The sequence below is a fragment of the Lewinella cohaerens DSM 23179 genome (genome assembly GCF_000379805.1).
Classification (GTDB): Bacteria; Bacteroidota; Bacteroidia; order Chitinophagales; family Saprospiraceae; genus Lewinella; species Lewinella cohaerens.
Genome location: NZ_KB903609.1, coordinates 115,344 through 173,014, shown reverse-complemented (window position 1 = coordinate 173,014; position 57,671 = coordinate 115,344). Strand labels below are relative to the sequence as shown.

The 57,671-nt window shown below is 42.7% G+C and carries 45 protein-coding genes and 1 pseudogene (1 of these 46 only partly in view); 22 read left to right on the top strand and 24 right to left on the bottom strand.

The window, feature by feature from the left end; genetic code table 11:
• Nucleotides 1–343: 343 nt before the first annotated feature.
• The 3 genes from A3EU_RS33390 (at nucleotide 344) to A3EU_RS0127575 (ending at nucleotide 3,143) form a co-directional block, all read left to right on the top strand.
• Nucleotides 344–1,198: an OmpA family protein gene (locus A3EU_RS33390; protein ID WP_083937607.1), complete on the top strand. Its 855-nt coding sequence runs from the start codon at nucleotides 344–346 to the stop codon at nucleotides 1,196–1,198.
• Between the two features lie 27 nt (nucleotides 1,199–1,225).
• Nucleotides 1,226–2,230 carry a helix-hairpin-helix domain-containing protein gene (locus A3EU_RS35160; protein ID WP_020539418.1) on the top strand — a complete coding sequence of 335 codons (1,005 nt, stop codon included), beginning with the start codon at nucleotides 1,226–1,228 and terminating at the stop codon, nucleotides 2,228–2,230.
• Between the two features lie 148 nt (nucleotides 2,231–2,378).
• Complete coding sequence (locus A3EU_RS0127575; protein ID WP_020539417.1) at nucleotides 2,379–3,143, top strand: hypothetical protein; 765 nt, start codon at nucleotides 2,379–2,381, stop codon at nucleotides 3,141–3,143.
• 64 nt (nucleotides 3,144–3,207) lie between these two features.
• Here the strand turns inward: A3EU_RS0127575 and A3EU_RS32135 are convergent, their stop codons facing one another.
• Together A3EU_RS32135 and A3EU_RS0127565 are read right to left on the bottom strand one after the other, a co-directional pair.
• A complete protein-coding gene (locus A3EU_RS32135; RefSeq protein WP_020539416.1) occupies nucleotides 3,208–5,706 on the bottom strand; it encodes a YfhO family protein in 2,499 nt (832 codons plus the stop codon).
• 57 nt (nucleotides 5,707–5,763) lie between these two features.
• Nucleotides 5,764–6,978 carry an NAD(P)H-dependent glycerol-3-phosphate dehydrogenase gene (locus A3EU_RS0127565; RefSeq protein ID WP_020539415.1) on the bottom strand — a complete coding sequence of 405 codons (1,215 nt, stop codon included), beginning with the start codon at nucleotides 6,976–6,978 and terminating at the stop codon, nucleotides 5,764–5,766.
• An 86-nt stretch (nucleotides 6,979–7,064) separates the two neighbouring features.
• Between A3EU_RS0127565 and A3EU_RS0127560 the strand changes: the two genes are divergently transcribed.
• Nucleotides 7,065–7,958 (top strand): hypothetical protein, encoded by an 894-nt coding sequence (locus tag A3EU_RS0127560; protein ID WP_020539414.1) that lies wholly within the window; start codon nucleotides 7,065–7,067, stop codon nucleotides 7,956–7,958.
• Nucleotides 7,959–7,971: 13 nt separating this feature from the next.
• On the opposite strand, the gene A3EU_RS0127555 is transcribed toward A3EU_RS0127560, so the two are convergent.
• Nucleotides 7,972–8,652, bottom strand: coding sequence for a uridine kinase family protein (locus A3EU_RS0127555; protein WP_020539413.1), 681 nt, complete (start codon nucleotides 8,650–8,652; stop codon nucleotides 7,972–7,974).
• Between the two features lie 127 nt (nucleotides 8,653–8,779).
• On the opposite strand from A3EU_RS0127555, the gene A3EU_RS0127550 reads away from it, so the two are divergent.
• From A3EU_RS0127550 to A3EU_RS33380, 3 genes are all read left to right on the top strand, one after another.
• Nucleotides 8,780–10,117: a NupC/NupG family nucleoside CNT transporter gene (locus A3EU_RS0127550; RefSeq protein ID WP_020539412.1), complete on the top strand. Its 1,338-nt coding sequence runs from the start codon at nucleotides 8,780–8,782 to the stop codon at nucleotides 10,115–10,117.
• A 593-nt stretch (nucleotides 10,118–10,710) separates the two neighbouring features.
• Entirely contained in the window at nucleotides 10,711–11,442 is a 732-nt protein-coding gene (locus tag A3EU_RS0127545; protein WP_020539411.1) for a GNAT family N-acyltransferase, read from the top strand.
• A gap of 68 nt (nucleotides 11,443–11,510) precedes the next feature.
• A complete protein-coding gene (locus tag A3EU_RS33380) occupies nucleotides 11,511–12,152 on the top strand; it encodes a methyltransferase family protein (protein ID WP_020539410.1) in 642 nt (213 codons plus the stop codon).
• A 16-nt stretch (nucleotides 12,153–12,168) separates the two neighbouring features.
• On the opposite strand, the gene A3EU_RS0127535 is transcribed toward A3EU_RS33380, so the two are convergent.
• Nucleotides 12,169–12,834 carry an IMPACT family protein gene (locus A3EU_RS0127535; RefSeq protein ID WP_020539409.1) on the bottom strand — a complete coding sequence of 222 codons (666 nt, stop codon included), beginning with the start codon at nucleotides 12,832–12,834 and terminating at the stop codon, nucleotides 12,169–12,171.
• Nucleotides 12,835–12,932: 98 nt separating this feature from the next.
• On the opposite strand from A3EU_RS0127535, the gene A3EU_RS0127530 reads away from it, so the two are divergent.
• From A3EU_RS0127530 to nusB, 3 genes are all read left to right on the top strand, one after another.
• A complete protein-coding gene (locus tag A3EU_RS0127530; protein ID WP_020539408.1) occupies nucleotides 12,933–13,487 on the top strand; it encodes a DUF1599 domain-containing protein in 555 nt (184 codons plus the stop codon).
• Nucleotides 13,488–13,498: 11 nt separating this feature from the next.
• Nucleotides 13,499–15,109, top strand: a complete 1,611-nt coding sequence (locus A3EU_RS0127525; protein ID WP_020539407.1) for a DoxX family protein — start codon at nucleotides 13,499–13,501, stop codon at nucleotides 15,107–15,109.
• A gap of 88 nt (nucleotides 15,110–15,197) precedes the next feature.
• Nucleotides 15,198–16,142 (top strand): transcription antitermination factor NusB, encoded by a 945-nt coding sequence (gene nusB, locus A3EU_RS32125; RefSeq protein WP_083937605.1) that lies wholly within the window; start codon nucleotides 15,198–15,200, stop codon nucleotides 16,140–16,142.
• Between the two features lie 178 nt (nucleotides 16,143–16,320).
• Here nusB and A3EU_RS0127515 read toward each other — a convergent pair whose 3' ends face one another.
• Together A3EU_RS0127515 and A3EU_RS32120 are read right to left on the bottom strand one after the other, a co-directional pair.
• Nucleotides 16,321–16,575: a hypothetical protein gene (locus tag A3EU_RS0127515; protein WP_020539405.1), complete on the bottom strand. Its 255-nt coding sequence runs from the start codon at nucleotides 16,573–16,575 to the stop codon at nucleotides 16,321–16,323.
• A 125-nt stretch (nucleotides 16,576–16,700) separates the two neighbouring features.
• The gene (locus A3EU_RS32120) at nucleotides 16,701–18,104 is read right to left on the bottom strand and encodes an alpha/beta hydrolase-fold protein (protein WP_020539404.1); all 1,404 of its coding nucleotides are present in this window, start codon (nucleotides 18,102–18,104) and stop codon (nucleotides 16,701–16,703) included.
• 203 nt (nucleotides 18,105–18,307) lie between these two features.
• Between A3EU_RS32120 and A3EU_RS0127505 the strand changes: the two genes are divergently transcribed.
• The 4 genes from A3EU_RS0127505 (at nucleotide 18,308) to A3EU_RS0127490 (ending at nucleotide 22,480) form a co-directional block, all read left to right on the top strand.
• Entirely contained in the window at nucleotides 18,308–19,360 is a 1,053-nt protein-coding gene (locus A3EU_RS0127505; protein WP_020539403.1) for a hypothetical protein, read from the top strand.
• A 6-nt stretch (nucleotides 19,361–19,366) separates the two neighbouring features.
• Nucleotides 19,367–19,933, top strand: a complete 567-nt coding sequence (locus tag A3EU_RS0127500; RefSeq protein ID WP_020539402.1) for an RNA polymerase sigma factor — start codon at nucleotides 19,367–19,369, stop codon at nucleotides 19,931–19,933.
• Nucleotides 19,914–21,284: a hypothetical protein gene (locus tag A3EU_RS0127495; protein ID WP_020539401.1), complete on the top strand. Its 1,371-nt coding sequence runs from the start codon at nucleotides 19,914–19,916 to the stop codon at nucleotides 21,282–21,284. Before A3EU_RS0127500 ends, A3EU_RS0127495 begins: the two co-directional genes overlap by 20 nt.
• A 110-nt stretch (nucleotides 21,285–21,394) precedes the next feature.
• Nucleotides 21,395–22,480 carry an aminotransferase class V-fold PLP-dependent enzyme gene (locus A3EU_RS0127490; RefSeq protein WP_020539400.1) on the top strand — a complete coding sequence of 362 codons (1,086 nt, stop codon included), beginning with the start codon at nucleotides 21,395–21,397 and terminating at the stop codon, nucleotides 22,478–22,480.
• Between the two features lie 346 nt (nucleotides 22,481–22,826).
• Here A3EU_RS0127490 and A3EU_RS0127480 read toward each other — a convergent pair whose 3' ends face one another.
• Nucleotides 22,827–23,174: a 4Fe-4S binding protein gene (locus A3EU_RS0127480; RefSeq protein WP_020539398.1), complete on the bottom strand. Its 348-nt coding sequence runs from the start codon at nucleotides 23,172–23,174 to the stop codon at nucleotides 22,827–22,829.
• A gap of 140 nt (nucleotides 23,175–23,314) precedes the next feature.
• On the opposite strand from A3EU_RS0127480, the gene A3EU_RS0127475 reads away from it, so the two are divergent.
• Nucleotides 23,315–24,490 (top strand): hypothetical protein, encoded by a 1,176-nt coding sequence (locus tag A3EU_RS0127475; protein ID WP_020539397.1) that lies wholly within the window; start codon nucleotides 23,315–23,317, stop codon nucleotides 24,488–24,490.
• Nucleotides 24,491–24,661: 171 nt separating this feature from the next.
• On the top strand, nucleotides 24,662–24,880 hold the full coding sequence (locus tag A3EU_RS0127470; protein ID WP_020539396.1) for a hypothetical protein: 219 nt from the start codon (nucleotides 24,662–24,664) through the stop codon (nucleotides 24,878–24,880).
• A 120-nt stretch (nucleotides 24,881–25,000) separates the two neighbouring features.
• Here A3EU_RS0127470 and moeB read toward each other — a convergent pair whose 3' ends face one another.
• On the bottom strand, nucleotides 25,001–26,098 hold the full coding sequence (moeB, locus tag A3EU_RS0127465) for a molybdopterin-synthase adenylyltransferase MoeB (protein ID WP_020539395.1): 1,098 nt from the start codon (nucleotides 26,096–26,098) through the stop codon (nucleotides 25,001–25,003).
• Nucleotides 26,099–26,715: 617 nt separating this feature from the next.
• The gene (locus tag A3EU_RS0127460) at nucleotides 26,716–27,789 is read right to left on the bottom strand and encodes a hypothetical protein (RefSeq protein ID WP_020539394.1); all 1,074 of its coding nucleotides are present in this window, start codon (nucleotides 27,787–27,789) and stop codon (nucleotides 26,716–26,718) included.
• 77 nt (nucleotides 27,790–27,866) lie between these two features.
• Here A3EU_RS0127460 and A3EU_RS0127455 point away from each other — a divergent pair, with 77 nt between their 5' ends.
• Entirely contained in the window at nucleotides 27,867–28,658 is a 792-nt protein-coding gene (locus A3EU_RS0127455; RefSeq protein WP_020539393.1) for a class I SAM-dependent methyltransferase, read from the top strand.
• 7 nt (nucleotides 28,659–28,665) lie between these two features.
• Here the strand turns inward: A3EU_RS0127455 and A3EU_RS0127450 are convergent, their stop codons facing one another.
• The gene (locus A3EU_RS0127450; protein ID WP_020539392.1) at nucleotides 28,666–29,130 is read right to left on the bottom strand and encodes a hypothetical protein; all 465 of its coding nucleotides are present in this window, start codon (nucleotides 29,128–29,130) and stop codon (nucleotides 28,666–28,668) included.
• A gap of 202 nt (nucleotides 29,131–29,332) precedes the next feature.
• On the opposite strand from A3EU_RS0127450, the pseudogene A3EU_RS35630 reads away from it, so the two are divergent.
• The 3 genes and pseudogenes from A3EU_RS35630 to A3EU_RS0127440 all read left to right on the top strand — a co-directional run.
• Nucleotides 29,333–29,503, top strand: a pseudogene (locus tag A3EU_RS35630) (transposase); the annotation flags it as partial.
• Nucleotides 29,504–29,578: 75 nt separating this feature from the next.
• Nucleotides 29,579–29,878: a transposase gene (locus A3EU_RS35625; protein WP_020539391.1), complete on the top strand. Its 300-nt coding sequence runs from the start codon at nucleotides 29,579–29,581 to the stop codon at nucleotides 29,876–29,878.
• Between the two features lie 357 nt (nucleotides 29,879–30,235).
• Entirely contained in the window at nucleotides 30,236–37,357 is a 7,122-nt protein-coding gene (locus tag A3EU_RS0127440; protein WP_020539390.1) for a LamG domain-containing protein, read from the top strand.
• Between the two features lie 274 nt (nucleotides 37,358–37,631).
• Here the strand turns inward: A3EU_RS0127440 and A3EU_RS0127435 are convergent, their stop codons facing one another.
• The 14 genes from A3EU_RS0127435 to A3EU_RS0127360 all read right to left on the bottom strand — a co-directional run bounded on the left by A3EU_RS0127435 (nucleotide 37,632) and on the right by A3EU_RS0127360 (nucleotide 53,788).
• Nucleotides 37,632–38,828, bottom strand: a complete 1,197-nt coding sequence (locus tag A3EU_RS0127435) for an IS256 family transposase (RefSeq protein ID WP_020539389.1) — start codon at nucleotides 38,826–38,828, stop codon at nucleotides 37,632–37,634.
• Nucleotides 38,829–39,692: 864 nt separating this feature from the next.
• Nucleotides 39,693–40,346 carry a hypothetical protein gene (locus tag A3EU_RS33375; protein WP_020539387.1) on the bottom strand — a complete coding sequence of 218 codons (654 nt, stop codon included), beginning with the start codon at nucleotides 40,344–40,346 and terminating at the stop codon, nucleotides 39,693–39,695.
• A gap of 190 nt (nucleotides 40,347–40,536) precedes the next feature.
• The gene (acs, locus tag A3EU_RS0127420) at nucleotides 40,537–42,432 is read right to left on the bottom strand and encodes an acetate--CoA ligase (protein ID WP_020539386.1); all 1,896 of its coding nucleotides are present in this window, start codon (nucleotides 42,430–42,432) and stop codon (nucleotides 40,537–40,539) included.
• A gap of 66 nt (nucleotides 42,433–42,498) precedes the next feature.
• Nucleotides 42,499–42,876, bottom strand: a complete 378-nt coding sequence (locus A3EU_RS0127415; protein ID WP_020539385.1) for a response regulator transcription factor — start codon at nucleotides 42,874–42,876, stop codon at nucleotides 42,499–42,501.
• Between the two features lie 125 nt (nucleotides 42,877–43,001).
• Nucleotides 43,002–45,725: a sensor histidine kinase gene (locus A3EU_RS32110; RefSeq protein ID WP_020539384.1), complete on the bottom strand. Its 2,724-nt coding sequence runs from the start codon at nucleotides 45,723–45,725 to the stop codon at nucleotides 43,002–43,004.
• Nucleotides 45,726–45,734: 9 nt separating this feature from the next.
• Nucleotides 45,735–45,926, bottom strand: coding sequence for a hypothetical protein (locus A3EU_RS34440; RefSeq protein WP_156825926.1), 192 nt, complete (start codon nucleotides 45,924–45,926; stop codon nucleotides 45,735–45,737).
• Between the two features lie 111 nt (nucleotides 45,927–46,037).
• Nucleotides 46,038–46,265, bottom strand: coding sequence for a hypothetical protein (locus A3EU_RS0127395; protein WP_020539381.1), 228 nt, complete (start codon nucleotides 46,263–46,265; stop codon nucleotides 46,038–46,040).
• Between the two features lie 99 nt (nucleotides 46,266–46,364).
• Nucleotides 46,365–48,077 (bottom strand): sodium:solute symporter family protein, encoded by a 1,713-nt coding sequence (locus A3EU_RS0127390; RefSeq protein WP_020539380.1) that lies wholly within the window; start codon nucleotides 48,075–48,077, stop codon nucleotides 46,365–46,367.
• 58 nt (nucleotides 48,078–48,135) lie between these two features.
• Nucleotides 48,136–48,393, bottom strand: coding sequence for a DUF4212 domain-containing protein (locus A3EU_RS0127385; protein WP_020539379.1), 258 nt, complete (start codon nucleotides 48,391–48,393; stop codon nucleotides 48,136–48,138).
• 54 nt (nucleotides 48,394–48,447) lie between these two features.
• The gene (locus A3EU_RS0127380) at nucleotides 48,448–49,716 is read right to left on the bottom strand and encodes a hypothetical protein (protein ID WP_026211612.1); all 1,269 of its coding nucleotides are present in this window, start codon (nucleotides 49,714–49,716) and stop codon (nucleotides 48,448–48,450) included.
• 418 nt (nucleotides 49,717–50,134) lie between these two features.
• Complete coding sequence (locus A3EU_RS0127375; protein WP_020539377.1) at nucleotides 50,135–50,425, bottom strand: ArsR/SmtB family transcription factor; 291 nt, start codon at nucleotides 50,423–50,425, stop codon at nucleotides 50,135–50,137.
• A 258-nt stretch (nucleotides 50,426–50,683) separates the two neighbouring features.
• On the bottom strand, nucleotides 50,684–51,115 hold the full coding sequence (locus A3EU_RS0127370; RefSeq protein ID WP_020539376.1) for a YqaE/Pmp3 family membrane protein: 432 nt from the start codon (nucleotides 51,113–51,115) through the stop codon (nucleotides 50,684–50,686).
• A gap of 44 nt (nucleotides 51,116–51,159) precedes the next feature.
• On the bottom strand, nucleotides 51,160–51,858 hold the full coding sequence (locus A3EU_RS32105) for a 3'-5' exonuclease (protein WP_020539375.1): 699 nt from the start codon (nucleotides 51,856–51,858) through the stop codon (nucleotides 51,160–51,162).
• Nucleotides 51,859–51,871: 13 nt separating this feature from the next.
• Nucleotides 51,872–53,788, bottom strand: a complete 1,917-nt coding sequence (locus A3EU_RS0127360) for a DUF294 nucleotidyltransferase-like domain-containing protein (protein ID WP_020539374.1) — start codon at nucleotides 53,786–53,788, stop codon at nucleotides 51,872–51,874.
• Between the two features lie 128 nt (nucleotides 53,789–53,916).
• Here A3EU_RS0127360 and A3EU_RS0127355 point away from each other — a divergent pair, with 128 nt between their 5' ends.
• Both A3EU_RS0127355 and A3EU_RS0127350 read left to right on the top strand, forming a co-directional pair.
• The gene (locus A3EU_RS0127355; RefSeq protein ID WP_020539373.1) at nucleotides 53,917–56,532 is read left to right on the top strand and encodes a PQQ-dependent sugar dehydrogenase; all 2,616 of its coding nucleotides are present in this window, start codon (nucleotides 53,917–53,919) and stop codon (nucleotides 56,530–56,532) included.
• A gap of 192 nt (nucleotides 56,533–56,724) precedes the next feature.
• On the top strand, nucleotides 56,725–57,671 hold the start of the coding sequence (locus A3EU_RS0127350; RefSeq protein ID WP_020539372.1) for a propionyl-CoA synthetase. Its footprint extends 952 nt past the window's final position; only the first 947 of its 1,899 coding nucleotides appear in the window; its start codon is at nucleotides 56,725–56,727; its stop codon lies off the right edge, out of view.

Genomic DNA, 57,671 nt, shown 5'->3' with positions numbered 1-57,671 from the left:
AGTGGTAAATCTTGGTTTTTTTAAGAAAATCAAGATAATAAGCTTGATTTGTGTCAAAAAAAAGACAAATATTTCGTTTTTGTTGATTTCTCCGATTAAATTTACCTGTGCAAGCAACAGCTTGGTATTATCCCATCGAATATTGAAAAACACTGGAATCCCTCGCCAAGAGTTCCAGCTTACTTTTTGCTTGGCCGTGACTTTTTCCCGACTTATAGTCCCAAGATTGAACAAAACGAATGATCAACTGACCTCGCACGAGAACAAGATAAAGTTCCCTTTATTTTCTTCTGGCTGTTGGTTAGTTGGAATTATACTTTTTTAATTATTAACTACCACACTTATGTCGTCCACACTCATGAAGTGGATTGGGATGTTACTGGCTTGGTTATTATTTGCACTTGCAACCTTCAATTTCTGCGTAAGAGATAATTGTTGTACAGCATGCGATGTAGCGGAAGAAGTAGCCCCACCACCACCAGCAGAAACCTCCATAACGAGGTACCCTGTAGATTCTAAACTTGGTTATGCAGCAGTTGAAACCACCGACCAATTTACGGCCTGGAAGGATGCTATCCTGGCTGGAATGGAAGATGGAAAAATGCTAGAAGTAGAAGGCATTTACTACGCTTCTGAAACAGCTCCTGATGGCTACGAAAACATGGGACTTGCCCGTGCTGCTAAAACCATTGAGCTATTGTCAGAATATATTCCAAAGGACCGTATGCGGCCCGTGGCTCGACTTATTGAAGATGATTCTTCTGTAGGAGATGGCGGCTACTTTTTAGCTGCAAACACTCGTTGGCAAGCTGACGGTAATGTAGAAGAGGAAGAGGTGATCAGTATTTCTGAAGATGAAAAAATCATCTTATTCCCTAATGCTTCGGCAAAGCCAATAGAGGATGCTGCTGTACTTAAGTACTTGGATGATTTAGCAGCCCACCTCAATGCTCATCCTGACGATAAAGTGATGATCACAGGACATGCTTCCAGAACAGGACTTCCTGGCCCCAATATGGGCTTCAGCCGTGATCGTGCTGAGCGTGTGCGTAATATGCTTGTAGATCGTGGTGTCAATGCTTCACAGCTAAGCATCTCCTTTAAAGGTGATACCCAATTACGTGACAGCGGGACTACAGAAGCTGCTCATCGCAATAACCGGAGAGCGGAAATTAAACTTACCCGTTCAGGTAACTAATTCTTACTACTAAAAAAAGAAATAATCATGTCTAATATATTATTACTTGAGGCAACCGGATGCTGTGGTTGTACATTATGCTTATGGTGGGCTATTTGGACGCTCGGTGCGTTTTTACTTGGAGCCCTTTTACATCATCTATGGTTCTGCAAAGGCAAGCAAAATGAAATTGATCGCCTTTCCATTGAGCGCGATGGCCTTCATGCTCAGTTGACCAATGCAGAGAAGGATATGGCCAGCCTGAAATACCAGTTGGATGAGGCTAATAAGCACAACACTCACCTACGTGGCCAACTTACCAAGTGCGAATCTGATAAAGCTGCAATGGCTGCTCAAGCTGCCGTACACGGTGATGGCGATGCTGATGGTACAGCATTAGGCATTGCGGGAGGCATCGCGGCTAGCCGCGATGTAGATGGCGATGGCATTAATTATGCTGGTATCCTTGGTGCTGATAACCTCCAAATTATCGAAGGCGTTGGTCCGAAGATCGAAGGCTTGATGAAAGACGGCGGTATTGCTGATTGGGGCGTTTTGGCAGGCACTTCAGTTGAGCGTTTGCAAGAGATTCTTACTGCTGCTGGTTCACGTTACCGTTTGGCTAATCCTAAGACTTGGCCACAACAAGGTAAATTAGCTCACGAAGGAAAGTGGGAAGAACTAATTGAATACCAGAAGTTTCTGGATGCAGGTGTAGAAAACAAAGGCGACTTTGCTTCACCATCTAAGGTAGAGAAACTGATCGTTAAGAAATTGGGTTATTCTACCAATCCGGAGGATTTGAAGATCGTTGAAGGCATAGGCCCTAAGATTGAAGGTCTGCTAAAGGAGGCAGGTATCAAAAACTGGTCTGATATGGCTGCCGCAAGTGTTGAAACGCTTCAAGGTGTCCTCGATGCTGCCGGTGACCGCTATCGCCTGGCTGCCCCATCTACCTGGGCCAAGCAAGCAAACCTTGCTGCTGCTGGTAAATGGGATGAACTTAAAACTTATCAGGATTTCCTTTCCGGAGGAAAGAATCCTACTAAGTAAGTTTCTTTCGGAGCGTATTTAGCGCTAAATCATTCCCCTGGTGCTCTTTTATGGAGGACCAGGGGATTTTTATTTGAAACAAAGCTATACAAAAGCTGTTGGAGAGGTTGTGACCTCGGGATAATTCATGTTCACATCAATCACGACTATGAAAACTTTTTTGACAACTATTACGGTCTTCTTTTGTCTACTCACTTTTTCTTTTGCGCAATCAGATAACCCGCCAGCAGAAGGCTTTAATAATGCTGCTTCTGACCAGCAAGCTATTGAGTTGGCTGATGAAGTTATGGAAAGTATGGGCGGGCGGCTTGCTTGGGATAATACCCGCTTTATTCGATGGACTTTTTTTGGACGCCGTACCCTGCTTTGGGATAAATGGACGGGAAATGTACGTATCGACTTTACTGACACAGATGAGGTTTACCTGGTTGACATAAATACCGGCGAGGGGAAGATATGGCAGAACGGAGCTTACTTGACAGAAGCGGATAGTATTACTAAATATACGGCCAGAGCTAAAAGCATCTGGATCAATGACTCTTATTGGTTAGTAATGCCTTACAAGCTAAAAGATTCGGGTGTGACCCTGAAGTACCTGGGGGAGGAAACCCGTGGTGATACGATTGAGCATACCTTACAGCTTACGTTTGATGGGGTAGGGGATACTCCAGAGAATAAATATTGGGTCAAAATAGACAATGACAACAAATTGATAATAGAATGGTTGTTTTATACCCAATTTAATGACAATGAGCCGCGTTTTGTCACTCCTTGGGCAGATTACAATACCTACGGAAAGATTCTCCTTTCCGGCAATCGTGGTCGCGGGCAATTAACGGATATTGGCGTATTTGAGCATGTGCCGGATCAGGTATTCGAGTCCGCAAAGAAGTACGAAATAGGGGAGTGGTAAGCCCAAAACATAAACTGGACTTTAGCCAAATGGCTAAAGTCCAGTTCATCTGGTTCAAAATTTGCTACTTTTTCTTTGACTTGGGTTTGGTTGCAGGCTTGGTTGCTGGTTCAGTAGCCAAAGCTGGTGCTTGGTTTTTAATTGTCCAGACGATGAACGCGATTAAGGCCAAAATCAAAGCAAGAGAAGAAATCGTTGAGATCGTTTTACCCAGGAAGTATTTTCGAGGAGCAAATTCGAAGACGATCTCGTGAACACCTTCAGGGATTTTTAGACCACGTAAAGCATAATCAACTCTGATGTGCTCTACAGGCTCTCCATCAATGTAAGCTTGCCAGCCTTTATCGGGGCCGTACCAGATTTCTGAAAAGACGGCCAGTTCTTCTTGAGCCGCATTGCTTTCGTAAGTAAGTCGATCAGGGCGGTATTCTGTCAAGCGTACAGCACCTTGCCCTGTGGGCTTGAGTGTGTTTACATAGCTATCGAATTCTTGATGTACGACAGCTGCCCGCTCTAGCGGAAGGTACTCCAAGCCATCTATTTCTACGTTAGCATTAGGGACAACAACAATAGAATCTACGAGCCAGGCATTTCCTAACGCACCAGGGTTTTGCTGAACAGTAGGTTGTCCTTCGGGGCCAGGAATGATGAAGTATTTCGTATTTAATATATCGAGTACCCCTTGGTTTCCTCGTGTGATATGACGATCAATCAAATCCTGGAAACGCTGGAGCTTAGCAGCATGGTAGCCACCTATCATCTTGTGGTGGTAAGATGATTGGGCCGAGTTGAAGGTGTTAACCGTAGCATCAAAAACCCGATAATGAGGATCCTTATCTTGTAGTATTTGCTGGTCTACTGCCCGTGGCGCAAAATACTGACTAATAGAAGTAGGTCTTTTGAAATCATCCTGATTAAGGTAGCGCATTCCTACACCGAAGAGATCAAAAATAGTCAACACCCCCAAACCAATGAGTACAGGTGTTAATTTTAGTTTATCCTGAATATAGAAGTAAACCAAACCCGCAGCCAATGCTACAAGGATTAGACTTCGGAGCGAGTCCGACCGCATCAGATCGGCTCTCGTATCTGCGAGGCCTGTCATAAGTGTTTGAATCACCTGAGGGTCTGCTTGTCCAAATTGTTGGGCATCACGAGGATTAACAAAGTCAAACATGCCAGGACCAACGATTGCAAAAAATAGTGCAATTGCAGCACTAATACCACCGCCAATCGCCAGGGCTCGAATAGCTTTGGCTTTGTCGGCTTTGCCGCTAAATATTTCGTTCAGGCCAAGTATCGCTAAAATTGGAATCAGGAGTGAGGTTACACTAAGGACCGAATTTGGTGTTCGAAATTTATTGTAAAGAGGGAAGGTGTCAAAAATGAAATGGTTAAATCCTTCCAGGTTATTTCCTAGAGAAAGCAAAATTGTAAATAGCGTACCCAGCGCTAGCCACCATTTTACAGGGCCCTCTACCAGAAATAATCCTACCAAGAAGAACAATACCATGATAGCTCCAAAGTAAATAGGCCCACTAGTAAAGGGTAAGCCGCCCCAATATAGCGGAGCATCAAAAGTCTTTCCTTGTCCAGCACCTAGCCGCCGAAGTGCTTGTCCGTAAGGAGAATCACTAGTTGTAGGCTGTGCTGATCCACCACCAACGACACCAGGAATAAATCCAGAGAAAACATCTAAGGTATTGTTGCTCCATTGCATTGCATAATCCCAGTCGAGGCCATTAACTTCACTACTGGAAGCAGGGGCAGCACTGGCTTCTTGCTCCAAGATGGGCTCACCCCGCATAGTATCTTCCGCATATTCATAGGTAACCCAAAGGTTAGACGCTGCTGAGCCAAGGGCAAGTAGTCCGCCAACAATCAGTACCGCTGCCGCTTTGCCAAAATGAGGAAGGGTTTTGTTTTTAATATTGCTGATCAATTCTGCTACTCCCCAGATTAATACTGTGAGAAAGAAATAGTAGGTCATTTGGACGTGGTTAGCGGCCAAATCCATACCTAAGCCAATGCCAAATAAGATGCCACCGAGGAGGTATCGTTTGCGAAAAGCCAACAACATACCACTGGCAACCAATGGCAAGTAAGAGATGGTACGTAGCTTCGTTTCGTGCCCTGCTTCGAAAAGCACTAGGTTATTGGTTGCAAAACCAAAGGCAATGGCCCCGATAATACTCAACCAAGAGTTTACACCAAGTAAAACCATTAATACATAAAAACAAACCATCGCTGCGATAAACTGACCAGCAGGAGGCTTGATAAACATACGTACTACTCGTTCTAGTTTTTTTACGTAATTACCACTGCTAACCGTATTGATTTGATAAGCAGGCATTCCACCAAACATAGAGTTGGTCCAGAGGGCTTCTTCGCCGGTGGCATCTTTGTAGGCACGTAGCTCCTGAGACATGCCTCGGTAGCCCATAACGTCACCTTGTTCGATGACCTTTCCGGAGAATTGTGGGGTGAAGTAAAAAATGGAAACCACAATAAAAATACCCAAGGCAGCCAAGTGCGGCACAAAAGAGGATAGGTTAAAACGCATGTTATAGTTTTTCAATAGGTATAATACAGGAAATATAGGTTCGCAAGATAAAGAATATTATAGGACATCAACGTCTACATCGTAAGGGAAACTCATTAGATAATCCATGGCTTTTTGGATCGGGAAATCTTCGAAGACAATTCGATAAAGCATTTCTGTGATGGGAACCCTCAGTTTATAATGCTTGGCCAGGTGGCGAGTGATACGTAAAGTCCTTACGCCTTCGGCTAATTCAGGCATGGTATTGGAAACCTGCTCCAGAGATTCTCCACTACCAATGCGAAATCCGAAAGTATAATTTCGGCTCTTCTTACTCGTAGCAGTAGCGATCAAGTCACCAATACCAGCAGTACCGAAAAAAGCTTCAGCTTCGGAACCCATCGCTTTGCCAAAATAGACCATCTCCATCAGGCCTCTGGTCAAGAGCATAGCCTGGATGTTTTTTCCCAAGCCGTACCCTTTTAGTATTCCTGACCCCAATGCGATTGTGTTTTTTAAAGCACCAGCCAGTTCCGCACCTAAAAGGTCATAAGAACCAAAAACATGAAAAACAGGACTGCTTAATACTGATTTTCCTGCGGAAATGACTTCGTCGAACTTACTGGCAATGAGGGTGGCGGTTGGTTGCCCTTCCAGTATTTCTTTAGCGAGGTTAGGTCCAGATAAACAGCCTAATCTAACCACAACACTTTCCTCTCTGATGACTTCTGAAATAGTACTGACATAGCTGCGGGTAATTCCTTTTTCTTCGATTTCTGATTCTGCCATGCCGTGGACATCGAAGCCTTTGGTTGCGTGTATCAGGATATGGTAAGGCCTTAAATAGGGGGCCATGTCTCGCATCATCGACCGAAAACCACTAGAGGGCACCACCGGAAATAGCAGATGGCAGCGAGCCGCTATTTCTGCGGGGTCCGATGTGGCGGTAACTCTTTCAGGTAATATAATGCCATGTCGTTCTTCTCGCTCATTGATTTGATTAACGACTTCTTCTTTTCGTGCATACAGGATCACGTCCGTATTGTAGGCAAGGAGGTTAGCAATCGCTGTTCCAAAACTCCCTCCGCCAATGACCCCAACGGGCTTCCCCATAACTGCTGACATAATATTCTGACTTGATGTTACAGGCAAATATAGCCTAAAGGCGAGGATGATCAGCCACCATGTCATTAAAATAAATGCTTCTTTGCGGTTAATTTCACCAAGGCTTTTCAGGTAAGCCTGCGTACGATCTTGGCTTGATCTGGAAGAAGACGAGCGATTTTCATCCATTCTCAAGATAGAAAATTGTCATTAATGTACCATCCACTTTTCAAATACCAGTGGATATGCTACATTTGAGGAAAAGAAATTCACCTATGACGAAGTACATCTCTTTCTTCGCATTATTTTTTTGTAGCATTTCGGTAATGGCTCAATTGCCTCAATCTAATGTTTACCTCTTCAATATGAAGCAGGTATCTGATAGTATTTTTGAGTTTAATCAACCACAGTACCTGACGGCTTTCAATGCTGATGGCTACAATAACCAACCGTCTTTCTTCACGAATGATGAGTTGTACATCTCTGCACAGTTGCCTTCAATGCAGCAACCGGAGCTGTATTTGTTGAACTTGAAAGACCGGACAAAGTTACGAGTTACCGAAACCGCAGAAGGAGAGTTTTCTCCTACACGGATGCCTGATTTTTATAATTTCTCGGCCATTCGCCAAGAGTATATAGGGCGTGATACGGTTATCCGCTTGTGGCAATTCCCGATGGATCGATTGACTAATGGCAAACCGGTATTCAAATATCTCCAGGGAATTGGATACTACTGCTGGATAAATAGCAAAGAGGTAGCCGTATTTGTTGTGGATAATCCCAGTTACTTGGCATTGGCCAATGTTGATACCGATGACCTTATTCCATTGGCAACAGATGTTGGACGTTGTATCAGAAAGCTTCCTAATGGAAATTTATCTTTTGTGCAACGTAATGAAGCTGGTGCCTGGCAAATCATGGAGCTATCATTATATCGACGTGGGAACCTCACTCCGCAACCTATAATTACCAGCTTGGGTGGGGTAGAGGACTTCGCAGTGCTACCTGATGGTTCCTACATCATGGGAAGAGGCAGTAAAATTTATAAATTCAACCGTTTTCGTGATGAAGACTGGATTGAAATTGCCGATCTACGGTATTACAATATCACTAATATCTCTCGACTGGCGGTCAGCCCGGATATGAAGATTGCCATTGTGGCGGATTAGAAAATACCAGCGTCTAAACTAGCTCTTGACCTCCATTTACAGGTTTGCCAGGAGCTAGTTTTTTTATTTTCTTCCTGTGTTCGTAAAGATAGTGGTCTAGGAAACCCTGTACAACCCGCAGTCCCATCTGGAGCTGGGTATTGTTGTTAATGATAAGGTCTGCTTCGTCCATGTAAGGTTTGATGTACTTTTCGAAGGCGGGAAGCACATGGTTTTCGTAGCGGTATAGTACATCTTCAAGTGGGTAGTTACGCTCAACCCGGTCTCTTTTTATTCGGCGGATAACCTTCAGGTTTTCCTTGGCGTGAAGGTAAATCTTCAAATCAAGGTGTCGTCTCATTTTACGGAAATGGAAAACAAAAAGCCCTTCCACTATAATAATGGGAGTAGGGTGGAAGGTTAGCATTTTGGGAGTAGCCTTTTCGTTATTGAAAGTATACTCTTGGCGCTCTACGATTTCTCCTTTAATAAGGCGTCCTACATCTTTGATGAAGGCTTTTTTGTCAATTGATCGAGGAAGATCGAAATTGGTAATGCCCATTTTATCGCTCTTTTGCTCTTCTCTGGGACGATAATAATCGTCTTGAGAAATTACGCAAAGGTGTTCTTCGGGGAAGTGTTCCCTAAGTGAGCGAATAAAAGTGGTTTTGCCGGATCCACTGCCGCCGGTAATCCCAATAATAAATGGTTTCATCCTGAAGAGGTAGGTTCGGCCAAAAGTAAGGCTTTCCGCCAAGAGGATAAAACGAATGAGGGAAAAGAAAAATCATTCGGGATGTTACAAATAGTTTACTTACTTTTGGCTGGAACTAATTGACCGTATGGACTTTTTGAACGACCTTTTTCGCGCGAGCCTTGGAGTAACTGTTTTACTCGGTATTTGCTACTTATTAAGTAGTGATCGTAAAGCTATCAACTGGCGCTTGGTAACCATAGGAATGGGCCTGCAATTAATGCTGGCCTTTTTTATTTTAATTGTGCCAGGTGTTAGCAGCATCTTTGACTGGATTTCAAAGGGCTTTACCAGTGTAATTGCCTTTACGGCAGCTGGCTCGCAATTCATGTTTGGTAACATTGTTACAGACATGAGTTCCTTCGGCTACATCTTTGCTTTTCAGGTATTACCGACGATCGTGTTTTTTAGTGCACTAACGGCGGTACTCTATTATCTGGGCATCTTGCAAAAAATCGTTTATGGTCTGGCTTGGTTGCTGACACGCACAATGGGATTGTCTGGTCCAGAGAGTCTCGCAGCAGCAGCAAACGTATTTATTGGTCAAACGGAGGCACCTTTAGTTGTAAAGCCCTATTTGGAAAAAATGACCAAGTCGGAAATCCTCTGTCTGATGACAGGTGGGATGGCCACTATCGCCGGTAGTGTTTTCGTTGCGTACGTGGGCTACCTTGGTGGAACAGACGAGGCAACAAAACTCTTTTTTGCCAAGCATTTACTTACGGCGTCAATTATCTCTGCACCAGCAGCAATCGTTGCAGCTAAGATGCTTTTTCCAGAAACGGAACGAGATGAGGATCTCGAAAAGCAGTTGGAAATGGCTGATGGAGAGGCTTCTAATTTATTAGACGCTATTTCTCGGGGTACTACTGATGGATTGCGCCTTGCGGTGAATGTCGGGGCAATGTTGTTGGTTTTTACGGCTATGATTTTCATGATGAATGAAATTTTCCTTAGCGTAACAGATTTGCTTAATGGAGCGGTGGCTTGGTTTAATCCGAGTGTTAGCGACTGGAATGAGCAAATATCACTTTCTACAGGCGGGCGTTTTGAAGGCTTTAGCTTCACCTACTTGTTAGCAATGGTTTTTGCTCCTTTTGCCTGGATCTTGGGTGTCCCTTTTGAAGATATTACAGTCGTTGGGCAATTGCTAGGCCTGAAAACGGTGATCAATGAATTTGTAGCTTATGAACAGTTTCAGGGAATCCTCGTAGAGGGATTGCTCAAAAACGAGAAATCTGTTATTATCGCAACTTATGCGTTGTGTGGATTTTCCAATTTTGCCTCCATTGGCATTCAGATTGGAGGCATTGGCTCTTTAGCTCCCGGACAACGAAATACCTTAACCTCATTTGGTATTAAAGCTTTGATAGGGGGGACCATTGCCTGTTTCCTTACGGGGGCTATTGCTGGGTTGTTTATTTAAATCCCACATTTTTTTGCTAGAAGGCTGGATTGGGCTACACAAGTAAAATTTGTAGGAAGGAGTGTAGATTATTTTTTGCGAGCTCCCTTTTATTACAAGAAGTAGGAAGAGATGCCTTTCTGAGAAACCATTATTGTTGCTAATAACAAGGACGTAAAGGAGTTATTACAGAGAATGATATAGAATTATTTTTTTATACGAATAAAAAATATATAGAAAAATATATGTTTTTTTTAGTCTGAATAGAGACGATAGCGCTAAAAAAGCCGTTTTTTGCAGTATAGAACAGAACAACTAGCTTAGATTTTTACCCAATTAGGCTTAATTGCCTCACTCTGAACAAACATTCCACCCAGTTAAAAAAGTTTTTAGATAGAGTTGTGAGAGTCCCCCTTGGCCCACCTCAATCTACAACCCCTCTATGCCTTTTTTTAGGTATTGAAGGGTATCAACCCAAGTGAGTAAGCACACTGTAGACTGTGCTGACCGCCAATGAAATTGGCGCTAAACTTCTATTCTCTGACTGAGAGGTCTAGAGATAGGATTTTGTTATGTCAGTACTTATTCTTTTATCAACTTAAATGTGCGCTCACATGACTTATTACTTCAGAGAAATTCAGAATCAGCAGGAAATGTTGAATTGGCTTCGCCTTCGGTACACGATTTATAACAGCACTCGTTGTGCAGGTTTTCTAAGGGCCAACGAGGAAGAAATCGATGTCGATGATTATGACCTCCGTGCTCGTCACTATGGTTTGTTTGTCGAAGAAGCAGATGAACAAAAACTTATCGGTGGTCTGCGGATTATCCAAAACAAACCAGTGCTGTCTTCTATTAGAATGCTCAAGGAAATGGGTATTCTGGATCAGCAGGAAATGCTCAAAGAAAAGGCCGTATTGCCTATCATGAGCTATTTTGAAGATGATGACAATGCAAATTTTGACAACCTGGTGGAGCATTCCCCGGTAGCAACAGAAGGAAGCAGATTAGTGCTTAATAAAGAATACCAATCGCTGCGCCTTGCCAAATTTATTATTAGCAATGCAATCATCATGCATTTATTGCTAGAGGAAGACTGGACCGCTTTTGTGTCTTGTAATCCTTTGCATGCTCGTTTGTATCATAGCTTTGGTTTTAAAAATGTATGTTCGCAAACTACTTGGGCTAAAGATGCTCCAGTGAGTGCGTTGTACCTACAGGATGGCCTGCTTGAGGCTGATAAGCGAGTAGAGCTTGAAGACATGGCCGCAGCCTATAAGTCAGATGGTTTTACCGTTTACGAGCATACTCGAGTTCGCAAAGTTCCTGTACGCCGTACAGCATAAGTTTAGTCAACGGGGATGTTTTTAATCAAAATCTTATCACGCTTTCTTGAAGAAATAATCATGCCCTTATGAGCAAGAAAATAAAACCTATTTTGCTTTTTATCATTGTGGGAATTGTACTTCCGTTAGTCGGCTGTCTAGAGGGCCTGCTAGATATTCGCATTGTTTTACTGACAACGGCTTCGGCATTAGTATTCCTAACGCAGCCAGCACCACGCCCAACAGAAGCAAAGGAACAAGCTGGGACAGACCGGAATTCCTTTTGGTGGATAACCGTGATGTCCTTGCTATCGCTTCATGTACCATTGATAGAATGGGCCTATTTTCACGATATGAAAACGGTATACACTTGGAGTTTTCCTCTAGGTGTAGGCGTATTGCTATTGAGTATTGTCTTTCGAGTATGGGCGATTCGTACGCTTGGGCGTTTTTTTACAGCTACCGTACAAATTATTGAGGGCCATCAAGTTGTACAGACTGGGCCTTATGCACTGGTCCGACATCCCAGTTATACGGGAGCCTACTTGTCATATCTCGGAACTGGGATTATGCTAGAGGCCTGGATCGGGTTATTGTTTGCGATGGTGGCCATGGGGATTGCCTATTATCAACGTATCACAGCAGAAGAGGAAGCGCTACGTAGTCATTTTGGAGAAGCCTATGTGGAGTATTCCAAAAAAACTAAGCGTTTGATTCCATTTGTCTTTTGAATTTCACCTACTCGTACTAACGCGTGTAGGCATGCTCTAAATCAAAGCCTTCGATTTCTTCCAGGCCATCAACCTCTTCGAGGTAAACCTCTGCTACTTGGGCTTTTAGCTGCTTGAGGGCTTCTTCTGCGAGTGATTGCCGGACGGAAACATCTAGTTCAGCGGTGATCGTGAAGCGTTGTTCAATAACCTGGAATGGAGGCTTAGAAACAGCGTTCATTACCTTACTCATGTGGGCGTAATCAAAACGGAGAGTGTAGACGTCTTCCACTAGTTTTTCAACCTTTACACCTGCAGCCAAGGCATCAGCTGCACTTTTTTTATAGGCATTAATCAAACCTGATGCTCCGAGTAGCGTTCCGCCAAAGTAGCGCACAACGACTACGAGGGTATTGGTTAGTTCTGCGCTGTCGATTTGTCCGAGAATGGGTCTTCCAGCGGTTCCGCTGGGCTCTCCATCATCATTGGCGCGATAGTTATACTGATCTAGTCCCAAGCGATAGCCATAGCAATGGTGCCGGGCTTTTGGGTGTTCTTTGCGTACTTCTAAAAGAGCAGCCTGAATTTGATCCGTATCCTCCACAGGGAAAGCATAGGCCAGGAATTTGCTTCCTCGATCTTTAAATTCTCCAAAGGACGGCCCTTCAATGGTTTGATATATATCTGTATATTCCACAGTCATAAAGGTCGTAATTATTTTTGTTAACTATATTTTGCAATTCATTTGCAAGCAATAATGGAGGAGTTGTTACATTTGCAGAACAATAAAAAAGCCGCTAAGTGGAAAGTACACTTCAGCAATTCGATCAAATAATGGCCAGCTGCCGGGAAGTTTTCTTGAATAAGCATCAGGACTATGGTTCTTCTTGGCGGATATTTCGGCCCAGTTCCTTGACGGATCAGCTCTTTATCAAGGCCAAACGCCTACGTAGTATTGAAGAAAAAGGCCTGCAACTTGTAGACGATCCGCTAGACGGGGAGTACAAAGGTCTTATCAATTACAGTATCCTGGCGATCATCCAGTCTCGGTTACCTGCTGATAGTGGGCTTGACCTCAGTGCTGAAGAAGTAGCTGCACTATACGATACCGAAATTAGGGGTACCCGCGCACTTCTCGAAAAAAAGAATCACGATTATGGTGAGGTATGGCGGGAGCTTCGGCTAACCTCTATTACCGATTTGATGCTAGCTAAATTGCTTAGAATCAGACAGATTGAAGAAAACCAGGGCCATACCCTCGTTTCTGAAGGGCAAGAAGGTAATTTCCGTGATATTATCAATTATGCCGTTTTCGCCTTAATATTGTTAGAGGATGGATCGAGTGATCCACAATAATCCAGCTTATTATGAATCTACCTACACTCATTATTGGACTTGCCATTTTTGCTATTGCTCTGACGGGCATGCAAAAAGCTATGGATCGTAAATTGATCAAGAATTTCCTGATAAGTCTTCTTCAAAATTTTGTTGGAGGTCTTTTTATATTCTCCGGTTTGGTGAAAGCAGTTGACCCACTGGGAACTGCTTACAAAATGGAGCAGTATTTTGCAGAATTTGAAACAACTTTTGCAGGTACGAAAGCAGCCTTTCTGGCACCTATGTTTCCGGCATTAGCGGAGTATGCTGTGGCTTTTGCGGTATTTATGATTGTCTTTGAAATTTTCCTGGGCTTCAACCTACTTATAGGTGTTATGCGCAAGTTTACGGCCTGGTCCTACTTCCTGTTGGTTTTGGTGTTTACTTTCCTGACAGGCTTTACTTACCTGACAGGATACGTGCCTGAAGGCGTAAATTTCTTCCAGTTTGGGCAGTGGGGCAGCTATGAACCAACAAGCATGAAGGTGACTGATTGTGGTTGTTTTGGCGATTTTCTCAAGCTAGAACCCCGTGTATCCTTCTTCAAGGATATCTTTTTGCTGATACCTGGCCTTATCTTCCTTTTTGCAACAAAATCTTTTCACGAACTCACCAAAGGATCTCAGCGTGCATTGGCCGTTGGCCTTGCGGTAGGAATCTCTATTTTGGCCATTTATATTAATGGATACACCATTGGCTGGCGCTTACCGGTGTTTTTTGTGGCAATTGTAGGTATTGAGTACCTCAGTAAAAATATGGCCATTATTGGTAGTGTCCTGGCACTTATGCTTTATTCTTTTACTAATTACGTAACGGACATTCCTCAAGTGGATTTCCGGCCGTTTCGAGAAGGAGCTAATATTGCGGAACGCAAAGCACTCGAAGAAGAATCAGAGGCCAATGTTAAAGTACTGGCCTATAAAATGACTAATAAGGCCAGCGGTGAAGTGGTAGAGTTGCCCTTTGACGTTTATTTGCAAGAATACGCCAAGTATCCGGCAGAAGAATGGGAACTCGATCAGGTAAAGTCAGAACCAGAAGTTGTTCGGACAAAGATTAGTGATTTTGAAATCAGTGACTTGGGAGGGAACGATATCACTTCCGGCATTTTACAGGAAAGCGAACCTCACATAATGATCGTCGCCTACCGTTTGTATGGTACCGAACATCAAGAAACAACCATAGTTCCTGATTCTATCTTTGTAACAGATACCGTAATTACCTTACAGGATACTGTTTTAGAACGCCGGTTGACGAAAGTGAATCAGAAAGAAGTGGTGACCACTATCTACGATTGGGACCCTTCTTATGTGGCCCGCTGGAAGAATGACTTCTTACCTGTTATGGAAGCCGCTGCGGAGGCTGGATTAAAAGTTTATGCCATTACAGCTTATTCAGACCCTGAACGGATTGCCAGTTTCCAAAAAGCTTTGGGTACGGAGATTCCATTTTTCATGGGCGATGATATTTTATTGAAGACCATTGTTCGTTCTAACCCAGGGCCAGTACTTATGAAGGAAGGGACTGTTCTGAAGAAATGGCACTTTAAAAACATCCCTAATTTTGATAATATTCAGGCAGATTTTCTCAGCGAATCCTAATTCTTTGTGATTATAAGCGGATAATGCTTTCCTTTGCAGGAATTTTATAGCGGGATTGTTTCCTGTTCATCAAACGTTACTTGAAATCATGTTAAGCCGTAGAAACGTCCGGATCAAGGTTATGCAGGTGCTGTACGCGAAAAACCGCGAGCAGGAACCAACAACCGGTGTCAAAGGTGCAGTTAAGTATTATCGCCGGATGGTAGATGATTCCTTTAAGCTGTATTTGCTTAATTTACTGGCTTTTATGCGAGTAGCGGAATATGCCCGACAGGATAAAATTCGTAAGGACGGTAAGCTCCGTCCTACGGAAGCTGATCAAGAGTTTTCGGCCAAGCTGGCTAATAATGAGGCGCTTCAGTCGCTTGCCAAAAATTTTGCACTCACCAATGCTCATGGCCGTTTTGGTCTGGGGCAGCACTTGGATGCTGATCTGATTCGTAAACTTTACGTAGGGTTTTCAAAAACAGAAGCGTACAAGGCCTACATTAATCAAGCTGAAAGCAAAGAAGAAGATCATCGGAATATATTGCTTGAACTTTACCGTTTTCTAATCAACAACGAGACCTTTATCTCTATGATGGAAGATCAGTTTCCATTGTGGATGGACGATAAGAGCTTGGTGGTTGGTGCGATGAAAAAAACGATTAAAAGTCTTCCTGTAGAGGAAGATTTTCTGGAGACTTATGAGCCACAAGACGAAACCATCAGTGAGTTTGGGCAGGAATTGCTTGAAAAAGTAGTAGACGCTGATAAAGAATTACTCGGTATAGTTGAGCCTAATCTCAAAAATTGGGATGCAGAAAGAGTCGCAATTCTCGATATGATTATTCTTAAAATGGCGATAGCAGAATTTTTATATTTCTCTTCTATTCCTTCCAAAGTTACCCTCAACGAATTTGTAGAGGTTGCTAAGCTGTACAGTACAGATAAGAGCAAGGATTTTATTAATGGTGTACTAGATCGCTTACTAAAGCAGCTGACGGAGCAAGGGTTGGTACAAAAGAAAGGAAGGGGCTTAAAAGAAGAATAAAAGCTAAGGCTAACTAAGCATCTGAAAAGAGTGATTTATCTGACTATTTGTACAAAACCCCACGATTTCACTAATAGAAATCATGAGGTTTTATTTTAAACTATAAGTTTTGCGATTGGTCAGCACGGATTTTGATGATAATCAAAATTCGGGATGACTCATATTGTTAGGTGATAAATTACATGCCTAGCTTGTTCTCTTGGATAATTCGCTGGGCAATTTCCAGTATAGCCGTGTCTTCTAAAGAAACGACGCCACCTTCTGGTCCGGGCTGAACATGTTTACCGGTAAGGGCACCTTCCTCAAATTTATTTGCACCAAAATAATTCCTTACCGTTTGCTCGTTGATACCCAATTCATTGGCAATGCGACCTACACTGCCACTTGGCATCTGGTGCTTGATGTTGCGAAGTTCTGAAAATGTAATATTCATCGGCGATAAGCTTTTAAGTGATCAGATTTTTTTACACATTGTTGTTTTTAAAAATAACGATTTTTCGGCATAAAAAGAAATCAATTTGCGTTAAAAGCGGTATTAAATTTGCCAATGAGCACTTGTTATCGGTTTTTTTGAAAGTTCACAACACTCCATCCTTCGTTATCATTCCAAATAACAATGAAGTAGCTTCCAGATGAAAGAAAGCTTACATCTATTTGAGTATTGCTAAATGAGGATTCTTTGATTTTTTGTCCAGCGGTGTTATAAATAGCCATTTGCCAAGAGGAAGTGGTTGCTGGAAGACCATCAATGAATAGATAGTCTGTCCCTGGGTTAGGCCAATAGCTGATACCATCTAATTCCAGGGAGCCTTGAAGAATACTAACGATTTGAAATAACCATTGATAGGTTCCTGGAAATTCTCGCCGCCAGTACCACTCACTATGTTCGCCATCGGCATGGGTTGTGAGGAGTAATTCATCAGAGCTGAAACCTGCACTAAGCAGGGTATTGTACATAGCTTGTAGCTCAGCGACCATTGTACTTGACTCTTGTTCTCCTGCTACCAAAGCTATTTTTAGTTGAGCTTGCTTGCCTGTACTGCTTACGAAATCATAAATATCATCAGTAAACCAAAGGCTAGGGGAAAGTACACCTGCTTTGCCAAAAATATCCTGGTGACGGATACAGGCGTATAACGAAATTAACCCGCCAAGGCTGGAACCCATAATGCCTGTGTTTGGCTGGTCACTTTTGGTGCGGTAGTTGTTGTCTACGTAAGGCTTCAGTGTTTCAACGATAAAATCTACATAAGCAGCTCCGTCGCCGCCGCCGTAAGTTGGGTTAGCCCAAGGAGTTAATTCGTTAATTCGTTCTCCGCCACCGTTTTCTATACCGATGACAATAATGCCAGGATCGCCTTGATTGAAGAGTTCATTGAGGCTTTCGTCAACTTCCCATTCTCCGCCAAAACTGGTCGTTTGGTCAAAAAGATTTTGGGCGTCATGCATATACAGGACCGGGTATTCACGGCTAGAGGTATAATAATCAGGAGGTAGATACGCCCAAATCCGGCGGTTGCGATTGAGTTGTGGTATGTAAAAGTTATTCGAAAGAATTTCTACATTAGGAGCAGCGGTACCGCCGCCACTGCTGAGTCCTTCCCAGCCGTCAATGATAAGCGACGCCGTTTGCTGTCCGCCACTATAGGTAATTTGTCGGTTAGGGCGAAAAGCTCCACTTGTGGTACCTTCAACAGTAGGCCAACTACCACGGGTAAACTTAAACTCGTAGGTGCCAGCTGCGATGTCGAGTTCAATTTGGTAAATACCGGGGGAAGTTTCTGCCAGAATATAGTCGGTATTGTCAGGGGACCAATCATTGAAACTTCCTGCAATATAAATATCACTCCCAGGGGGTGTTGTAGAAGGAAGATTGCTGACTTCGATGAGAAGTTGCCCCCAAAGGCTGATAGGAAGGAGGAAAAGAAGGTTAAGGAATAGACGGAAATGACGCAGCATCATAGGAAATGTTATATTGTGAAGGGACGGATTACCTTTGGCTGCAAAGGTAATTTGATTCTCTAATTGAAGACAGGAAAAGGATTAAGATTTTACTTGCAGCTAAACGATTTTTAATTTATCACTGCAAATACCCAACCTTTGTTTGACAGTCGACTGTCTTGACTGTACAATGAGGTAGACTTGCTAATAAAATTACTTTTAGAATGATTAAAAAGATCACCTTCTTATTTGCTTTCTCTTGTTTTCTGCTGACTTTGATGGCGCAGTCTGCGGATGTATTACATCTCCGTAGTGGTAAGACTGTTCAGGGAACGATCCTTAATTACACAGAGGATAATAAAATTGTTTTTAAGAGAGCTGAAGACGATATTGTACAAACTTACCCGCTGGAGGCCGTTGAACAGATTCAGCAGCTACCCACTTCTGTAGAGGAGGGTTGGCGTACAGCGCTTCCCATCGCTCAGGAAAAAAAAGTAATTAGCAATATTACCTTGAATGACGGGACAGTTCACAAGGGAATTATCAAGTCTTATTCCCCAGAAGGAGAAATGAAGGTTCAACTAAAGACAACTAGATATATTGTTTTTATTATGGATACAGAGGTGAGAGAGATCACCTACGAAATGCCAAGTGCTAAGCACGTTAGTGAATATCTATCGGAGGAGCCGAATATAGATAAGCCTTCATTTGAGCGTCGTAAGCCCGTTTATGAATTTCAGGAAGAAGGGTGGTTTAATACGACAAGTTTTGCATTCTCTTTTGGAAAAAGAGAACGGGATAATGACGTTATATTTTTTGATCCGAACTTCCAGGAAGCTACGGTTACGCAATCTGCAATAGGCTTTAATATTCAGCATATTATGGGTTATCAATTTAATCGATTGGTGGGGGCAGGCCTCGGGGTGAGTTATGATGCCTATGATCTGGAAGATGGCGAGTCTATTCTCAGTGTTTTTGGACATTATCGTGGCTATTTGAGCAGAAGTATCGTGGCGCCTTACCTTGGCTTAAGCGCAGGTTATGGTTTTGCGCTTACCAATAAAAACCAAGGAGTAGTAACTGCCGAAGGAGGCTGGATGATTCACCCGGAAGTAGGACTGCGTTTAGGTGCTACTGAAAAAACAAATTTTACGATTAGCCTTGGATACCGCTTACAGGACGCTTATTATGTTCAGGAGCGCCCGTTTAACGGAAATATAGAATATCGTAATATCACCTATCAGCGATTTTTATTTTCGCTGGGCTTATTATTTTAAATAAAATTGGCAACACAGAAAGACAATAATAACGAACGGGAACTGGTAGAGGGCTGCGTGAATAACGACCGCCGCTCTCAGGAACTGCTTTACCGTAAGTTTTTTCCGAAGATGTATCGGATGTGTCAGCGTTATGCCAATTCAGAAGAAGAGGCTGTAGAAATCTTAAACTCAGGGTTTTTACGGGTGTTTACCAAACTGCATACCTTTCAATTTGCGGGCTCTTTGGAGGGCTGGATACGCCGCTTGGTTTTTCATAGTATGGCGGATTATTATCGGAAAAGCGACAAGAAAGTACGCTTCCTGCCAGTTGAAGATTGGGATGCGCCAACTTCGACCTCAGCTTTACACCAGCTGTATTTTGAGGACATGGTAAGCCTGATAGATAAACTACCCAAAGCTACTCGAGAGGTTTTTTGGCTTTATGCGGTAGACGGCTATACGCACGTGGAAATAGGAAAGCGATTGGGGATAAGTGACGGCACCTCCAAGTGGCATTTATCCAATGCCCGGAAAAAGTTGAAAGTATTAATGAACAAAGAATCAAATCATAGTGGCCAGTATACAGGATAATAAAGACAGGGAGCTGGATCCGGCATTGATTGATAATGCCTGGATGCAGATGGAGCAGGAGCTAGACCGAGCTATGCCGCGAAAGAAGCGTGGCGCATTTTGGTGGCTGACTGGCTTGGCTGGTATTGTTGTCCTATTATTGAACATTTATCTGTTTGGTAAAGGTAGTGGCCAAAATTCCTCCGTACCTGCGGTTGTAACAGAAAAAGAAGCTGTTATTGCGGATAATACAAACACCGCTGAACAAAATGTTTATCAGCAGAATGATGAGCTTTTGTCTGAAACTCCAACGCCCACTGTGCCAGTAGAAGGGCGTTTGGTAGAGCAAGAAGTTGCTTCATCCTTCGCGGTAGAGCAAGCACCCACCTCTTCGTTTCAGCAAGCACCTATTGATGAAGAAAATGACCGCTCTGAAAATACGATTGATTATCAAACCGACCCAGCGCCATCCTCCATCATTGTTAATGCAGAGGGAAGTACAAGGCTTAATAATGTAACCGCTGAGTTACTTGTCAATGAAAATAGACCTTCAATAGTATCGGAAACCTCCGAGCTTATAACGGCTAATCGCTCTCCAGCGGTGACCGCGATCTCTTACCTATTGCCGACCATTAGCGACTTTCCTTTTTCTACTGCCAATTCGCATCTCCCTGTTAACGTTGCTGAAGTCAAGCCTGTTAGTCCTTGGAATTATTACTTGGAGGGCCAAGGTGGTGTGTCATTGACCACGGCTGATTATAGCAGTATTGCCATAGGTGCTGGCGTGCAACGTGACCTCGGCACTAAGTGGAATGTGGAGTTAGGCGCGCAATACCAGCTCAATAAGCGCTCTTTTTTTGTAGGGAGAAATCAAGATAATGCTTTTGCTGATGAACTTCAGCCTAACACAGGTAGTGGTTACTCCGTAGAGCGAACCTTGGCTTTTCAAAATTTGGAAACTTCACGCCTTAACCTTTACCTCGGCGGTAGTTATCAGGTATCTCCTCGGTTTAGCCTAGGAATGTCAGTACAAGGGAGCTATTTTACCAAAGCTTTTGCTATTTTTGAAAGCTCGTCGACTGCGGTGAACCAGCCTTTAGAAAATGATCCTAATGGCTTACGGGTAGATCTTTATGAAGGTGTTTTGTCGGTCTATGATTTAGATTCGATTACCAATGCTGTAAATGGTCCCTTTGCTATTGATGCGAATAGATTACAATGGAGCCTTAACGGTAGTGCTCGATATCAATTTGCGAAACATTGGGAGGCGGCCCTTCAATATCAGCACCACCTAACGGCTTGGCCAAGCAAACAAGAGCCTTTTGGCGGACTTTCTGCCCTTCAGTTGGGGCTAAGGTATTATTTACGGTAAGAATTTGATCTCGGCGGCTTATCTTTGACGAAATGCCCGTCCAAATGCTAAAATGTCAGAGGTCTCTATTTCAGTTAGATGAGTCTGTAACCTACCTGAATTGCGCTTACATGTCCCCTCAACTCAAGAGTGTTGAATCTGCTGGGCGACATGCGGTAAGCCTGAAAAATACACCTAATCGCGTTGCACCAACAGATTTCTTTAATCTGGTTCGGAATGTAAAAGCTGCTTTCGCTAAAACCATCAATGCTGCTGAAGCCGACCGTGTTGCGGTGATTCCTTCTGTATCGTATGGGATTGCAACGGTAGCCAGGAACCTGCCGATAGAAAAGGGCCAGGAAGTAATTATTGCCGCCGATCAGTTTCCCAGCAACTATTATTCGTGGAGCCAACTCACAACAGAGAAAGGTGGTAAATTAACCCCAGTCAAGGTAGATGATGGCCCCAATAAGGGCCAACGTTGGAATGAGGCAATCCTCGCTGCAATCGGCCCCAATACGGCCGCGGTGGCTCTTTCTCACATACACTGGGCAGAAGGAGTTTTGTTTGATTTGGAAGCGATTAGAAGAAAAACCAAAGAAGTTGGTGCCTGGCTAATTATCGATGGCACTCAATCTGTGGGGGCTTTGCCTTTTGACGTACAGAAAATTCAACCTGATGCGCTGATTTGTGCGGCCTACAAGTGGTTGATGGGGCCTTACTCAACAGGCGTAGCCTATTTTGGCCCAACGATGGACGGGGGGCAACCTATAGAAGAGAACTGGATCAACCGTAAAGGAAGTGATGATTTTCGTAATTTGGTGAATTACCAATCGGAATACCTTCCGCTTGCAGGTCGCTATTGCGTGGGCGAGCAGAGTAACTTTATACTTATGCCAATGTTGGAGGTAGCTCTTCAGCAGATCAATGCCTGGGAGCCTGTTCGTATCCAGGAGTATTGTGCTAATTTGAATAGGCCTTATCTGGAAGAATTACTTTCCATGGACTATCATATTTTGCCCGAAGGGCAAAGGGCGCAGCATCTCGTAGGCTTAGGTTTGCCCAAAGAAGTAAAAATGGAAGCTGTTCAGGCTGCCCTTGCAGCACAGAGTATTTTGGTAAGTGTTCGCGGACAAACCATTCGGATTGCACCTAATGTTTATAACAATACACAGGATTGGGAGCGTTTAATGGAGGTATTACGGAAAGTAAAATAATAATAAAATGAGCAGTGGCGCTTTAATTGTAGTTGTATTTGCCTTGGCCGTATTCTGGTTTATGTGGCGGCAAATAAAAGGAAATTTGGTTCATCTTGAAGATGATGATCTAGATGATTTCTTATCCAATCGGATGGGAGAGAAAGCGCTTAAACGCACTAGAGAGCATCTTCTAAGGTGTGCATCTTGCAAGCTTCGTTTAGATGAAATGACGAAGAAAACACAGAAAGTTAAGCCCGATCGCTGGTTAAAGCGACGGTTCTAAGAGCATGTTTGGGACGGTTTCGCAGTAGGAACAAGTCCCAAACATGCTCTAAGAGATAAAAACAGCAATGGAAGGATAATACTACAGGTGTAAGGACGCTTTTCGGGCCAATAATTGCTCTTCGGTCTCCTCTCTTTCCGGATCAGGAACACAGCAATCTACTGGACATACGGCGGCACACTGAGGCTCTTCGTGAAAACCAACACACTCTGTACATTTGTCAGGAACAATGTAGTAGAATTCGTCAGATACAGGTTCTAAACGCTTACTGGCGTCAACAGAACGATCACCTTCAATGGTGTAGGGGCCGGTAATTGAAGTGCCATCCTCAATAGCCCAGTCCATACCGCCTTCGTAGATGGCGTTATTTGGGCATTCAGGTTCACAAGCACCACAATTAATACATTCGTCGGTTATCATTATCGCCATAGCGAGGTCGTATTTATTTTATCTGCACGTATTCATCGGGTAAACATCAGGAATACCTGCTTTGTTTTCGCCCGCAAATTTAATGTTTGCTCAGCATTTGCCAAAGCCCTATCTTGCCGAATATTCAGTTAAATGAGAATATGCCATTAATTGCCTTCTTAATTATCCTATTATTCGGAGCCGGACTCTTCTGGTTTATTGCCTATTTGCTTCGAAAAAGACTTCCCAGAGTAGCGCTTGCTCTGGTAGGTGTTGGTACTTTAATTGCATTATTCCTACTAGGACTTTGGTTAGTAGAAATAACGGGTTGGCAACGAGAAGGTTTCTACAAGCAGTTGCTTTACGGGCTAGACAAGGAAGAATTGAAGGAGTATGTTTATCGCCAAGACGATCTTCAGGAGACTACCATCTTTATGATGAGCCAGTCGGCTATCGCCTTGCACCAGATGGCCGACCTACTCGATGAGCCTGACCCTCGTATAGCTAAGCACATGGCTTGGATGGCTGCTTATATTAGCGATACAGACCATTTTCCGCTTTGGAAGAACAAGAAAAAGTGGGAGCAACAGCTTTTTTTCCTAACTCAAGCAGCCATAATACTGGGGCATTATCAGTTGTACACCGAAGATGATAAATACCACCTACAGTGGGAAGAATTGTCGATTTACCTTGTAATGGGTATTTCTCGGTCTCAATATAAACACTTGGCCTCACGACCGGAAGATATGGCGTTGCGGCCTGCAGACAATGCAGCAGCGCTTTATGCGCTTAAATTGTATGATGATGCCTATGGTACCAACTATCTTGATGTTGCAGGAGAAGATTGGAGCGAGTACATTCGAAGAGAACTACAGTTTGAAGATACAAAGCTGCCTTGTGCAGGGTTCACCGCCACTAACCGTTGCCGACTTCCACCTGTTGGTGGATCACTGGCTTTGCTGAATGCTTATGTGGCAGCAGCAGACCTTCCTATTTCTACCGATTTTTGGAGAGAATTCCGTTATTACTACAAAGAGAGTTTTGTAAATGTCTTTGCCTGGATCAATGTAATGGGCAGAGGAGAGGAAGCACCCGAATTTTGTGACTTCAGCACGGCTCCTCTTCCATGTGGGCGTTACGAAGCCGCTTTCGCTCAATTTGCAGCAGCTACCAGGGAAGATTGGGTGACTTATTATCAGTTGAATAATGCCCTTTTACTGGACGATATGATACATCCTCCAAATAAATTATGGCATGAAGCACCACAAGAACAAGTCCGGGGAATTCTCAATTTAGCTGTTCGTTTAAGTGCTATTAGCCGACCTTCGAATGATTAATAAAAAATTAGGGGATAACATTTAATATTATTCGTGATTTTAGGCAACTAATAGGAGAGGATTTGCGTTACATTTTTGCACAGTATACGTCAGAAGTATATTGATTAATAATGTTTTAACCTTAGCTCCCCAAAGAACGCTCAGGCTAACACAGCCAACCCAAAAAAGGAAATGATTAAACTGGAAATCCCTCGCAAGGACGAGTCCAATATGGACTTAGTCGACAAACTTACTGAACTCGCTTTAGCTCACTCTGTTCGATTGAATCGCAATCTTAAAGAAGCCATTCTTACCGATGGAGGTGCACGCTTTGTCGGAATGACAAAAATCAAGGAGTACCTCCTGGAAACAGAGGAGGAATTGAAGAAATGGTGGTACTGCGCTTGTTAGCATTGCGCAGAAAACAAACTGCGATTTTTTTAAGTTTTCCAAATAGTTAAAACACTTAAAATGAAGCGCTTATTTAACTATTATGAAAAACAAAATCGCTTTTTATTTTCGTGCTGTTCCTTAGTCTAAGTCGCGGTAAGCATTTATACCTCCCTCAAGATTATATACCTGAGAAAATCCCTTTTCTTGTAACAGAGCTACAGCTTTTGCGCTGCGAGCTCCGCTCCGGCAATGTACCACAATCAATTGCCGATTGGGAAGTTGATGCCAGTTGTCAGAAAGTTCTCCCAGCGGAATTAATATCCCTCCCAGATGATCCACCTCATACTCTGGTGGTGTTCTTACGTCAAGTAGAACGAAATCATCTCCACGTTTCTGCATCGCTTTAAATGCCCCTGCATCAATGCTGGGCAGTTGCTCTTGGGCAGGAAGCCCACAGAATACCTCGTAATCAATCAGTTCTTCTATTTTAATAGCAGGGTTTGCTTTATAGCGCAAGGTGTGCTGGGTGAAATGGGCTGCATCAAACAATGCAACCTTTCCAGCCAAAGGTGTGCCTGTATCCGAAATGATTTTGATGACTTCATTGGCTTGCATAGCGCCGATTATGCCGGGTAGTACCCCCAATACACCGCCCTCGGCACAGTTGGGAACCTGGTTTGGTGGCGGCGGAGTAGGGTAGAGGTCGCGATAATTAGGGCTCCTGCTCCCGTCTTGCAATAAAAGATTGAATACACTCACCTGCCCTTCAAAACGAAAGATAGAACCATAGACGTAGGGCTTCCCTGCCAAGACACAGGCATCGTTGACCAGATATCTGGTTGGAAAATTATCTGTTCCATCTGCTATTATATTATACTCAGATAGAATTTTCATCGCATTTTTTTTATCAAAAACTTGCGGATAGGTTACAATAGTAATATGAGGATTCAAATCAAGTAACCGTTCTTTAGCGGCTTCTACTTTTAGTTTACCTAAATCTTTCTCACCGTAGAGCACCTGCCGTTGGAGGTTGCTACTGCTTACACGGTCAGGGTCTATGATGCCGATGGTGCCCACACCGGCGGCGGCGAGGTATTGCAACAATGGAGAACCCAAGCCGCCGGCACCAATAACGAGAACGCTGGCAGCCTTAAGCTTTAGTTGGGCTTCCATTCCAAAACCTGGAAGGATCAGGTGGCGAGCATAGCGGTTTTTTTCTTCTGCTGATAAATTCACGTTAGTTATTTTACTGAAAGTCGTAAAGAGAGAGGCGTGTCTTCTCGCGAAAAGTACCTATTTAAGTCGAGTTTTTCGTAGCGAGCAAGAGTGTTGTACTCTTCTTTTTCTTGGCAAAAAGAAGCAAAACCCAAGGCTTGTGACGATTCTCCTAAAAACAGCCAGTGATTCCTGATCGCTTGCGAAGCCGTTCGCCCGGCATCATTTGCTCAAAGTTAAGCCAACAGTTTTGTTCAAACTTTTGGATGCAGTAATGGTTACAAAGGGCTCAACTTCCGCGCAAGCTGGTAAGAAACCGTTGCTGTCTGTTTTTTTAACGGAGAATCGTCAAGAGCCGAGAAATAAGGCTATTAATTCTGCAAATTAGGAGGTGTTAAACACTGTTTCCTATTTCATGGGATTTGATTTAGCCATGCTACGTCACATTAAGCTATGCCTTGTTAGACTATAACGCTACTGGGGGATTCACTAGTAGAAATGGCTTGTAAATCTCTCAACCTCGACTTTTATAATCGAAATTGGGAATTATGCTTAATCGTCTGTTATCCCTATACCTTCTACCCTGAGGGCGCGGAGCAGCCCGCATCCCTCTACGGACTTTTGCCAAAAGTCCAGCTTTACTCATCGGAGGCTAAGTCAAAAATAGCAGTACTCTGCTTAAATTCTTTGGCCAGCACCAATTTGAGGTTTTCGTAGACAATCTCCCCCATGCTCTTGCAATGGTCAAACACCTTGGTGGAGTGGTGGTAAGCCAGCTCTTTTTTGAGTTTCTCGACTTTTTTAGGGTTTGAAATTTCGTCTTTGATCATTACGGAGAACAGTGCGCTCACTCTTCTTTTACTTGCTTTGATGCGATTGGCAATCAGGCTGCGTTCCTCCATTTGATACTGTTTCATGGTATCCACGGTCATGTGCTGTTGGCCCAGGAAAATGATGGGATTGTTCTCCTTAAAGTATTTAGGTTGGTAAAAACTACTTCCTCCTTCATACGATTGCTGGTCAAAATCAATGGCCCGCATACGATACTGAGACCCCTCGATATCTGGTGTAATATCCACTACGTAGTTGTAGGCTCGCATATCTCCTAATAGGCGCACAAAACAGCGCTCGTTGAATTTGACAAACTCCTTGGCTATTCGGATTTGGTTGAAGGTGGTGTCTGCCAGATTTTTACGGATAAAGTCATCACCGGGGATGCCTGCAATGTGTTCTTCAATCAGGGTATCTCCATGATGCAGGTACATAAAAGAGTTGGGCGAAAGCAGTTCTTCGAGTTCTGCCCCATAGATCCGGGAGGCATCTGACTTTTTGATATAAAAATGATCATAGTTGTCATTAAGTCCATTGATGATCCTGATCCGAAAAGGTTTGGTGTTGCCAAAGGTGCAATAATCGACCCGTGCAACGGTAAGATGTTGGAGAACATCGGTATCTCCATCCGTTTTCAACAGCGAATAAATTCGGGTGAGCGAGCGATACAAGTTTTCACGATCGTATTCATTATAAAAGACCTGCTCCCAGTAGGTAGGGTTTCCCTCGTGATCTTCCAGAGGGATACTTGATTCATAGTGGGTGAGGTCGTCGTATTGCAGCGGAAGCTCCACAGATCGCCCATACCGGCGAAGGTAGGATTGTAAATCGTCTGAGATAGGAACGACTATTTTTTTCTTGGAAGGGATATTACCAGCCATACTTGTAGTAGCTTTTTGTCAAAAATAACTTAATACCGAGGGGATTTCCTAATTTCGCGACACAACGAACAAGATTTATGCAGGAACGTCATTCAGATCGGCAACGGTATTTTGAAGAACAAGCTTACACGACGGAAAAGTACGTGATTCCTTTCGTTCGTCCTTTTCTTCCTATTGGCCAGGAACATCGCATTCTGGAGGTAGGCTGTGGCGAAGGTGGCAACCTCAAACCTTTTTTGGATCTAGGCTGCAACTGTGTGGGGGTAGATCTAAATGCCCAGCAAATTGAGCGGGCTGAAGCGTTTTATGCAGGGCATCCCAATCAAGCTAAACTCGAATTGATCGCAGGAGACGTCTACGATTTAGAGCCTGAGACACTGGGTACTTTCGATTTTATCTTCTTACGTGATGTGATTGAGCACATCGTCGATCAAGATCGTTTTATGGCTTACATCAAAGCTTATCTAAAGCCTGATGGACGATTGTTTCTTGGCTTTCCGCCATGGTATATGCCCTTTGGTGGTCATCAGCAGGTATGCAGTAGTAAGGTGCTTTCGAAATTGCCTTATTTTCATTTGTTACCCGTTCCATTATACCGCATGGTGTTGAAGGCTTTTGGTGAAAGACAGGCTGTTATTGATGAACTCCTTTATATCAAGTCTACGGGCATCAGCATCGAACGCTTACGTAAAATCATCAACACCAATGGTTATCACATTGACCGCGAGCAGCTCTGGCTCATTAATCCCAATTACGAAGTGAAATTTGGCTTGAAAATGCGTAAGCAGTGGGGTGTTATCAGTGCAATTCCTTTCATGCGAAATTTTCTGACGACTTGTGGGTATTATGTGGTGAGGAAGGGGAGTTAAGGGCTTTTTATGGCTTAAAAGGATGGAAACCTTTAACAGTGGCTCCTTTTTCTTGGAGTGCTATTGCAATTTTTTTCATTTGATCTCTATTCCAGAGATTTTGTTCTTCCGAGAACATAATTACTGTACTGTGATCGATTGATTTCCCCACTAGTTTTTTAGCGATTTGAAATTCTCCGACTAACTCTTCCGACCAAAACCATTTTAGAGCACCTAGAGGGAATGTCCTTTCCTTGAGTGTAAATGGCTTTTCGTATAAAAGAGCAATAATGTGATCCTCGTTTAAGGAAAACGCTCTAACCCTTTTACCACTGTGCATTCGAAACATAGCAGCTGCCATCACGAGTGGAAATACGATATAGCAGAGTACTTTTGTTACAGGGCCTATCAGGAGTGTAGTGATTATCATGATCAGAATGAAAAGACCAATAGCAATTCGTAGTGATTTTTTTTGGTTGTTTTGAAATTCCATTTAGCATGTTTCTAGGGGGAACCTTAGTAACGTATATATTATTTACAATCTCTTTTTTTCCTTAAGAGGATGTCTCCATTGTAGACCAATTTAGAGTTTTTTGGGAAATTTTATTTGGTCTAAGGAAACGATCATCAACGTGTCTTTAGGTCGACCAAAACTTCAAGATATGTAGCTCAAGTATGAGCGGCTCACTGATGACCAGTGGGAAGTTATCAAACAATTTATCAACTGGCAAAGAAAGCGGAAAATAGATTTGACAGATGTCTTTAATGCTATACTTTTTGTAACCAGAAGTGGCATGCAATGGAGATGTTTAGAGCAAACCAATTTTCCTGATTGGCAAGCGGTTTACTACTATTTCAAAAAATGAGATAAAGAGGGTGCGATCTACGAGATCAATTTGGCATTGAATCGACTCGAACGTTTACAAAAAGGCAGATAAACCTTGCCTAGTCTAGGTTTAGTAGACTTTCAAAGTATCAAACTAATGCCAGCTTGCCATATAGGAAGATGGCTCGATGGCAATAAAAAAGTGAATGGTAGAAAGCGTCATATTTTAGTTGATGTCCTAGGTCGAATATATGATTGTCATATTCATTCGGTTAATCTGCACGACAGTCCTCAAGGATGCAACTTATTGAACCGATGTTTTGACTTCGGTGATCGCTTGGAAACGATCATGGGGGATAAAACCTATTGTGGTACGTTTGTTGATGCCGTAGAGGATTGTGGTATGGAATTTTAAATTCCTCATCGCCCAGATGGTACCAAAGGTTTTATCTTAGAGTCCAAGCGTTGGGTTGTAGAAAGAAGCTTTGTTTGGCTATTTTTTTTGCTGTGTAGTCATTGATTATGAAAAAAAACGACACAAATCGCTATAATTCTTGTGTTATTAGTTGATATCTCAATGATTATTTGGATAATAGTCTATTGTGCGTTATAAAATTCCCTAACAAGCTTTTATATTTGGCACTTTCTCCACTAGAGCCTTAGCAAGTAAAATTTTGCATTAGATCCACCATTAAGAGTGTGCTCTTCGAACCTTAAGAAAACTTACCTCAAACAATCATCATCTCTACGACTCTTCAATCGAACATTCAGTATGGAAAAAAAAGAACTACACCTCCCTTTCACACAGCTTAGCCCAGAGAATCAACTTATTGTCAAAAAAAATGATTTTGGATTTGCTCTCCGTCCAAAAAATCTTGACTCTGTAGACAATCATCATGTATGGTTTAAACAAGAATCCTGCTTAAGGATGTCTGCAAATGACCCTAATAAGCCTATTATGGGCAGAGAACTTTCAATTGGTTTCTGGGCATTTATCAAAAATCCTTCCGAAAAAGCGCCCTTAATCGAAATACATCAGTTTGAAGAAATTACAACGACTACTACGTCAAATCATGGTAGAAGTACTCATATAAGTGTATCTGATAATGAGTTAAATTTTACTGTTTTTGATGCCCCAGAAGAATTGCGTGAAAAAACGGTCATTAAAACAATGTGTTGGCAATATTTTTTGCTCCGGATAGCAAAAAAAGGAGAATCAGAAACTGAATTTTCATTCTATATTAATGGTGAAAATTCGTTTAAGAAAAATATTAATTCTACTAGAAATGGTGACTATAAAGACATCCAGATATCTATTGGTAATACATTGATTGAAGGTGATGTGTACGAAGGGACTGAACCACATTGGACAAATTTCCAAGGCGGCATGGCAGACCTGCGCATTTACGACTATGCATTATCCGAGGAGAGCATTAAGCAATTACCATTTGAGTACGGAAAAGCCAAGCAAACCTTAATACAGGCAAAAAATACTAAAGTATTTAAGGGGGATTTCGTATACACGGCCATGGTTGAACACCAAGGGACAGTCGTCGGCTTTGCCCTAAATGAGGACAGGCGCTTTATTTATTCTGTACTGAACCTTGATCCTGCGCAAGATTTAATTGATAGGGAAGCCTGGACAGTTAAACAAGAATTGGGATTTCCCCGTGAGATCGGTCAGGCCGGTTTTGCCATCGTTGATAACCATAAGCTGGCATTGGTAAACGATAAAAAGGAAGAACTGACTGCTGAAGCGGTTGAAAATGGAGTAAAAGGAGATGCTTTTTACTCAACAACGGCTTGTTTTACAGGACTTACCCCTTTTCAGGTGCTTTCCGATGGAAAGTACGTTTATCTATTTCGCCAGGCGGATAAAAGTGAAGCGCCTGCGAGCTTGCAGAAAATAGCAGATAAGACACTATTAGCGGATAGATTTGTGCTTAGTGGAACTAAATTGGTCAATGCAAGGGAAATTCGCTACAAGCACAGCGGAAATAAAATTCGGCCGGCGGATCGAAGAGATGCGTTGTCACCAGTTGACAGGGATAAAAACCATTTTATTGAGCCAACTCTTGAACTGGCCTTCGTGAAAAACATGAATAACGGAGCTTTTTCGGTATTCCAAATCCCCGTAAAGAAGAAAGATGAGAAGCGTTGGCAAATCTTTAGTAATGATACAGAGGGGGGGACACAGGAAATACTCAAGGCGTGGAACTTCAAGGTAAGCGAAGATGGCTGGTTTGATTTTGGTGAATCGCAGAAGTTTGTAGATGATTTTACCGAAAAATATGACTTATCAAAGGAAGACATTGAAAGAATAAGGTCAGAAAAGGATGAAGAACGTTATAACGCCTTTGTCGGAACATTGAACAGCAAAGAAAATATTTTCACAAAGAATGAAGAGCTCATTTTAAATAACGATGTAGAGGTACTCAAGAAAAATTTACTCATTGCCGAACCTGAACAACAAGCCAATCCCCAAAAAGCGAACGGGTGGTTCGATCTTGGCCAAAGTCAGTTGGTTGTCGACAACTTTATAAAAGAGCACCAGCTAAGTCCGGAGAATGTCGAAGCCATAGTGAAAGTAGAAAATGATAACCTGCACTTTTTGTTAGAAGGAATCCAGAACGACACTGCATTTGCCCAACTCAACGAAGCGGAAAAGGTAAATGCAGTCAAAAGATTTAAATTTCACTGGGCAGTCGTGGAGTCTCAACAAGAAAAAATTGATGCTGCTAAAATGCAGGTAGAGAAATACAAAGAAAAATATTCCCTTTCTAAAAACGAGATTGCAGATTTCAAAAACCAAACTGTCGACGAGTGTGTAACTGACATAAAAAATAAAATAATTAGCAATAAAAAGAGGGACAAAAACGAAGAGGAATATAAAAAGACCAAGTCTGATTTAGCTGAATTCTTTTATCATAACAGGGTCATTAATAGCAATTCGGGTTTACCTGAAATGATTATTCCGGTATCTAAGCAGGCGGCTATTAAATCGATTGATGCACTTTCCGCTATTTTATTCAACCATGGCAAAAAACTATATGGGCACGAACGGAGTGTGATGCTGGCTTATGTGTTTAATGATAATTGGTTATGGTCTATCAGAATCCCTCTTGAAGATTCCGGAAGGATAAACGATCTTTTGATTCCTAAATATGACGATCTTGGTAAAGTTATAGAGAATGACGGCCTACATATTTTCGACCAAAAGGGAATAGTATCGGAAGAGATTGTGAAAATGAGCCCGGTGGAAATAGAAGATGGCTTACCATGGGCCATCTCTAACCTCCGTATTGAAGATTATATCTATCGTTATAACGATCAAGGGGAAGAAACCAGAGAAATTATTGAGGCGAAAGTACGTCCCTATCTTTTTTGTGACGCACAAGGTAGGCTTGGTATCTACTTTAAGGGGGCAAGTACAAAACAAATGCTCTTTAATCAAACAGGTGGGAATTTTGCAGTATTGTATTTTGAAAATCCTGATGGAGTTATCAGGACAAAATCAGCGAAATTACTGTATAATAAACTTGGGCTTTCAGATATAAAAAATCCTAAAGGATTAGAAAAAGGACCTTATAACATTTATTTGGCTCGTGCGGCTAAAAGTGAAAGGCCAACATCGGATTATGATGGTGGTTTGGTATTGTTTCTGGATACTCATGATAAAGCTGATAAAATCGTAAAAAGTCATGATTATTGGGAAGCTAAACAAAATTTTTATCCAGTATTCAATAGTGGAAGTTTTATAGCTGATGTGTTGAATGGAAAAAGGAGTTTTCTATTAGGCAATATAAAAGATATTAAAATCTCTTCTGAATATTCTTTATATTGGAGTGTCAGTATTTTATTAGCTAATGATTGCAGCCTGTTAAGTAGGCATGACTTAAAAGATAATGGTGAAGTTGATTATGAAAGGATTAGTAATAACGATGATTTTAAAAAGGCATTTTACAGAGGAATTTGTGACTTTCAAATAGGGGAAGCTAGATTTAGTTTTGGTCGCGAACACGAACTAGCATTTGAGATTAATGTTGAAAGTCAATGCATCGAAATTTTTAGTATTTACTTAGAGACAATAAATGATATACCTGTTACGGATGATATATTTTCTATTGAAACTGATTTAGGAAAGGCATATAATGCCTGGCTCAAAAAAGCGGATAGTGGGTCAACGAGTGTTGACGCGATACTTGATGGTCGTATAGATACCTTTAATAGCTCCCCTGGTGAGTGTTTAGTAGAAGTAAGTGGAACACGAGAATACTTTCTCCCCGCAGGATATCCAAGTCAGACTTCATTTTTCATAGTCAAGGAAAGAATAGAATTAGGAGAGCAGTGGGTTCTTCCTTCTCCAGGAAAAGCAATTCTTTTTAGCCATCAACAAAAGAAAGGGATTTTACAGATCGACCGCGAGAATAAAGAAAACCTGGAGAGCTTGCGTCCATCAAAAAAAGGTCTGAGCTTGGAGGCATGGATCAAGCCAACCCCACTGGCAAATGGTGAAATTGCCTCTATCATTCATTATCATTCGCCCGAAAATGATGCAGAGCAACTGCCTGTAGAATATTATGACCTAAATATTCAGGAAAAAGATGGCATGTACACTTGCTTTGCTAATATTGACAACCATCGGGTAGAAGCTATTGGGCAGCACCCTTTCTACGAGTGGCGACACCTCGCAGTGACATATAACAAATTCTGGGGCGTAAAACTAAATGGAGGGAGGATAAATTGTGGCCGGAACAAGTCGCTTAGCTCTGATGGAGAATTTTCAATTGAACTATTGTTAGAGGTGAAGCAAATGTCGGCTTCGGAAGCCACGATTCTTGAAAAGCAGGGAGAGTATACCGTTAAGATTAAAAAAGTGGGTTCAGATGAGTTCGAGGTTATTTACACTTTAGGAAATAGCGATAATTTAGTCAATAATACGGTAAAAGGGAAAATCGGTGATTTTCAAAAAATTACTTTGATAAAAAGTAAAAAGAAGCCAAACAAAGAAAGTTTTGGTAAGACGATGCCGATTCCTGAAAATGACGACAGCAAAAATAATGGGCGCAATCGAGAAAAATACGCAGAAAAAGATACTGATGAGTTACTAAAGAATATGGATGAAAGTATTGAGAAACTCTATGAGAAATTGGATAGTTTTGATACGTCAGAGATAAGTGGTGTTGCCAATAATGGGGAAGCGTACCAAGAGGGCGATAATTATTTTATATCCTTAATTATAGAGGATAATGCATATGTTTCTGAAGAAGCAATTGAAATTCTACCTCCTGCAAATCAGTTCAAGGAATTATTTATTGGTAGCAGTGGGTTTAGTGGAATTGTTGATGAAGTACGCCTTTGGAATAGAGCACTGACGGAATCAGAAGCTTCTCGGTATCAAATGCCTCAAGATACTAAAGGGCTGGCCGCCGCATGGTTGATGGAGGAGGGGGAAGGAAAATACCTCTCCGAACTTCGAGGCGATAACGATGCAATTATTGAAGGCAAAGTAATCTGGAGCCATAGCCCCAATACAGAAAAAAAACCAATCAGATTTTACTTTGATGGTGAAATCCAGCAGGTTAAACTCTCCACAGTAGACGATTCCCAAAAGACCAATATGCAATTCAGCCTTGGTGGGTATTATAATCAAGGGAAATACTATGAACTTTACCAGGGAGAGATGGAGGAGGTCAGAATATGGGGAATCTGCAGAACGGAAGAGGAAATATGCGATAATGTATTTTCTCGGCTCAAGGGCGAGAAGAAGGACATATTGGCAAATTATACGTTCGATGGAGATGAAGGAACCGAAAAATTATTTTTAGATGCTGGGTACAATGGGAATCATTTGGCAATAAAAGAACCGGAATCAGCTTCAGGGCCTTCTGGAGCAACCAGAATAAAAGTGGTTAATTCTACAGCTCCCGTCTCTGAGGAAATACCTGTAGTTCTATCTTCTAATAACTTTAAAGATAACCAATTTAACGATTATATAGATAGTAGGCCTGCTATCGTAGAATATGGTGACGTACAACATTCAAACGAAGGCTTAATCAATGGCATATTAAAGAAGTGTTATTCCTTTATTAAGGATAAAGAATGGCACTTGGTGACCGGTTTTAAAGTGGGGAATCTGATCAGCGAATGGTATGGCCAGGCTCAGTATGCTCCCCAAATAGTTGGATATATGGAAGGCCCTCCACCTATACCTGGGGAAAACCTATCTTATGCGGCAGACAAGGATCTCGATATTTATGCCTATTTATTGGAAAATTCTACTGAATTTGAAGAGGCGGATGAAATAGCTTACAATTATTCAGTCTCTAAAGAAAATGGTTATCGGGCAGCTGCCGAAGGGGAAACTAAAATAGGCGGGGGAATAGATACTATTATTGCACCATTGGGAATAGGAATAACGATCAAGGGGAAAGCTGGTGTCAAAGGTACCTCCAACTGGGAAAATACAGGAAATCGATCAGCCAGTTTTGAGAAAGGGGTCAGCAAAAACACCAACCGAAGTATGAGCGCTTCCTTGGCGGGCTATTCAGGGAAAAGAATAGAGGGTGATGACAATCTTTATTATGGACTTGGGAATACAGGATATGCACTAGTGAAATCTAAAACAGCCGACGTTTACGTTTTGAAACTAGCTCATAACAATGCTGTTGTCAAAATTATTTACCAACCCAATCCCGACATTCCAGAAGACACCAATATTATTCCATTTCCGATTAACCCATTTTACGTGAAACAAGGTGTATTGGATGGAAAGTTCAAAGGACAACCGGAAAAGGATCACTACCCCAATGCAGATACGTATGGTCAGTATAGTTACTTTAAACCAACCGAGGCCTATAAACTCAAGAAACGCATTGAACGGGAGCAACTTCAACTAGAACAATATTATAACAGTTTTGATGTAGAAGATTCAGATGATGGGTTCAAAGCTATTTCAATTGCTACGGGTATATTACAAATAATGAATGCCGTGCCCGTAGTTGGTCCGCTGATTGCCGGGGTGAAAAACCAAATTTTGGGGCAGATTATGAATAGAACATCTTATAATAATACAGATCTTAGGAATAAAATAGCTAAGAACCTCAGTAAACGCAATATAGCAAATACGTATGTATGGACTGTAGAGGGTGGCTTCTACGCCGAATCCACTGAAACACTGGAAACACAGCAGGAAGTGATTAGCAATGAGATGTCTATTAACATGGGGGGAGGCCTAGGGGCTTTTGCTGAAGTTGAAGCACCTCTCGAGATTGAAGAAGAATTTACTTTTGGCTCCGATTCAACTCTTACCTTGACAAAAAGCAAAACGAAAGAGTCCAACAATTCTTTTAGTTTAAATATTAGTATCAGCTTGCCCACCTCCCCCAGATATCAATTCATCGGGACTGTGTTAAAAGAAAATTTACTTACCCCCGGCACAGTGGATGCCTATCGCTTCATGAGTTTCTACTTAGAGCCAGATGCTGATAATTATCGAACTCTTTTTGAGAAAGTTATAGATCGAACGTGGCTAGCGGAAAGTAATCATCCGAATGCAAAAGCTTTACGTTCAGTGATAAACGGGGTGAATGGTCAGGAACTCAAGTGCTGGCGGATAATGCATAGGGTGACTTATGTAAGCCGGGTTTTACCAAAAATTCCTACTGCCGGTGATACTCCTTTGGAGGAAAAAATGATAGCTCAGAACATCGAAAGTAATTATGTATTAATAAAACTGTTGGAGCCATACATTAAGGGATATACAAGCAGTGAAGATTTTAAGAAAAGGGTAGGTGACGCAATTGATCAGCATTTACAGGAATTTTCTGAGAAGAAATACAAGAAAGAAATTTTACATTATCTGTGCCTATACTATGGTGTGGACGTAGAGTAAATATGTACTTATAATGCGAATTAAGAGCTAAAAATACGTAGAAGCAAGTTGATAACTTTGTGGAATGCGACTTCTACAACTTATCGAACTGTACTTCTACGTATGCAAAATATACGAAGAAGAGTTAGAATGGCATTGTATACGGTTTACGAAAAACCAATCAAAAACTACTGACAACTTACCTGTTTAGTATGGCCTTAGAAGAGCTTATGCGAGCTTATGCAGAATTTTGTGTTTCCAAGCGAAAAGGCGTTGTACCTTTTTCAGGGTATGATTACAAAATACGGTTTTCAAAATGGATGTGCAATTGGTTGTAAATCTGTGCCCATCCAGATCGGCTTTTTTGCCACTTTTTGCTGATTTGTTGTGCTGCTAGATATACCGACTTCAATGCAGCATTGTCCGTTGGAAAGACCCTTTTGTTTTTGGTGTATTTCCTCAGACTAGCATTGAAGCTTTCAATAATATTGGTTGTGTAGATGAGTTTTCGGATCTCCACAGGATAGGCAAGGAAAGCGGTAAGATTCTCCCAATTTTGCTCCCATGATTTGACTGCAACTGGGTATTTATCATTCCAGTTTTCTTTAAAAACCTCAAAAGCCTCTCTAGCCATAGGCTCATTGCTGGCTTGGTAAATAGACTTTATATCTTTCACAATGGCCTTTCGATGCTTGTAGGAAACAAATTTTAGCGAGTTGCGAATCTGATGAACAATACAAATTTGATGGACACTTTGTGGCAATACTGCTTGAACAGCCTTGTCTAAGCCGCTTAAATTGTCAGAACACAACATAAGAATATCCTTAACGCCACGGCTTTTAAGGTCATCCAGAATAAGGCTCCATGCCGATGCACTTTCATTTTCTACTATTGTCATAGAAATGATGTCTTGCCTGCCCTCCATATCAATGCCTAAGGCAATCATACAAGCCTTAGAAATCACCTTGTTATCTTGCCGTATCTTATAGTGAATCGCATCAATCCATACCACTGCATACTGATCGTCTAATGGCCGTTGTTGCCATTGTTTGATATCCTCCAGCAATTGATTAGTGATCAGAGAAACTTGAGAAGGGGAGTATTTTATGCCATAAGTTTGCTCCGTAAAGTCAACAATATCGGCATTACTCATTCCTTTAGCGTAAAGTAAAATAATGCAGTCTTCCAGCTCCTGAGTCATTGACTTATGCTTAGGAACAATCACTGGATCAAAGGTCGATTTACGGTCACGAGGAACCTGGATTCGATGGGTGCCATTAGCTCCTTTTATCGTCTTTGCAGAATATCCGTTGAGAACATTGTCCTCCAATGGTTCAGCTCCTTCACTGTGGCCTAAATGGGCTGTAAGCTCTGATTTGAGTAATGCTTCAACGCCTCGCTTGAATAATTGCTCTCGCAGTTCTTCAAAATCCTCCTTCCCTTTCAACTGGCTAATCAGTTCTTCTAATAATTGATTCGTCTGTTCTTGCATGGTGAAATTTTTTATCAAAAATTTGCCTGCAAAAGTTACAACACCTTTTCTGATTTATCGAGAAACACAAAATTATCTATACTCCCCCTTAGAAGGTGGATTCAGGGTCAAAGACACCTACAATTATATCCAGCATCATTGGTTGCACTATTTTCCATGTCTTCCCAGTTACTCCGCCTATATAATGCCCGCTTGAATCGATTGGTGCCCGTCTTTCCTATTTTGGTCAGCCGATTGGTTAGAAAGCATTGGGCCGTCTTTAATGAGCGAAGCCTTATTTCGTTAACCGATTGATGCCAATACTGCCTTGTAGTGGCAAGCGAAAAGGCAAAGTAGCTCCAGAGTTGTGCGATAAAGGCTACAATTCGACTAAAAAAATACATTTCTTTGGCCTGAAACTACATGGTATTGGTTTTCATCGCCTTGGTAGTTTACCCGTACTGGAATTCATACAACTGTGCCCAGCTTCTGAACATGATCTCTAAGCTCAGCGGTAATTACTAGAATAAATGCAGGGCCGAGTCGTTTTCGCACTACTTTTGAACAAACGCTGTCGCCCGATAATAGAGCCAAGCCGAGTTGTAGGTATCCTTCTGATCCGAAGTAAAGGCGACCGTCCCAAAATGAAGTTACCCTAACACAATCCAGTGGCTAAAGACCTCCTAAGGAATCACTCAACTCAACAAAGGAAGGCTCAAGCTAGACGCTACAGTTGCCCCACAGCAACTGGGAATGGGTGACTTTTGAGGATACCCTACCTAGGGTCACATGAATAAAGTATTGTAAGTACCAGTAGAAAAATATAGCCTCTTACCGTTACTAAATGATTATACCTGAATTTACTTCTTTATTTACGAAAAAGCCCTACCGAATCGGTTGCCCCAACCGCAACTTACGCATAAACCAGGCAATCAAAAAGCTACCAATTACCGTCGGAATAATCCATGCAATACTGCTGGGGATCACAAAGTTTACATTGACGAAAAAAGCCGTGAATACGGCGATAGTGGCACCACCCATTCGGCCAATATGGCGGCGTAAGGCCAGTTTTGGACTACGATTGATATTCCGATACCATTGGTAATCTTCCCGCGCCATACTTAGAGAGATGAGTCCAAAAGCTGCTGGTGCAATCGCTCCCATTGATCCCATTTTACTCACAAAGGTGGGGACTCCAATAGTTAAGAGGAGAATACCAAAAACAAGAATCATGATACTTGAGGAATAATCTAGAAACGTAGGCTTTTCTTGACGACGAAAAGCTAGATAACGCTTGCCCGTATAGGTGAGGTGAAAGCTAAACACACAGAGCATAACCAGTGCCCATTTCTCGTGTACAATGCCAGAGGGAATGCTGGCCAGGGAAGTAATCAACATGGTAAGAAAGAAGACATTGCCCGCCTTTTTGTGCCAGTGGCTCCATTTAGAGGTGGCAAAGGCAATCATGGATGCACCCATGGCTATAAGGCCAGTAATGATGTGCAGAATAATTAAGGGGCGGTAAAGTAGCTCTAACATGATGATTAATTTTCCAACAAGTTAGGTCTCCATTAACGCCCCTGAAAAGCAGCCTGACTGAACTGTCGATTTTTGCTACTGAAGTGTTTTTTTGGTACAGGGTACAAAGTACTGGGTACTTGGTAAGGACATAAAAGCCTACGGCTATCAAAATCCTTACCTAGTACCTAGTACAAAGTACTTAGTACCCTTAAACCGCTCCGTCCTTAATCTCTTCCACAATTTCAGGATTCAATAGGGTAGAGGTGTCTCCTAAATTAGAGGTATCTCCCGAGGCTATCTTCCGTAAGATGCGGCGCATAATCTTGCCGGAGCGTGTCTTAGGCAAGTCGCTTACAATCTGAATCTTGTCTGGCTTGGCAATAGGGCCAATGACATCACGGACAACAGCATTGATCTCCTTTCTGAGCTTATCGTGGTCGGTTACTTTTTCATCAATAATGACGTAAGCATAAATACCCTGGCCTTTGATATCGTGTGGGTAGCCGACTACGGCAGATTCCAATACCTGAACGTGTTCGTCGATAGCATTCTCTACTTCAGCAGTACCCATCCGGTGGCCAGAGACGTTGATTACATCATCTACTCGGCCAACAATTCGATACATGCCATTAGCATCACGGCGAGCACCATCTCCGGTAAAATACTTGTCATCAAAGTGTGAGAAATACGTAATTCGGCAGCGCTCATGGTCACCATAAGTGGTACGGAGCATAGAGGGCCAGGGGTATTTTACACATAAGAGGCCTTCTTCCTCCATATCATGCAGTTCGTTACCTTCTTTATCTACGAGGCAAGGCTGTATGCCGGGGAGTGGATAGCCCGCGAAAGTAGCTTTTTGCGGACTATGGTCGCCAAGGCCAGAGATCATAATGCCCCCGGTTTCGGTTTGCCACCAAGTGTCTACAATTGGGCTTTTGCCCTTTCCTACTACCTCATGGTACCATTCCCATGCTTCGTGGTTAATCGGTTCACCAACAGAACCTAGAACCTTGATACTACTGAGGTCATACTTGTTTACGTATTCATTCCCATAGGCCATAAGTGCTCTGATGGCAGTAGGAGCAGTGTAAAACTGGTTGACCTTCATCTTTTCAACAGATGCCCAGAAGCGGCCAGCGTCTGGATAAGTAGGCACGCCTTCAAACATCACAGTTGTTGCACCAGCCAGTAGCGGGCCATAAATGATGTAGGAGTGGCCGGTAATCCAGCCAATATCAGCAGTACACCAGTAGACGTCGCCGTCCTGATATTGAAAAACATTGCGGAAGCTGTAGCAGGTATACACCATATACCCCCCACAAGTGTGAACGACTCCTTTGGGTTTTCCGGTAGAACCGGAAGTGTAGAGAATGAAGAGCATGTCTTCACTATCCATTGCTTCGGCTGGGCAGGTAGTTGCTTGCTTGTCAACAATATCATGCCACCATACGTCGCGGTCAGACCAGCTAACTTCGTCGCCTGTATTTTTGTGGACCAATACCGTTTCAATACTTGGGCAACCCAGTTCCATTGCATCGTCTACCACTTGTTTGACGGGGATGTGTTTTGCCCCGCGATTGTTGTAGTCAGAACAGATGACCATATTACAGGTGGCGTCATTGATACGGTCTGCAAGTGCTTTGGCAGAGAAGCCCGCAAAAACAACAGAATGGATAGCACCAATACGAGCACAAGCTAGTACTGCAATGGCAAGTTCAGGTACCATGGGCATGTAAAAACAAACCCGATCACCTTTGCTTACGCCAAGTTCTTTGAGTGCGTTTGCTGCCTGACAGACTGCTGCATGTAATTCTTTATAGGTAATATCTTTTACAGGAGTGTTTGGATCATTTGCATCGTACTTGATAGCAACCTGATCTCCACGATCAGCTAAATGGCGGTCGAGACAGTTTTCTGTAATGTTGAGTTTTCCACCAGTGAACCATTTTACATCAGGATCGCGGAAATTCCAGTCTAATACTTTATCCCATTTTTTGCGCCATTGGAAAGTTTCGGCCTGAGCAGCCCAGAAACCCTCCGGATCGGTTACGCTTTGTTGATATACCTTTTGGTATTCTTCGAAGGAGGTAATTTGTGAGGTCATATGAAGCGGTTATTATTTTATACAAACGTATATAGATGTGTATATGTGTAAAGATAAAAAATTTTATCAGCCAAACTCAAAAACTTCCGAAATAATATCTACTAATTCCTGATTGTCGAAAGGTTTTGTAAGGTATATTTCGCCTCCGCTAGAATAGCCTTGGTGACGATCTTGGGAAGTACCTTTTGCTGTGAGGAAAATAATGGTTGTATCGGTAAGGTTTTCGTCGTTGCGAATGGCTTTGGCTACAGAAAAACCATCAAGGCCGGGCATCATAACATCCAGTATTACAATATCTGGTTGATGTTTACGTGCTTGCTGGATACCTTTTGAGCCATCAGAAGCTTTGACAACGTTAAAGCCTTTCTGTTGAATTAAAAACTCCAACGCAAGGAGAATATTAGGCTCGTCATCAACGAGAAGAATCGTACCATTTCTTTTCATAATAATGAGCGATTATTGAATTGCAAGATAAGCTATTGCTATAGGCAAATGTAATAAAAAGGAAAATAAATTTCGCCAAATATTGGAAACAAAAGAGATAAATCGGAAATCAGGATTGCTGACGATTAGTTCTTTACGGCAGGTAGGCGAATCAGGAAAGAGGTTGCCCATTCAGGATGAGCAGTAAGGTTGACCGAGCCATGATGTTGTTCGAGTATATGTCGGCAAATATAGAGTCCCAGCCCACTGCCCTGTGGTTTTCCCAGGTTGCTGTCTTGAACCTGGGTGAACTTATCAAAAATAGTATCCTGTTTCTCTGGGGGGATAGCTTTGCCATTGTTCCTGAAAATAAGCTCCAGTGTTTCATCTACCTCTTGCAGCTCTAATTGTATTTGCCCCTTTTGGGGATCAGCAAACTTTAGTGCATTCGACCAGAGGTTGACCAATACCTGGGTCAAGCGATCCTTGTTGCCCATAATGGTCATTTCTTTGATACTGCTAACGAAATGATAGTTGATTCCCTTTTCTGATACTTGTTGAGAAAAAGTAGTAGCGGTGTGTTCCAATAGTTGTATGAAATCTATGGCTTCAAAGCTAAGTTCTTGATCTGTAGCCTGAATTTTTTCTAAATCTAATACCTGGTTGATAAGTCTGGCTATGCGCTCACTTTCGCTGACCAATACGTTGAGAAATTCGTTTTTTCTGTCGTTTGGCAAGTCAGGGTTTTCAGCCAGGATTTTTGCAAAAGCTTTAATAGAGGTGATGGGCGTTCTTAATTCATGCGTAACGGTTGAAATGAATTCTGCCTTCATTTGATCAAGCTCTTGAAGCTGTTGATTGGCGCTACGTAGTTCTTTGGTAAGTTTTTCCAGTTCCTGGCCTTTTTTCTCCAAAGCCCTGCTATATTGTAATATTTCCTGGGTTTGTTCCAAGGCGGTGAGCATCTCTTCAAGGCTGATGGCATCTGTCTTGGCAATAGAAGCCAAAATCAGTTTTGAAGAGGCTGCTCCAAGTGCGCCTGTTAACTGTGTTTCCGTAAAGTTAATGAGCTCAGAAGGAGCTGTTTCTAGTCTGCTGAGATCAAGGTTTCTGTAGCTTTCAAATTTCCTTAGTAGGATTCTTGCTTTTTTGATGCCTAAAAAACGGGCCAATACCATTTTAATATCATCAATGCTGGCTTGGCGTTGGATAAGAGAGTAGTCTTCCTGTTGCTCCTGGTACTTGTAGATATTAACAAATAGGTCTGCCTGTTGAATCTCTGTTGCATTGGTTTTTGTATAAAGGGAAATACCTATCAATGCCAGTGTATTAAGACTCAAACTCCAAAAAGCAGCATGAGAAAATTGATCAAGATGGTCGAGCCCTAAAAGGGACTGTGGCTTTAGGCCATGAATACCACCAATACCATATTCAAGAATGTCGGTTGAGAATAGTCCAGCATCAATGAGTGTTGGAAATGGCAGTGTGAACCCCCAAATGAGGAACCCAATGATCAGGCCACCAATGGCTCCCTTACGGTTAGCTTTTTTCCAGTATAGTCCTGCAATGACGGGGGGCGCAAATTGTGCAACAGCTAAAAAAGAAATCAAGCCAATTGACACTAGAGAGTAGCCTTCTCCTACAAACTTAAAATAGCTGTAGGAAAGTAGTAGCACGCAAATAATACTCACTCGGCGTATTCCCAGTAAGCGTCCGGGGAGTTCCGCCTTGGTCTCGTCTACCAACTCCGCATTGATGACCAATGGTAAGAGGAGGTTGTTGCTGATCATGATACTTAGTGCTACAGTAGCAACAATGACCATACTGGTAGCAGCTGAAAAACCACCCAAGGCTGCGAGAAAAGCAAGCCCTTCCTGACCTGCCAGCAGCGGGAGCGTAAGCACGTAGGTATCGGGTTCGATGCCTTGTTCTTGCAATAGTAGGTTGCCAGCTATTGCGATAGGTATTACAAATAAATTGATGAGGAGGAGGTACAAAGGCACGAGCCAACTCGCTGTCTGAATATTGTCAGGGTTATCATTTTCTACTACTGCAACGTGAAATTGGCGGGGTAAAAGGAGGAAGGCGAACATGGATACCAGCGTAAGCCAAAACCATTGCGTACCATCCATTCCTCCTTCAAAAGTGAAGAGTTGGGCAATATCTTCTCGCTCGATAGCTTGGGCGAATAAATCGCTGAATCCATCAAATAAGCCATACACAACAAAGAGGCCTACTGCCAGGAAGGCCAATAGCTTAAAAATAGACTCAAAGGCTACTGCTGCGATCAAGCCAGCATGTCGTTCATTGGGGTCGAGGTGCCGTGTCCCAAAAAGGATAGCGAAAAGGGCGAGTAATATCGTTACGTAGAAAGCAGAGTCTTCATAAAAAGGCAAATGAGCATGGACATTGAGGAGCAAAGGGTCCGTATTCATCAGTAGGTCCAAACTGGAAGATATGGCTTTGAGTTGAATGGAGATGTAAGGAATAATGCCAAAAACAGAAATGATAACTGCTAAAATTCCCAGAAAAGCACTCTTACCATATCTACTGGAAATAAAGTCGGCTATGGAAGTGATTCGTTGCTTTTTACAAATAAGAACGATCTTTCTTAAAACAATGATCCAGACAGGTGCTAGGATGGTTGGCCCTAAATAAATAGGCAAAAAACCGGCGCCAGAACTGGCGGAACGCCCTACGCTGCCAAAAAATGTCCATGCGGTACAATAGACCGCCAAGGAGAGGGCATAAATGAATGGAGAGTTTGTCCAGCTTTTTTGTTTTCCTCCTTTTCGATCCACATAGTAAGCCACCCCGAAAAGTAAGGCCAGGTAAATCAGCGTAATCGATATGATTAGAACTTTGGACAAGGGTAGCGACTATTTATCGGAAGAACGTAAGGTGAAATAGGTAGCAATAATGATAAGTAACCAAATTACAAAAAGCATCAAATAAAGCTGAGGGATGCCCATTATTAACCGCATTTTTCCCAATAATCCTAGAAAAGGGAAATTGAAGCAGATAGCAGCCAGGATGCTAACGAAGATGAGTTTGGAGGATTTTTCAGACAAAAGAATTAGGTTTTGAAGTTTTATACGACTTAGTGCCGGGTATATCTACTTTGCGTAAAAAGAGCCGACTCAGTATGCTACTGAATCGGCTCTTAAATTATAACACTTTTACTAATTCTCTTCTGTTTTCTGCGGGAAAAAGCCAAAATAGGATGGTTGTAACACCTTACTCTTGACCAGTGCCCAGAGGAAAAGGAGTGCAAAAGCACCCAGTGCAAGGGACACTAAGTAATACCCTTGAAGTTGAGGCTCGAGGATAAAGCGCAATGCCAGTGTAATCGTAAGATAAACGGCAATGAACCAGTCTGAAAGTCGTGGGCCTAAAGAAAATTTAGCCATAATAAAAGTGTTTAAGGGGAAGCCCGGAGGGTATTAACTAACGGAGGATATCCAGCAAAACAAAACGATACCTCCAGGCTTCCATTCTTTTTACAAATTTTAATGATCGTGAGCAGCACCAGCGCCACGAGGGACACGAATGTCTTCGACAATTTGCTGAACATTTTCTGGTGGAGGAGGTGTCATTCTGGAAACCACCAGAGAAACTACCAAGTTGAAGACCATTGCAATGGTACCAAAACCCTCAGGAGAGATACCAAACCACCAACCGTCTTTTAGGCCGGCAACAGCTTCTTTTCCACCATCAAAAATGCCAAATTTGAATTTCAGCATGTACCACAACATAATGGTAATACCTACGATCATACCAGAAATAGCTCCCTGCATATTCATCCGCTTGTCAAAAATACCAAGGATGATAGCCGGGAAGAAGGAGGCGGCAGCGAGGCCAAAGGCCAGTGCGACGACCGCCGCTACAAATCCGGGAGGATTAATACCAAAATACCCGGCTATTAATACGGCTACAAAAGCACCAATTCTGGCCCAGCGTAATTCCCACTTTTCACTGATATCTGGTTTGATTTGCATTTTGATCAAATCTCGAGAAATCGAAGTAGAAATAACGAGTAGCAAACCGGCAGCCGTCGATAAGGCAGCAGCCAAACCACCTGCGGCAACTAAGGCAATTACCCATGCTGGCAAGTTGGCAATTTCTGGATTGGCCAATACCATGATATCACGGTCAATAGTTAATTCATTTGCGTCAGCGGCAGCTAGGTATTGAATGCGCCCATCTGCGTTTTTATCGTCGAATTTAATTAAGCCAGTTTGTTCCCACTTGCTGAACCACTCTGGCATCTCTGCGTACTCCTTGTTGCTTACCGTATTGATCAAGTTAACACGTGCAAAAGCTGCAATGGCTGGCGCAGTAGTGTAAAGGATAGCAATAAACAAGAGGGCATAACCAGCAGAAGAACGTGCATCCTTTACGCGTGGTACAGTGAAGAAACGAACGATAACGTGAGGTAAACCTGCTGTACCTACCATCAAGGCAAAGGTGATAGCAAATACATCTGTCATCGATTTAGTTCCGGAGGTATATTCGGCAAAACCCAGCTCTTGGTGAAGTACATCTAGTTTGTCAAGTAATGCCATACCTGTGCCGTCGGTGACGTCACCAATGAGTCCAAGCTGAGGAATAGCATTTCCGGTCATCGCTAGCGAAATAAAGATCGCGGGCACCATATAAGCAAAAATCAAAACACAATACTGTGCGACCTGCGTATAGGTAATACCTTTCATACCCCCAAGTACAGCGTAGAAGAAAACAATGGCCATACCAATAAATACACCATTGTTAATATCCACTTCAAGGAAGCGAGAGAATACAACACCTACACCGCGCATCTGGCCGGCTACGTAGGTAAAGGAAACAATCAATGCACATACTACTGCCACTGTTCGTGCGGTATTGGAATAGTAGCGGTCTCCAATAAAATCGGGGACCGTGAACTTTCCGAATTTTCGCAGATAGGGGGCCAGTAGTAAGGCCAGGAGAACGTATCCCCCGGTCCAGCCCAAGAGATAAACGGCACCATCATAACCCATAAAGGAAATAAGGCCCGCCATGGAGATAAAAGAAGCAGCAGACATCCAGTCTGCGGCGGTAGCCATACCATTGGCTACAGGGTGAACGCCACCGCCAGCGACGTAAAATTCTTTGGTAGAACCAGCTCTCGCCCAAATGGCAATCCCTATATACAGGGCAAAGGTCAGGCCTACGATGATCAGTGTCCAAGTTTGAACATCCATAGTTTTATTATTTTAAAGCTTGTTTTTTGAATTGTTTTTTGTGCAATACAAGGGGTGTTTACTCCTCGTCGACATCGTACTTTTTATCCAATTTATTCATCCAGTTTACGTAGACGAAAATGAGTACGACAAAGACGTAGATAGCACCCTGCTGGGCAAACCAAAAACCGAGTTTGGCGCCTCCTACGCTGATGTTATTCAACGTGTCGACCATAAAAATGCCGAACACATAGGAGACCAAAAACCAGATAGAAAGGAGTATCGCCAGATAGCGGAGATTGTCACGCCAATACTGTTGGAGGTTCTTTTCAGACATGGAAAGTTATTTTTGAGTATAAGAATAAGACTGACATCCGTTTAAGCATTTCTGCTAAAGAAAGATATGGGCCTGCATGCGAATTTGATTGACATCAAGGGCGCCACCTTCCCGAGGATCATTACCGATATGGTGATATTCCAGGGTAAGTTTGGCGTTGTGGCCATTGATGAAGTAGTTGAGACCAATGTCTAGTGCATTGGTAGGGTCAGGTAAGCCTTCGTAGTTGCCTGATTGGAAAGCGACATAAGGCATCATCTTGCTACCTGGAACCAGTACACCCACGTGGCCATAAAGCACAGAGCCTGTACCTGCCCAGCGAGCAACGTAATCTTCGCCGTAGTTAAAGCTCATAAACGAAGCGTAAGCATTAAGGCATCCACCGCCGTTAAGTGGCTTGTCCAGGAAAATGTCGGCAGCAAAGTGGGTCACGTTTACGTGTTCTCCTGTATTGTTGTTGTATACGCCGTTGGGGTGAGCGAAGAAGCCCGCGCCGATAGCCAATACATCCTTCTTACCAAGGTAGGTTCCTACAGCATAAGGAAGTTTCGTTGATTCTGTATCCTTGATTTGATAGCGGAAATAGCCTTCAATGACGGTGTTTCCCGTTGGGTCGCCATCTTTATCGAGATTGTTGACACCAGAATAGGTCAGCGCAGGGTTTACTTGGCCGTTATAGTTACCACTGATCCCATTACGGCCAGGGTTGTTGATGGCCAGGCGGTAATCAAATTTGTCGATGCTCCCCTTGGCGTACATGCCCAAATGACGAGCAAATTGATCCGTGATTCCCAAAGAATGCCAGTGTACGAAAGGACGACTTTGATCCATCGTCATAAAGTTGAGGGTACTCTGGTTAGCCAAGCGGGTCATCCCTTTCCAGTAGTGAAGTCCACTACCGATGTAGAGGTTTTTATTTACCATAAATTCTACCCAAGCGTCGTGCAGGAAGAGTTGAGGAGCATCACCATTACCTCCCAAGGAGGTTAGGTTACCTGAGCTCAATCCATTAAGACCAAAATGAGTGAGAATTAGAAAGCGAGGCGACACTTGCGCAAACGCTAGCATCCGCGAACGGCGAATACTTGAGCTTAATTGCAACTTTGCCGCATCGCCACCATCGGGCGCGGTTAGGTTACTGGTCGTGAGCCACTGCTGGTGCCAAATAATAAAGCGAACATACTTGGAGCCATCCTCATTAAGGTTAAGCTTCAGAGGCTTGTAGGAGTGGTCAACCTCTGCGGCTTCCTGTGCTGTTAGCCAGTCTGGAGAAAACCCCATTAGGCAAATTAGCATAGTAATGAATAGTATTCTTTTCTTCATAGCTAAATAGTTGAAAAGGAAGGTTGTTGTGATAATTAGTATCGTATTCAATTGCTAAAGTATATAGATATATAGATGTGTGCAAATAAAAACCTTATTATTTTTTACATCTTACAGTAAAAGGCAGATAATATTCTGTTATTAGTGGTTGTGGGGTATATAATTCTATCTAGTGGGCGAGCGCTGCTAGAGGTAGCGTTGTGTAAACTAAGGCAGGAAAGGGTAGGGGGAGGATATCCAATCTGTTAGGGTATAGCAATTGCAGTTAACGCAGTATTAGGCAAATACTTCAAGAGGCTTTCCTTTGAATAATGCCTTGAACAGGTATTGTTTGAGTCTAAAACTAGAAGTACGGATTTCAGTAAGAGTAATCATTATAGTCGACAATACTGGAATAAGGCTAGGAGAGCATCAGCCGCTAGCCCACTTCGTTCAATACCCGGACAATATCATAAAAAGAAGGATTGGCTAGATAATAAAGAGAGGTTTTGCCGACACGGTCAAGGTCGACAACATTCTTGTTTTTCAGGATGCGGAGATGGTGAGATGCTACTGCCTGTTCAATATTCAGGTCTTGGTAGATTTCGGTAACAGAGAGCTTTCCTTCTTTGTGCAATAGCTCAATAACAGCCAATCGGATGGGATGGGCAATAGCGCGTAGTACTTCGCTAGATTCGCGCAATGATTCTGTTTGATTTGGTGTTTTCATGCTTTTACTCGCTGGAGTATTGCTTAAGGATTTGTACTTCTAACGTAAAAATATCTATATAGTTCTCTATATATGCAACTTCTTTGATGGAAATAATGTGATCATTAGCTGTACAAATGATTTTTGTATTTCATCGAATCAGTCCTTATAGAAACAGCTAGGAAGAACGAAAGTAGCACAGGAAAAATGAATACCAGGAGAGTAAATCACTTTCCATTAGCCTTAGCAGACTAATGGAAAGTGACCTGGAATACCTTTTTAGAGGGATTCGCTTAACATGATATAGAGGGTATAGACTACACTAGCTGTTAGTGCCAATGCCCCGAGTGTTCCCCATAAAGGAATTGCTAGTAGCATTAATACCAAAGAAATCCAGAACCTGGAACTGGCTGTGCCATCATACAGGAACATTGCTAATGGTGGAATAAAAAGCGCAATAATCACCAAAAGGATAAGGGCTACATCTGAGGAACTGCTGTTTTTTCGCATATCACGAAGCTGTTCCCGCACCGCTTTACGGAAACTACGCCGTTGCTCTTTACGCAATTGGCGTTGTTCTTTTTTACTCATTTGTTGATCAGAAACTTCTGTTTTTTCAGCTGGCTTGGGGTGCAAGACTGCCGCCTCTGATACAGGGGATGCTATGATTAATGCAAAAACAAATAGTAGGGAAAGTTGGAATAACTTCATAGTGCAAAAAAGATTATTGAGTTGCAAAAATAGGTATTCTTAGGCTATCGCAGTAGGTCTTTTAGCGTTTTTACGCCCCGTCTCTCTAATCGTCCTAATAGCTTTACGAGTAAAAGTGAGGTCAGAAATGCATCTCCGCTGGCAGTGTGCCGTCCTTCGACAGGAATGTGGTATGTTTTACACAATTCATCGAGGCTATATTGCCCCGCTTGCAGTGGCGATAATTGACCTTGCAAAGGAGCGGTGAGCCGCTTGGCCAGATGAGCAGTGTCTAGAACTTGATTTTGCAATGGCCCACCTAATTGTAGCAAGAAGGCATTGTTTAACATGGCAAAATCGAAAGCAATGTGGTGGCCAACAATGATGCTGTCTTGCAGATAAGCTAAAAGATCAATGAGAATCTTTTGATTGTCAGGACGATGCGCAGAATGCTTTTGCAGAATGCCATGTACGGGCACACTTTCTCTTTCTTGATTTCTATAAAGATCACCAGCAGAAAAGAAAGCCTCAAAGCGGTCGCCGATAAATATTTGCTGGTCTTTTATTGCTATGGCACCAATAGAGAGCAGCTTGTCAGTAGTGGGGTCTAAGCCTGTGGTTTCTGTATCCAAAACCACCATTCTTTGGGCTCTGAAAAGGGGCTTCCTTGGGGCAGGTTGATCAAAAAGACGGGCATACTCCTGCCAGTAGTTGGTAGCGGGGTATTTGGGTTTGACCCGGAATATTTTTTTGATCCAACTCATGTACTAATTGTGTTTAACCAAAGAAACTTACTTGGTATCGGATTTTAATAATGTCTTGTAAATCATTTATAGGGCGGAAGGTGTTGCGCAAATTGAGCCTTTGCATTTTTGTCATCTCTTCCATCAGAAGAAATTTACCTGAATTGTTATTCTTGAGTCCTTGCAATGCCCGGTAGCGGATAAGGATTTCGTAAGCATCGGCGGCTTGCTCAAAGAGCTCACGGTGTTTAGGCTCTAGTTCGGCAAGTTTCTCAAATCTTTTAAAGGTATTGTTGACACCTGTGACCTGATGACCAAGGATGAGGAGCCTTGCCGCATCGGTAAGTGGCATCATTGCCCGAGATTTTATGTTAAAGGCATCCTTGTGCTCCCCATTTTTCTCTACCATGAAATTGCGAAAAAAGGTGAGTGGCGGCGGGTTTTGTAGTGCATTTTTGGCCAGTAAAGAAAGAAAAATTCCCTTTTGGTCGATGGTGTCAAAAATATGCTCCCCAAGTTGATTGGAAAATTCTTCTTCACCATATAATGACCTGAAATCGAAGAAAATATTACAGTGCATAATATTTTGGTTCGTTGGCGTAAGTATCCAATCCGAGAATTGGTTTTTCCATTCTTGCAGGGATAGGCACCACTTAGGGTTGCTAGCCATCATCTCACCAGGGCAGTACACAAAGCCACAAGTATTGAGATGATAGGTGACCTTTTGTGCGAAAGCCAGGAACTGACTTCTGGTGTTTTCCAATTCGGCCTTGGGGACATCTTCAAAGACGAGCGCATTGTCCTGGTCGGTACGCAGCAGCTGCTCGCCACGGCCTTCGCTACCCAAACCTAGCCACGACCACTTAATCTGAGGTAGGGGAGTGGTCAGTTCTTCCAGCGCTATTTCGATAACTCGAATAATTAGGGCATCATTAATTTCAGTCATGACAGTTGCTATGAAGTCCATGGCAACTTCCCTTTCCAGGTATTGCTGTAGTAAGCCTTCTGCCTTAGTGCGGATGACAGCTAGCTCCTCTGCCGAAGAACTTCTCTTCATCTCCCGGATGAGGATAGCTGGGTTGTTCCCTTGTAATACAAGAAGGTCGTGTTCCGAAAGAATGCCAGTTACGGGGGTGTGTGGCGTTCCATCCTGGGTAATACACAAATGGTGTATGCCGTTTTTCATCATAGCGATCTGTACCTCAGCTACACTGCAATCAGGTTGAATTGTTATTACTGGATGGGTCATAATATCTGAAACTGGCTGGCGTCGACTTACCTCTCCAGTGACTACCCGGTTTCTTAGGTCGCGATCTGTCAAGATCCCTATTGGGTGTAGTTGTTCATCTGTGATAAGAATCGATCCTACATGTTTTTGTTGCATAATCCTGGCGGCTTCCTGAATGGTAGCAGTAGGCGCACAACATACGGGAGATTTGCTATGATTTACAGATTGTATTTCAAACAAGGACGTCTGAAGTAATAGGGCAGGGTCCTTGTCTAAAAATAGCTTTCCTTTAAATAGCTTGCTGTATTTATCACTAATGCCAAAGGCAAAGTTCTGAGCGAGGTAATAGCCTACTTTGGGCTGTGTTTCAATCAGTTCTTGTAGATCATCTACTTTTATGGCATAGAGTAGACATTCTTCGGCAGCTTTCGCTGATAGCACATAGGGTTGCTTGGCAAGTAGTGGTCGCAGCCCAAACAAGTCTCCCTCGTCGCATACCTCTACCAGTAGATTTTCGTCTTTTTTTAATAACTCTATTGCTCCTTCCCGCACTACGTAGATGTATTCCTGTGGAGATTCGCCCTCCGTGAAAACAAATTCTCCGGTTTGGAGGTACTTGATAACAGTATCTCCTGCGATTTTTTCAAGCATAGCTTTATCCAACATAGAGAAGGGAGGATACGCTTGGAGGAAACGGTAGACGCGGTCCGGAATGACGTTCATAGCAGAAAGCTTATTTCATGAAAAGTAAAAATACTTTGTCGGTTATTCCGCATTATTAGCGGATAAATATTCGGACTTTATTGACTTGAGCTATCTTTGTCTATAAGACCTGAATAAAAAAAGCTGTTATGTCGCATTTCTCTCGTTCAATCCTTGGTGTAGTTGTTATTGCTGCCTTTTCTCTTGCACTAAACACTTCTGCACCACCCCCACCTGGGCCAATCCAAGCTTACCTTAATGGTGTATTCCCTAATACAACACCTGGTGCTGGTGGTGCGTGGGAATTAGAAGATCCACTGCCTGGTCAGACTTTTTATGGTCCAATTCGGATTATTCCTTTTACAGGTACTGATGATATTTTAATCCTGGGTAAGAAAGGTGAAATTTGGCGGGTTAATCTGGAAGATCAGTTTTCAGAGAGGGTACTGGATATTACAGATCGTTCTTTTAAATTGGGAGATGGAGGAACGGTAGGGATGGTGTTGCATCCGGAATTCGGAAACCCTGCTGCACCTGATAAACAACTTGTTTTTGTTTATTATCGTACCAAGCCTGACCCTGATCAATGGGATGAAATTGGCTATAACCGATTGTCAAAGTTCACTTGGGATGCTACTACAGAGACATTCGATGCTGATACAGAAGAGGTTCTTATTCAACAATATGATCAAAGTACCTGGCACAATGGTGGCGCGATGTTTTTTGGCCCTGATGGAATGCTATATTTATCTATTGGCGATGAAGGAGAATTTGATCATCGCGCTTCTTCTACACAGCGATTAGATGGTGGCTTGTTTAGCGGGATTCTTCGAATAGATGTTGACAATGATCCTACTCGGAGCCATCCCATTATTCGCCAACCGAAGGTAAATGAAAACCCACCAGCAGATTGGCCTGAGACCTTTACTCAAGGCTACATGATTCCAAATGATAACCCTTGGCTTAGCCCAGACGGCGATTTTCTGGAAGAATACTATGCTACCGGAATCCGTAGTCCTTACGGCATGTCGTATGACCCTGAGGCCGATGTGATATGGGTAGCTGATGTCGGAGGAGGAGCAATGGAGGAAATTACCCAAGTGCGCAAAGGTGACAATCTACAGTGGCCTTATTTGGAGGGGACCTTTGTGAGTGAAGATTTTACGAGACCAGCAGAGGAGGATTATATTGGTAATGAAAAACCACCTTATCTAGCGTACGATCGAACCTATGGCGCTTGTGTGATTGGTGGGGAGGTTTATCAAGGTGTTGCATTTCCTGAATTGAACGGGAAATACATTTTTGCTGATTTTACCAGTAACCTGTTGATGGCACTAAGTACAACAAGTGAACAGGTGGAGCCAGAAATTGAAACACTTATTAGTGACCTGGGCGCTCAACCTGTAGATATTCCTCAAGGGGCAGGTATAACAGGTGTGTTTCCCCAGCCAAATGGTGATATACTAATTGCAGTTATTGGTAGTAGAATGGAATCTATTCCTGGTAAGATTTTTCGCTTGAAACGTACAGTAGATGTTCCCGATCCTCCTGCTAAGCTTTCTGATTTGGGGGTTTTCGCTGATTTGGAAACACTGACTCCGATACCAGGTATAATTCCTTATGAGACTAATGCTCCTTTGTGGTCGGATCGGGCAGAGAAAAAGCGTTGGATCGCAATTCCAAATGATGGTACTTATGATACGGTGGATGAGCAGATTATCTTCAGGAAAGAAAGTGATTGGAGTTTTCCAGAAGGAACGGTATTCATTAAACATTTTGAACTGCCATTGAGCGAAAGCGCTAATAGTCCTACGGTTCGCTTAGAAACACGTTTTTTTATTATTGGGGAAACAAAACGCTATGGTCTCACCTATCGTTGGAATCAAGAAGGAACAGAAGCTTTTTTGCAAGGAGGGGGTTCTTCCAAGAGTTTTGATATCACCGATGAAAATGGGCAGTTTGCGTATACTCAAAGCTGGGACTTTCCTAGCCGTGAACAGTGTCTTACTTGCCACAACTCTACAGCTAACTATGTTTTGGGAGTAAAAACGCATCAGCTAAATGGTACAATGTCTTATCCTCACTTGGGAAATGAAATGAACCAATTAACTTACCTCAATGACCTGGGCGTATTCAAGCAGGATATAGGCGAAGCAAATCAATATAAGCGCTCTTATCCAATAGATGATGAATCCGCAGATTTAGAACTTCGAATTATGTCTTATTTAGATGCCAATTGTGCTTCTTGCCATGTACCTGGCAACTTGCCTACGGTGAATATGGATCTACGTTTTAATACTCCTTTAGTACTGAAAAACTTTGTTAATTTTCCAACAACAAGTAATGCATCAAACCCGAATCGCCTTATCGTAAAACCTGGTTATCATGCTGAATCCGAGTTTTGGTTACGTGATGCTAGTATCAATCAGAATCGCATGCCACCCATTGCTCGAAACCTGGTTGACGAAGTGTATATTGATAAATTAGCAGAATGGATAGATGGATTACCTGAAGACTTCGGGCAACAAGATGAGAATCTTTTCTTTCCGAATCCAACAGGCGATTGGTTGGGTATACGGCTCAGTGATCAACTGGAAGGTCCGTTTGAATTGTCAGTTCATGCGTTATCAGGGAGGCTTATTCACCGAACTACGATGGAAAATCATTCTGAGTATTTAGATTTTAGCATACTGCCCGCCGGGGTTTATATTTTTAATATTTCTAACGGGACAACTGAGATTGTAGAAAGAGTTGTGGTTTATTAAGGCAATCTCTGATTGAGTAGTCAAAGTGTTGGTTGGGGCCTCGATTATCTTTTGTTGGAGACAAGAGGAGAGTAGATGAAAACAAAATTAACAAAAACATCTAGATATTTAGATGTGTTTTGTATTTTTGGTCATGTTACCGATTGTTATTCGGTAAAAGTTTCTATTGTTTAGCATATTAACTGCCCTGTCATGACCTACCAAAAAGAATACCAAAACAGCCTTGCGGATCCGATTGCTTATTGGACGGAACAGGCAAAAGCCCTTGACTGGTTATCTTTTCCTGAAAACATCCTTAGCCAAGATGAAGATGAACTTTATCGTTGGTACAAAGGAGGGAAGATGAACACATCCTACTTGGCACTGGATTATCACGTGGCCAATGGTCGGGCTGCACAAACGGCACTGATCTACGATTCTCCTGTTACCAATACGAAGGAACAATACACTTACCAGGAGTTGTTGGACGAGACGGCTCGTTTTGCCGGTGTACTCAAGGCGCAGGGCATCGAAAAAGGCGACCGAGTGATTATTTATATGCCCATGATCCCGCAGGTAGTCTTTGCCATGTTGGCTTGTGCTCGATTGGGAGCAGTGCATTCGGTGGTGTTCGGCGGTTTTGCGGCCCATGAATTAGCGATCCGCATTGATGATGCTAAACCCAAGTTGATTCTTGTGGCTAGCGGAGGCAAGGAAATTGAACGTATTGTTCCTTACAAGCCCATCATTGATAAAGCATTGCGCGAAGCTACTTTTCAACCACAGGCCTGCATCGTATACCAGCGGGATTTTGTAAAAGCAACGCTTCAGGAAGGCCGGGATTTTGATTGGGAAACGTTACTCGCACAAGCAGAACCGGCTACTTACACCCCGGTCGATGCAACAGACCCCTTGTACATCCTCTACACCTCTGGTACTACAGGCCAGCCAAAGGGGATTGTTAGAGATAACGGAGGTCACGCTGTAGCGCTGCATTACAGTATGAAAAATGTTTATGGTGTAGTTCCCGGAGATACCTACTGGGCTGCTTCGGATGTGGGCTGGGTCGTAGGTCACTCCTACATTGTTTATGCTCCTTTAATCTATGGCTGTACCACTGTTCTATTCGAAGGAAAGCCGATAAAAACGCCGGACGCAGG

Bases quoted from the DNA above. Each gene is read 5' to 3' on its own strand.
- A3EU_RS33390 (WP_083937607.1), top strand. From the start codon at position 344: ATGTCGTCCACACTCATGAAGTGGATTGGGATGTTACTGGCTTGGTTA.
- A3EU_RS35160 (WP_020539418.1), top strand. From the start codon at position 1,226: ATGTCTAATATATTATTACTTGAGGCAACCGGATGCTGTGGTTGTACA.
- A3EU_RS0127575 (WP_020539417.1), top strand. From the start codon at position 2,379: ATGAAAACTTTTTTGACAACTATTACGGTCTTCTTTTGTCTACTCACT.
- A3EU_RS32135 (WP_020539416.1), bottom strand. From the start codon at position 5,706: ATGCGTTTTAACCTATCCTCTTTTGTGCCGCACTTGGCTGCCTTGGGT.
- A3EU_RS0127565 (WP_020539415.1), bottom strand. From the start codon at position 6,978: ATGGATGAAAATCGCTCGTCTTCTTCCAGATCAAGCCAAGATCGTACG.
- A3EU_RS0127560 (WP_020539414.1), top strand. From the start codon at position 7,065: ATGACGAAGTACATCTCTTTCTTCGCATTATTTTTTTGTAGCATTTCG.
- A3EU_RS0127555 (WP_020539413.1), bottom strand. From the start codon at position 8,652: ATGAAACCATTTATTATTGGGATTACCGGCGGCAGTGGATCCGGCAAA.
- A3EU_RS0127550 (WP_020539412.1), top strand. From the start codon at position 8,780: ATGGACTTTTTGAACGACCTTTTTCGCGCGAGCCTTGGAGTAACTGTT.
- A3EU_RS0127545 (WP_020539411.1), top strand. From the start codon at position 10,711: ATGACTTATTACTTCAGAGAAATTCAGAATCAGCAGGAAATGTTGAAT.
- A3EU_RS33380 (WP_020539410.1), top strand. From the start codon at position 11,511: ATGAGCAAGAAAATAAAACCTATTTTGCTTTTTATCATTGTGGGAATT.
- A3EU_RS0127535 (WP_020539409.1), bottom strand. From the start codon at position 12,834: ATGACTGTGGAATATACAGATATATATCAAACCATTGAAGGGCCGTCC.
- A3EU_RS0127525 (WP_020539407.1), top strand. From the start codon at position 13,499: ATGAATCTACCTACACTCATTATTGGACTTGCCATTTTTGCTATTGCT.
- nusB (WP_083937605.1), top strand. From the start codon at position 15,198: ATGTTAAGCCGTAGAAACGTCCGGATCAAGGTTATGCAGGTGCTGTAC.
- A3EU_RS0127515 (WP_020539405.1), bottom strand. From the start codon at position 16,575: ATGAATATTACATTTTCAGAACTTCGCAACATCAAGCACCAGATGCCA.
- A3EU_RS32120 (WP_020539404.1), bottom strand. From the start codon at position 18,104: ATGATGCTGCGTCATTTCCGTCTATTCCTTAACCTTCTTTTCCTCCTT.
- A3EU_RS0127505 (WP_020539403.1), top strand. From the start codon at position 18,308: ATGATTAAAAAGATCACCTTCTTATTTGCTTTCTCTTGTTTTCTGCTG.
- A3EU_RS0127490 (WP_020539400.1), top strand. From the start codon at position 21,395: ATGTCCCCTCAACTCAAGAGTGTTGAATCTGCTGGGCGACATGCGGTA.
- A3EU_RS0127480 (WP_020539398.1), bottom strand. From the start codon at position 23,174: ATGGCGATAATGATAACCGACGAATGTATTAATTGTGGTGCTTGTGAA.
- A3EU_RS0127475 (WP_020539397.1), top strand. From the start codon at position 23,315: ATGCCATTAATTGCCTTCTTAATTATCCTATTATTCGGAGCCGGACTC.
- A3EU_RS0127470 (WP_020539396.1), top strand. From the start codon at position 24,662: ATGATTAAACTGGAAATCCCTCGCAAGGACGAGTCCAATATGGACTTA.
- A3EU_RS0127460 (WP_020539394.1), bottom strand. From the start codon at position 27,789: ATGGCTGGTAATATCCCTTCCAAGAAAAAAATAGTCGTTCCTATCTCA.
- A3EU_RS0127455 (WP_020539393.1), top strand. From the start codon at position 27,867: ATGCAGGAACGTCATTCAGATCGGCAACGGTATTTTGAAGAACAAGCT.
- A3EU_RS0127450 (WP_020539392.1), bottom strand. From the start codon at position 29,130: ATGGAATTTCAAAACAACCAAAAAAAATCACTACGAATTGCTATTGGT.
- A3EU_RS0127440 (WP_020539390.1), top strand. From the start codon at position 30,236: ATGGAAAAAAAAGAACTACACCTCCCTTTCACACAGCTTAGCCCAGAG.
- A3EU_RS0127435 (WP_020539389.1), bottom strand. From the start codon at position 38,828: ATGCAAGAACAGACGAATCAATTATTAGAAGAACTGATTAGCCAGTTG.
- A3EU_RS33375 (WP_020539387.1), bottom strand. From the start codon at position 40,346: ATGTTAGAGCTACTTTACCGCCCCTTAATTATTCTGCACATCATTACT.
- acs (WP_020539386.1), bottom strand. From the start codon at position 42,432: ATGACCTCACAAATTACCTCCTTCGAAGAATACCAAAAGGTATATCAA.
- A3EU_RS0127415 (WP_020539385.1), bottom strand. From the start codon at position 42,876: ATGAAAAGAAATGGTACGATTCTTCTCGTTGATGACGAGCCTAATATT.
- A3EU_RS0127395 (WP_020539381.1), bottom strand. From the start codon at position 46,265: ATGGCTAAATTTTCTTTAGGCCCACGACTTTCAGACTGGTTCATTGCC.
- A3EU_RS0127390 (WP_020539380.1), bottom strand. From the start codon at position 48,077: ATGGATGTTCAAACTTGGACACTGATCATCGTAGGCCTGACCTTTGCC.
- A3EU_RS0127385 (WP_020539379.1), bottom strand. From the start codon at position 48,393: ATGTCTGAAAAGAACCTCCAACAGTATTGGCGTGACAATCTCCGCTAT.
- A3EU_RS0127380 (WP_026211612.1), bottom strand. From the start codon at position 49,716: ATGAAGAAAAGAATACTATTCATTACTATGCTAATTTGCCTAATGGGG.
- A3EU_RS0127375 (WP_020539377.1), bottom strand. From the start codon at position 50,425: ATGAAAACACCAAATCAAACAGAATCATTGCGCGAATCTAGCGAAGTA.
- A3EU_RS0127370 (WP_020539376.1), bottom strand. From the start codon at position 51,115: ATGAAGTTATTCCAACTTTCCCTACTATTTGTTTTTGCATTAATCATA.
- A3EU_RS32105 (WP_020539375.1), bottom strand. From the start codon at position 51,858: ATGAGTTGGATCAAAAAAATATTCCGGGTCAAACCCAAATACCCCGCT.
- A3EU_RS0127360 (WP_020539374.1), bottom strand. From the start codon at position 53,788: ATGAACGTCATTCCGGACCGCGTCTACCGTTTCCTCCAAGCGTATCCT.
- A3EU_RS0127355 (WP_020539373.1), top strand. From the start codon at position 53,917: ATGTCGCATTTCTCTCGTTCAATCCTTGGTGTAGTTGTTATTGCTGCC.